This is a genomic window from Psychrobacillus sp. MER TA 171 (assembly GCF_023713305.1).
Lineage (GTDB): Bacteria > Bacillota > Bacilli > Bacillales_A > Planococcaceae > Psychrobacillus.
On sequence record NZ_JAMAWN010000002.1, the window covers coordinates 1 to 57,671 of the forward strand.

The following is a 57,671-nucleotide window of genomic DNA, read 5'->3' on the forward strand; positions in this document are numbered from 1 at the left end:
CTAATTTTCCCTCCACTTGTCTGACCCCCAATAAACGAATATATATAGTTTACTGAAAATCTATTAGATTAGCGAAAGTGTTCAATGTTATTTAGCAGCAACTGTCCATTTTATTTTAGCGTTTACACTCCACTTCGGATTAAAAAAACTAGATTCTAATTTATCTGCTAACTGAGAATCGGATAAATATTTTGATTGTCGCTTAATAGATTCAATATTATGCTTGTTAATATGCTTCTTATTTGTTGAACTTAACGGATACTTTATTTCTAATTCACTCTTACCTTTAATATTAAGCTCAACATCCTTCACCTCCACAGATTTTTTAGCATCCTTTGCTTTCTCTGCTTTCTTTTGAGCCTCAATGACATGCTCTAATAAGTCCTTCCCTTCCTCTATCCCTTCAGCGGCTTTATTTAATTTCCCTATTGGTGTTAAAGAAAAAAGTGCGATTCCCTTGTCTGTTTTAGAAGCATTAGGGTCCCTTAGGGTCTCAATATCATTTAAGAGAAGCTCATTTGCCGCGATTTCTCCACCTTTTTTAGCAGCTATACTCAAACCTACTCCCATGGCAAACAATCCATCTGGAGTTCCGGATCCGTTTCCACCTAGCACTTTCCTCATTCCCTCATAGGTAATAGGTTCATTCGCGGAATATGTTTGAGGAGTAGAAGGACTATCTACTGCCAATTCTGGATTACTTTTTAAAATTGCTGCATATATTTCTTCCAATTCACTCGTCTCATGTTCCACATTTTCATTTATATTTTTTGTGGGTGAATGAGGAGGGAGACTAGCAAAACCTAAAATACTAGGACCATATAAGACGGTTGGTTTTCGGATAAATCCTCCGTACCCAAATTGGATTGGGCTTGCCCCTGATAAAAAAGTGGAAAACATGGTCGTCAAGTCATAATTATTTGGTTGGACAGCGGTATCTCCTGGAATCCGTGAGGTACGTGCCTCCAGCTCCATTATTAAAGTATTTCTCAAAGCCAATATCCCCAGTAATTCGACTGAAAATGGACATCTGTCAGGCACTTTGAAACATTCCCTCTATATCCGTTAGCCATGTGTCCATCGTCTGGATGTCCTGTTCCACAGGATTCAATGATACGGTCTGAGAGTAATCGAACTCATTTAACTGTAGAACGGTGTCATCCCGTTTCTTTTTGGAGGTAATGACACCTTCCTGGACTGCACTGTCATCGAGATGAGGCAGGGCCACGATATCACGATTGAATAATTAATTAGTAAATTTCACTATATTAACTGCAAACAATTTATTTGTTTATCAATTGAATTCTTGACTTCAATTTTGATATATCAATAAAACCTTGACAGGCTTTAGCCAATCAAGGTAATTGATTAAACAGTAATTTATTTTGGAATATCCCGTTTCCATACACTTTGTCCATCACTCAAAAAGATCTGACTTGGTGGATTATCGTAAAGTGATATTTCTATTAATGAACCTTTCCCTTGTATTAACCAACTATATAAACTACCTTCTTTACTAGAAGGATGAGCTAAAATGTCACCAACTTGAAATGTAATTGCATAATATTCGGTATAATTTATATCATCATCATCCAATCCATTGTCTGTTTCAAAGAGTGTGTCTGGTTCACCAATAATCTTTAACCCGCTATCCCACTCTATTATCAGATTACTATCCTTGTGTTCTTTTATGGTTTTTACCAAAGAATCATATTCCATATAATTTCTCCTTGTTTTGTTATTTAAGTGGTTCAGAAGGCACTATATGTGCACCATCTTTTCCATAATGAATTATTCCTCTAGTAGTCTCAAGGTATTCGCCGGTATCGACATCATAATATTTCCCGATTGTTTCACTAAAGTCTACTCTTTCTTTTTTACCATTTGGTAGTAGCTGACCTTTTCCAGCGTACTTATCAAGCAATACTTGTGCTTTTTTATTATCCCCATAGAAGATACTCTTAATTTTTCCATTTGCTAGTTCTTGTTTGTAATTTGGAGTATTAGGAATATGTTTCTCTTGAGAACCTGGCTTTACTTTAGCTGGAAATCCATTTACTTCTCTATAAGGACCAATAGGTACTGAGTTTTTTCCATATGAAGGGACACCATTACCTTTCCCCTTATCCTCAATCTTTTCTATCTTCTTTTCCCCATCTTTAATACTATCACTAATCTTATCCACCATTTTAAGTGGCTTGAAAACGGTGAATAATGCGGCTTCCGCAACGGATTCCGGTGAAGGGTCCTCTGACATGGCGATGATGTCCCCTATTATAAATTCTTCTATCTTTGTTATGGGAGGGAATATGTCTTCTAATGTTTTTCCACTGCCGATTCGTTCTTCCGGAATAATCTGAACATATTTATACTGTTGGGCACCTGTTCGACCATAATATTGACGTATAATCTTCCCATCCGGTAATGTATAATAAGCTCCTTCGATCACACTCTCTTCTAAAAAGCTACCATATTCATCGGTAACTTTTTTTACATTCACTGCTTGATTGATGATTATCTCCGCCTCTGTGGCGCTAATCAGCTGTTCCACGGATGGAATCAAGTTGTTCTTCCAGAAAATCAAATGGAGAGGATTCCCGTTACTCTTATTCACTGCAAGACCCCTAAACACATTTGGTCTTGAAACCTGCCCACCAAGTCCAAACGAAATGGGTGACACCCCTTGCAGATAAGTTTGGAGCATACTGGATAGTTCCTCGGTTAAAGAGTACTTTTTTAATATCGGAAGAGTCGATTCACGGGTTGCAAGATCCCATACCAGCCTCTTTCTTGCAGGGTTCACACTCCACTGTGACGTCTGAAAGTGGATATCGGACAACCCGTTTTGGAAGAGTCCCTCCATTTCTATAAGGCAGTCTTGCAGGACCCGTAGATCCTGTTCCACAGGATTCAATGACACGGTCTGAGAGTAATCGAACTCGTTCAACTTTTGAACGGTGTCATCCCGCTTCTTTTTGGAATTAATGACACCTTCCTGGACTGCACTGTCATCGAGATGTGGCAGGCCCACGATATCACTGACACTGTCCATGATACTGTTCGCCTCATTGGTGAGGGCTTCTGTCAGATTGCCGATCAGTGTTAGGCCCTGCTCCAGCTCTCCCTCTAGAAATTCTTGCCTTATGTATCCGGCTGGATCTGGCTCCAGTGATTGGAGGGAAGATTCCATTTGTTGAAGCGTCTGCACCCTTTCTACAATTCTTCCAGATAGCTGACAGAGAATAGCAGGTGACACTCTGCGTAGAAGTCGCGGATGGCATTGCCTCCCGCTCCCTTCAACAGCTCGTCCATTTCAACTAAGCCACACACCGTTCTTTCGATATTCTCTGTCTCATTTCTCAGGCGCTCAAGCATGGTTATATTTCGTTTTAATTTATGTTGAATTAAACCTGCCTTGGAGTAAACCATCTATATTACATCAAGCTTTCATTCCCATGTGTAAAGATTAGGAAACTAGTTAGAAAATTTTACTATATTCACTGCAAGCAACCTCATATATTTGTTTACCAATTGAATTCATGATACAAATTCAAGCTAAATATAACAATAAAACCTTGAAAGGCTTTAGCCAATCAAGGTATTTGATTAAACAGTATCTATTTTTATTTTGGATTATCCAGTTTCCATACACTTTGTCCATCACTTAAAAAGATTGCACTTGCTGAATCATTGAAAGCGATATTTCATAACGAATGAAGCAATCTTTTGTAGTATCCATCCCTCTAAACTACTTACAATATTTGCATTATTTCTTAACCCTTGACAATTCCTTCTATTGTTCAGCTATAAATTAACTTTTAAAAAATTTGAGGTACTTAGTATTCTTCGGATTCCCAAAACATCTGCCTTCTGATTTTTCATTGGCAATGCTAAAAAATTCTTTCGCGGTTTCTAAATCTCCTAATTCAAAAGCAACCTTTCCTGCAATAAATTCCTTATCACCAGAATCTATTCGTGCAAATCCAGTTAAAAATATTTTATCTGACCACTCTTTTGCTTTCTTAAAATCATTAACCATAAAACAAGTGGAGATAATATCCTTGACTAAATGGTAACTCTCTTCACAATAAATTCCTTTCGGATCAGGTATTATATTCCACGCATCTTCTAATAACAGAATAGAATCATTATAGTTACCATTTTTAAATTGTTCATTACTTTTATCCAAAAGAATTTCGAATTTTTCTTTTATAGGTGATTGTAAAATAGCCAATATTTACCCTCCTTAAATCAAATCCCTAATCACTTCAAAATACTTGTCGTCCTCATTAAAAAAGATTTTATAACCTTCCAAACTATATGCTCTTAACAGATTCTCCTTAGCTTTATCATATTCCCCGCACTCGAATAAACTCTCTCCAAGTCTCAGTAAAATAAATGGATTTGCAATACCCCCAGGACAATTTAATGCATTATAAAAATTACTTTTTGCCATTTTATATTCACATTTTAAAAAATAAGTATCTCCTAATGCTGTATAAATCCAAGTACTTGTTTCCCAATTGTTCTTCGGTAACGGAACCAAATCCAGAGCAACTGTATAGCTTTCTATTGCTTTTTCAACTTGTCCTTTTTCAACATAAGCATTTCCCTCATTACATAAATGTACTATTTGGTCATATACTTGATCGTTAAGTTCCAATATTAATTTACCCCCAATAGTTATTTATTTGGTGGCAAGTAGATTTCATTTAACTTTGCACCTTCCGATCGATTCAATCTGTAATGCTCCAATACATAATTATTAGAGTCTAACATCCATTCTCTAACCTCTGAAGACTTTGCTCCATAATATCTACCTGTACTGTTCCACCATGAGACTGCATCAGTTAAATGAGCCATATCCGCTTGATCTATGGGATACCATTTTTCATCACTTGCCATAAATTCTGTTTCACCATCACGTGTTGTACGTATTTTTGGTGGATTTTCATTTTCCATTCTTTCTATTACTTCTCTACCCGTTTTTGATCCTTTTCCAGGCGTATTACCCATGTATTCTAAACGTTTTGTGATGGCACTTGGTTCAGATAAACCCATTTCCTTGTTACTTGCGTATGTCCCATCAGATCGATGCCATTTTCCATTTGTATCTTGATAATAGCCTTCAGGTACATCACCTGTACCCTTAACCTCAACATCCCCCACGGATTTTTTAGCATCCTTTGCTTTCTCCGCTTTCTTTTGAGCCTCAATGACATACTCTAAAAAGTCCTTCCCTTCCTCTATCCCTTCAGCAGCTTTATTTAATTTCCCCATCGGTGTTAAAGAAAAAAGTGCGATTCCTTTGTCTGTTTTAGAAGCATCTGGGTCCATCAGGGTTTGAATATCATTTAAGAATAGCTCATCTGCCGCTATTTCTACAGCTATTTCTCCACCCTTTTTAGCAGCTATACTCAAACCTACTCCCATGGCAAACAATCCATCCGGAGTTCCGGATCCGTTTCCACCTAGCACTTTCCTCATTCCCTCATAGGTAATAGGTTCATTCGCGGAATATGTTTGAGGAGTAGAAGGACTATCTACTGCCAATTCTGGATTACTTTTTAAAATTGCTGCGTAAATTTCGTCCAATTCACTCGTCTCATGTTCCACATTTTCATTTATATTTTTTGTGGGTGAATGAGTAGGGAGACTAGCAAAACCTAGAATACTAGGACCATATAAAACATTTGGTTTTTGGATGAATCCCCTGTAGCCAAATTGGAGGGGGATTGCCCCTGTTAAAAAAGTGTAAAACATGGTCGTCAAGTCATGATTTTTGGGTTGGAGGGTGGTGTCTCCTTGAATCCGTGAAGTACGTGCCTCCAGCTCCATTTTCAAAGTATTTCTCGAAGCCAAGATCCCCCAGTGACTCGACTGAAAATGGACACCCGTCAGGCCACTTTGAAACATTCCTTCTAAATCCGTTAGCCATGTGTCCATCGTCTGGATGTCCTGTTCCACAGGATTCAATGACACGGTCTGAGAGTAATCGAACTCGTTCAACTTTTGTACGGTGTCATCCCGTTTCTTTTTGGAAGTAATGACACCTTCCTGAACTGCACTGTCATCTAGATGAGGCAGGGCCACGATATCACTGACACTGTCCATGATACTGTTCGCCTCATTGGTGAGGGCTTCTGTCAGATTGCCGATCAGTGTTATGCCCTGCTCCAGCTCTCCCTCTAGAAATTCTTGCCTTATGTATCCGGCTGGATCTGGCTCCAGTGATTGGAGGGAAGATTCCATTTGTTGAAGCGTCTGAAGATAGGTGACGGAGAACAGCTGGAAGAATTGTAGAAAGGGCTGGTGACATTCTGCATAGAAGTCGCGGATAGCATTGCCTCCTGCGCCCTTTAACAGCTCGTCCATTTCAACTAAGCCACTTACCGTTCTTTCGATATTCTCTGTCTCGTTTCTCAGGCGCTCAAGCATAGCCATATTTCGTTTCAATCCATCTTGAAGTAAATCTACGTCTAATATTTTCATAGGCAACCACTCCAAATGTTCGGTGTTAGGAAGGATTGCCTGTTTTCATTATTATACAATATTCCCCTAGAACTAGGCATACTTTCTCCTCCTCTAGCAATCTCTTTTTATCTATAATATTCCATTTATTATAAAGAAAGGTAAAGAGATAAATAGGTTTTTCCATTAAAATAATTCATAAGGAGTACTAATTTTCAGATTATTTAAATCTTTAGTATTAAGTACACCCAATACTTTAGCCTTATTTATTTTAGATTAAGCTTGGCGGTTAGTTCTTCACAAAAAATATAGACCTTACAGAAAAAAAGAGTAAACAGACCACCTGTTTACCTCACTTGCCATCATTTTTAAAGAGTCTTATCCATTAGATTTGAAGTAATAGCTCGTCAACATTATATAATGCTACACAGTTCCTACCTTTATTTTTTGCAGCATATAACGCTTGGTCAGCTTCTCTAATTAGCTGTTGAATGGAATATCTATCCTCTCCTACTTCCAGAAGAGCATGAGATATCCCGAAACTTGATGTTACTTGTATTTCTTCTTTATTAAAAACGACTAAGCTTTCTGCAACTGCTTGTCGAATTAAATTTGCTCTATTAGCAGCCTCCATCAAAGAAGTATCTGGCATACAAATAATGAACTCTTCTCCCCCGTAGCGACCCATATAGTCTTCAAATCGTAATTTTTCTTTTACTATACTTGTAATACGAGTCAATATTATATCTCCTGCCTCGTGCCCATACGTGTCATTAACCCTTTTAAAATGATCAATGTCGAACATTACAATGGAGATACTTCCCCCATCTATCAATAAATCATCCAATAACATTTCCGATTTTTTCATAAAGAATGTACGATTTAATACCTGGGTTAAGCCATCTAAGCTTGCTAATTGTTTTAATTTTGCTTCCATCTGCACTTTTTCCGTAACATTAATAAAGGTAATAATTTTACCGACCTGTAACCCATTTTTATTGATTACTTCTGTAAAATTAATTCGAAAGTGTGTAACTCGCTCATCTAGTAAGCTAGTATAGTCAGACTCTATTTCTTCATCTAACTTCCCTTTAAGTTCATAATTTTCAGCAAGAACCTCTGCCATAGGTTTACCAATATGATGACCACTTAAAGTTGGGATTACAATTAGTGTTGCTTTATTATAATCAACGATTACCTTGTTTTGATTTAAAACAAGCACTCCCTCCTTCAGGCTTTCAAATACACTATCCCTAGCAATGGGAGCGACATTGAACATTTGTAAGGATATAAGAGCTACCCCGTGGAACGTAAAGGCAATACTTAAAGAAATCGGGCCTAGATCTATTCCTTCACTCCAATCATTTAAATAAAAATAATTAGCTATTATAGGCGTAATAAAACCTGCCACCATCAATAAAGTTTGCATACGAAACATAAATAAAGATTTACGGTATTCCCTAAGCAATATAAAGACTGACAAAATTAAGCATACAAACAGAAAGATAGCATGGACGTTAAACCATGGGCCCCATTCTAGCTCTAATAACGGGAATGGACCATCTCTATTTATTTTTATTGATTTATAATAAAGATGATGAAGATCGTTCGTTTGCATCATAAATATCGTAGTGATGGGAATGATGAAAATAGCATAGTTCCATGTTTTAATCTTGCGTCCTACATACTCCATACACATAAATAGAACAAATACAGGAATGAATGGCATGGCAAGGTACTCAACTCCAAGCCAAAACTTCATTTCTTTTAAGGTCGTGCTTGCTAATTCAAAGGCATAAGCAAATGTGAAAATCGATGACAATATTGTAACTAAAATATACGGCTTTACTCCCGGAGCATCTTTCGCTTTAACTCGTATATATAAACTTAGAAACAAGCTTATTATGCTCGCTAATGTTACTACTAGAATGTGCGTCAATAATTTTTCTCCGTTCCAATTTATCTTTCATGCAACATATATTATATAGCAGTAGATTATCCTGTACTAGAGACTGTTTTGCTATTTTGTGTCATGAATAAACTTTTATGGCATGAGAATAATCACTTTATCTTCCTCAATGTTGCTCTGTAAACTTAAAAAAATCCCTATCGTCCTTAATGTGTTTAAAACGCTAAGAACGATAGGGTAAACATCACAATATTTTATTTTTCCTCTCAACTAAATACCTTCACTCTTTAATCTAGGATTTCTAAGGCTATCGAAAATCAAATGATGATCCTTTACTTCCTCTGCTTTTCGATTACTATATAGCGCCATGTCTCTAAGCTCAGCCCATTCGCCCGCATCCTCATGATTTCGACTAAACATGTATTTATCAAAGGGTCTTAGCCTGATGGATAATATAAATGCGTGTAAGTTAACCCATTTTTTTGAGGAAACAAATTCACTAATTATCCTTCTTTCCTCATCTGTTTTCATTTGAATATCATTTTGCCTAACCTGTGCCTGAATCATCTCAACTAAGTATGACTCCATTCTCTCTTCATCCTGATCGGTGACTAGCTCTATATCACTTGCTACTTTCCACAAATCATCTGCCTTTTTTACTGCCTCTACTATTTGGAGTTGATTTTCAATAATAATGCCAGGAACATGCTTGACTACATCATATGCTTTTTGTACATCCTCAGGTAAAGGGCCTAATTTCCTTTCAATTCGGGTAAGTATGTTTTTGTAGTTTTTATAGTTACCTAGCCTGTTTGCAGTGGCCCATCCAGCTCCAATATGTACAAACTTCTCAATACAAACATTAAAATTGTTTGCTAGTAGCGCTTCTTCCTTTATCTCTTCGAAGTAAGGAGCGCTTCCATCATTGCGTAAAATCACCTGTTCAGCTGCAGGAGCGAATGTAAAATAGTAATAAAGCTCTCCTTTAAATGAAAACTTCGCCGGAAAAACATCTGGTTTTTCATTTTTATTATAGTAAGGTTTTAAGGCCTCTTTGATGTTTTCAGGTAAATTGTGCATTCTTATCATGAGTTCATTTCTCCTAATTTTATAAGTTTATAATTTGTAACACTATAAGGTCCCTAATATCTTTTACATAGTATTTTAAACTCTCTAAGAAAAGATGGATAAATATGTCTCCATCTTTTATTTACCGAAAAATGAGAGGAACCATGGTACTATCATATTTTTCACAAAAATTGTATAGATCGCCATCATCAAATCCAGTTGCAAAAACTATGTTTCCTGGGAAATTTGAAATATTAGTTTGTAAGTATGTATGTGTAAAAATGATTGTAGAAGCAAGAGTTAAAAATAAACCTAAGTAGAACTGCTCTTCGTATAAATGGTACAACGTTTTATAAGCTGTTATTTCAGCATATCTGCCTTGTGGAAAATAATCATTATTACTTGCCCAGTCATCATCATACCCATCCCATTCCGTGGAGCCCGAAATATAAAGCTGAAAGCTATCTTTTTTATCAAATATTCCGAAATTAATAGCTACTATTTCTTTTGGTATTTTTTCTTTACTTAACAGTGTATTTAACCAATCCTCAAACTCCTTATAGCTCTTTTCTAGTAAATTTTGAAAAGTGATTATATCTATATTATAAATACTTTCTATTGCTTCTATTAAATCTGCTTTACTCTTCATAGTTGGCATTTGCTTGATAAATGCTATTAGTTGCTCCTCTAATTCCTCATGAGAGCGCATTCCTTGTTCTCCTTTCAACTGTTCGGATAAATTACTTAAACTACTTAAATGAATAAATACCATTTTTACCATTTCAATCTACACTTACATTCAACAAAATGCTTAGCAGTAGTTTAAAGAAGCGCCTATGTTTAAGTACTAAACTAGGCGCCTTCGTTTATTTTCTTTGATAAAGTGCATTTGCTAGGATGTACTCATAACATTTATCTGGAAGAAGATATCTCGGCTCCCCACCCATTGCAAATTCATCTCTAATATAGGAGGAACTGATTTCCATTGCTAGTCCCTTGTCTATGAGGTGAAATCCTTCATCGTTGTTTCTTAGGATAGGGGACTTGCTGATTACCTTGAGCATATCAATTCCGTCCCTTGCCATGACAATAAATTTATTTTCCTTCACTAAATCTTCACCGTTTTTCCATTTACCTGCACCTATATCAACTAGTAAATCTGCTCCCATTATGAAGAATACTTCATCATTCGGGTATTTTTCTTTAAAATGCTTCATCGTTTGATACGTATTTGCATTCCAGGCTTCCTGGTTCATCTCATAATCATCTGCCTCGAATTTTTCATTGTTTTCAATAGCGAGTAAGATCATATTCCAACGATGGTTGTCTGCAACATTCATCTCTTTATCTCTTCTTTTGTGCGAACAAGGAAGAAAGATTACTTTATCGAGACGACATCTGCGCCCCACCGTGCTTGCTGTCCACAGATGGACATTCGTGATGGGATCAAAGGAAGATCCATAGATTCCGATCCTAGCCATATTTACTCCTCCTATAAGCTATTTTTTCTGTTTCATCATTTGCTGTGTCTTTTCTTTAATTTCTGCGATGCGATTCATTTTGTTATCCCAGCATTTTTGGCTCAGATCGACCGGATACTCTTCTGGATTTAACGGACGCTTATATTCATCCCATAGTAGCTCTAGATTTTCTTGAACATTTTCTCGAATCTCTAATATAGAAGGAGTTTTGTACGTAAGCTTGCCGTTTTCAAAAATTGTATGATGCAGCTCTCTTGCCTCAAAATTAGTCACGAACTTACTTATGAATGTATGAACCGGATGGAACATCTTTAATCGCTCTTCTTTTTGAGGCTCCTCCGTCTCTAAAGCAATGTAATCCCCTTCTGATTTGCCATTGTTCCGATTTATGATTCGGTACACTCGTTTCAAACCAGGTGTCGAAACCTTTTCGGGATTTGCACTTATTTTGATGGTGTCTACCATTTCTCCGTCCGTTCCTTCTATAGATACTATTTTATAAACTGCTCCTAGGGCAGGCTGATCAAATGCCGTTATTAGCTTCGTGCCAATCCCCCATGTATCTATTTTGGCCCCCTGTGCCTTTAGGTTAAGTATTGTTGCCTCATCTAAATCGTTAGAGGCAGATATTTTCGTGTCTTTAAATCCTGCTTCGTCCAACATCTTCCTTGCCTCTTTAGATAGATAGGCCAAGTCACCGCTGTCTAACCGAATACCCTTAAAATTAATCTTATCTCCTTGTTCCTTCGCTACTCGTATGGCATTGGGCACACCAGATCTCAATGTATCGTAAGTATCTACTAAAAACACACAATCCTTATGGCTCTCTGCATACTTAGTGAACGCTGTATATTCGTCGATATAAGCCTGAACCAATGAATGTGCGTGTGTGCCAGCAATAGGAATTCCAAACAGTTTTCCAGCTCTCACATTGGACGTTCCATCGAAGCCTGCAATATAAGCTGCCCTAGTGCCCCAGATAGCAGCATCCATTTCCTGTGCTCGACGAGTACCAAATTCCAATGTTGTATCATCACCAACTACTTGTTTGATCCGTGCTGCCTTTGTAGCAATAAGCGTTTGGAAGTTGATGATATTTAAGATAGGTGTTTCAATCAGCTGTGCCTCGGCCAGTGGTGCCTCTATACGCATAATTGGCTCATTCGGGAAAACTAGCTCGCCTTCTTTAAGGCTTCGTAATGTACCTGTAAATCGAATACCCTTCAAGTAATCTAAGTATTCCTCTTCATAGCCTTGGTCTCTTAAATAATCGATATCTGTCTCAGAGAAATGGAAGTTGTTGATAAATTCAATCACTCTCTCCAGACCAGCAAAAATAGCATATCCATTCCCAAATGGCAACTTGCGAAAATAAACTTCGAACACCGATTTTTGATTATGAAATCCGTCTCTCCAATACGTTTGGGCCATATTAATTTGATACAGGTCCGTATGAAGAGCTAAGCTATCGTCTTTATATAATCGTTCCATTGAACAAACCTCCCAGTCTAAATTTCGATTAAATAACCTCTGCCCCTATAGACCCTTGGAAATGACCTAGAGCCCAGTCATGTCCTACTTGATTGAAACTAGCGACTGCATCCTTGTGCACAATGACTTTAAATCCTTTGTTGTATGCATCCACTGCAGTATGAAGCACACAAATATCCGTACATACTCCAACTAAATGAACCTCGGTAATTCCTCTTTCGCGTAGCTTTATCTCTAAATCCGTTCCTGCGAAAGCTGAATATCTTGTTTTGTCCATCCAATATACTTGCTTGCTCTCTTTAGACGATTCGTATATCTCCTGCAGGCTACCGTATAATTTACGACCTTCTGTTCCTTCTAAATTGTGAGCAGGGAACAATTTGGTTTCCGGATGATACGGATCATTTAAATGATGTACGTCTATTGCAAACACTACGTACTGATTTTCCTTGATAAAAGATTCTGTTAGTCGCGTAATCTCTTGCTCAATGTCTTGCCCTGGCTTTCCGCATGTCAATGCACCATCCGTCGCAACGAAGTCATTCGTGTAATCAATGTTAATAAGTGCTTTCATTTTATTTTCCTCCTACATATTATTTTAATAAACAAATTGTTAATCATTGATAATAAAAAAATTAATATCTAGCCGTGTAAATAGACTTCACAATATCCATTTCCAAAAATTCGTATAATGCAGCAGGAGACTTAGATGTTCTCTGTGTCTTCTTTCCCGGAACCTTTTGAATAAACGGCAGTGTCTTTATTTTCCTAGCAAAGGATTGCTCGCTTAGGATACCCGGTTCATCGGTTACAGTTGCTAATACTGCCTGAAGCTCTGAATAAGTGAAATGTTTTGGCAAGAAGTTTTTAGCAACAGTCGTTTGGAGCAAATCATTTGTAATCATATGAATAGCATCTGTAATGATTTCCCGATGGTCGAATGCTAATGAGAGATTTAACACTTCTTCAATGGAGAATAACTCCACTTCTGCTGCATCATCTGCAGCCTTTCTTTTAGAAAGGTAATCCATCGGAACAATAGCGTAATGAGCATTCGTAATAATCCATCCACGGGGATCTCTACCAGGTGTGTCGTACACCCCGAAATGTTTGATCAGCACATTTTCAACGCCTGTTTCTTCCTCAAGCTCTCTCTTAGCTGCTTCCAAAGCCGTTTCATCCTCTTGAACAAAACCCCCTGGTAGCGCCCATTTTCCTGCCTCTATATTTGTATCGCCTTCAGCGTTTTGTAAGGCCCGCTGGATCAGCATTAGCTTCAGAGACATGATAGGTGGCTTATGCTCTTCCTTGTTCTCTGCAACTATTGTAAAAACTGCGATATCTGATGTATAGCCGTCCGGTGTTTTATATTTTTTGATATCATACTGCTTTAGTGCTTCTTCGTTAGACATGTTTATCACTCCTTCTGAAGAAAAAAATCTTTTCCAAAGGTTTTTGATTAACAATTCGTTAACCTTAATTTGATTGTAATATTTGGAATTAAAAAAGTCAAACGAAAAGTCAAAATTAAATACAAATAGTTTACTCCTTTTATTCGTACCTAGTAGTAATTACGAATACAAAGTCGCTAGCTGCGTGGTATCCTCATTATAAGTTACATCCACGTAGCCATCTAACAAGTTCTCATTTTGATATTGTCAACCTAAATGGAAACCATTCCTGGCTTATACATCCTCATCTAATCCTTCATATATTTTTTGTAAATAAACTACTCTTTAAACTCGAGACAATCCGATTGCTTCATTTTTGGAAATATACCCCATTTATAATTCACATGGTATAATCATATAAATTCACATCTACGAACAGTGTTTCTTTTAGCATTTCTAAAGGGAGGAAAGTGATATGAGGAAACCAATCATTCAAGTAATCGTGATATTGCTAATAGTTGTGATTTCTTTTGGCCCCTTGTTATATGACTTCTACATGAAGCCTGAAAATTCCTTGGAGCTTTATCAAGAGTTAAGATTCTCCGAAGAATTCACGAGTGTTCACCATTTGTTGGAGCAGGGCTATGAAAAATACTTTTCTGAAGAGGCATATGACGTATTAAAAAGCGAGAAAGGAAGCCCGTCAATGATTCGGCAATTCACTGTAGTTCAGTATGATGATGGTACAGAATCAGTTCTTATAGAAACCAGTCCTGGGACAAATAAATTAACGATCCTTCGGGCAGAAGTACTCCCCGAAGTAATTGAGAATTATTTTAAGGAATTAAATGAAGAATAGCTAATTAAGCCGTTTTAACTCTTTTCTAGATATTTATAATATACAAAGGAAGATATAATAAAAGTTATACCTACTATCATAAAAACGATATGGTGGAATGGTTCAGCAAGAATATATAAATTTATAAATAACAATATAAATATAAATACTATACTAAAATATAAAAATCGGGCATATTTCATTTTTAACAACCTCATTTACTTATTAAATATTTTTTGCATTTAGGATAGCTATAGTTCAAATCTACTTATATGAAATAGATTTATAAATAATAGCTTAGTTCGATTAATACGAACCAAGCTATCATGAAGATTAACTTTGAATTTCTTTAATACTTTTTCCGCTTAAAAATGCATGCCCTGCTACTGCTTTATGTACTGTCTCAAAACCATATTTTTGATAGACCTTTTCGATGGCTTCATTTATAGGGAAAACCCATAGCTTTTCAATTCCCTTTTTTGTAACTTCTAGCTGAATATAATGAATGATTTGTCCAATTAATCCTTTTCCCCTATATGCTTCCAATGTTGCTACACTTTCCATTCTAGCTTGATTGCCGTCTTCAAAAATACAAGCCGTAGAGCAGGCTACCCCATCATAACGAAGGAGATAATGAGTAAATGCTGGGTGATTAAATTGCTCCTCAAAAACCTTTTCCATTACTTCTAGGCCACCGAACTCTTTAATACTACCCTCTATCTCGATCGCTTCTTGGTAGTTTTCTTTTGTCACTTTTTCAATCGTCACCTTGGGGTCAGTGGGGATATCAATAACTTTGTTATTCCATAATTGTACAGGGCTAATCAATTCTTCATATTTAAAATTTCTAGATTCTAATTCGGACAATAGATTTTGCTGATTTTCTAGGTCATAAATGTAGAACCTTGGTACAATATCTTTGGACTGAAAAAAGTGAATGACTTCTTCTGCTACTTCATGTGAATTGTCGCAAGCAGTCATTATCCTTGCATGATTAGCATCATAATAGTCAGGCTGATTCTCGTTACAAAATAGAACCCCCCATGATGTATCTATTCTTCTTGAAAATGTATCACAGTATGCTATATCGAGCATATGTATAGTTTCCATGTTCATTAAATTACCCCTATCTATTTTAATACATTAAATCTTTTTTCATGTAATAATGGTCAAAGTCCCGACCAACGTTAGGCAGAGTTCCATACACTTCATACCCATGTTTTTTATAAAACTCTAACGCCTGAAAGCTTAAAGTATCCAGTTTAATGAAGTCACATTTTCTTTCCTTAGCTATTTCCTCTGCTTTCATCAACAACTTTGAACCATACCCGTTCTTACGTAGCGATTCGTCCATTATCAAAACATGAATTTCTAGCCAATTCCAGCATATTTCTCCCATTATTCCTCCTAGTACTTGATCCTTTTCATCCTTTATAAATAAGTTAACTTCCTCATATCTCCCTCTCAAATCCTCAGGAAAGTGTGCTAGATTAAAATAATACAATCGTTCATTAATATTTTTTTTAGATTCATCAGTATCTTCTCGTATTATTCTCAATTCCACTAATTTCTTCCTTTCTATGGGCATAATCCTTTTTTGCAATTTGTGATTCTTACTCAATTTTAACATGTATTAAAATTTTTTCCTTTATTTTTCAATTAGTAATTAAAATTTTCCGTCAGCTCAACCTTCGCTAAATAGACAATTAAATTTCTTATTTCCGAATACATAATAATGACAAAATAGAAAATAACTAATAGTTATTAGAGTATAGAGGAGTGAACTGTTTTGGATATTAAAAAGGTTCTGGTCGCTGGTAGTGGAGTTTTGGGAAGTCAAATAGCTTTTCAAACCGCTTTTTATGGAATTAAAGTATCCGTATATGATATTAATGAAGAGGCATTAGAGAAGGCTAAGGAAAGACTTACTGGATTGAAAGCAAATTATCAAGAAGACTTAGGAGCAACTCAAGAAGCAGTAGATACAGCTTATGATCGTTTAACGTTGCATACAGACTTAGCTGAGGCTGTTCAGGATGTGGATTTAGTAATCGAAGCAGTTCCGGAAATTTTGGATATTAAGAAAGTATTTTATGAAAATTTATCGAAGGTTGCTCCACAGAAAACAATCTTTGCATCAAATTCCTCCACTATGATCCCAAGTCAGCTCGTTGAATTTACAGGTCGTCCTAAGAAATTCTTACATTTGCACTTCGCAAATAGAATTTGGGTAAACAACACGGCTGAAATTATGAAACATGAAGGCACAGATACCAAGGTATTCGAAGAGGTGATTGAATTTGCTAAAGCAATTAATATGATTGCTTTACCTATCCATAAGGAACAGCCAGGATATATTTTAAATTCCTTATTGGTTCCATTTTTAGATGCCGCTCAAAATTTAGTCGCAAATGGAATTGCGGATCCCGAGACAGTGGATAAAACATGGATGGCAGGTATGGGTGTGAACAGAGGTCCCTTCGGAGTGCTAGACATTATAGGATTAAACACCCCATATAACATTGCACTTGAAAAAGCAAAAGCAGGAAATGAGCAAAAGGCAAAAATAGCAGAATACTTTAAAACAGAGCTAATCGACAAAGGACGATTGGGTATTCAAAACGGTAAAGGATTTTATGATTATCCAAATCCAAAATATGAAGATCCTAAATTCTTAAAATAATTTTTTGAAGAAGGCTATTTATTAGTCTTCTTTTTTCATGGATCTATTTGGTATAGCGCTCGTTTACTACAATGCCGCTCTACTTTACGACAATCACCCAGTAAATTACTACAATCCAAATCTGACTGTGAATTTGAAATGAAATTTACTACAATCTAATGTTCATTTACTACAATGCTGCTTTACTTTACGACAATCACACGATGAATTACAACAATTCAAATGGAACTGTTAGTTCAGAAGAAGATTTACTATAGTCTAGTGCACCTAGTAAGTCTAGAGTATTTAGTTTTTTTTACGAAACAAGCATATAGGAGTGGTACCTTGCGGAGAGTAATAAAAATACGCATTTAAAAAGTCAGAATGAGAAAGAACTCACCCTGACTTTTTCATATATTTAGCGAAGCATTATTGATCCGCCGTCTGCCATGATTGTTTGACCAGTTATATACTTAGAATCCTCGCTTGCTAAGAAAACTGCTACACGACCGATATCTTCTTCCACATCACCGAAGCGTCCCAGTGGGATTTTGCTGCGAACATTTTCGTAATATTCAGGCTGGGCTTTTGCCCATGCTTGTACACCTTCTGAGTTAGCAATAGGAGAAATAATGTTTACGTTAATACCGAAGCGACCCCATTCATTGGCTGCCACTCGGGAGATTCCTCGAATTGCTTCTTTTGCTGCAGCGTACGCCCCTTGTGTTTCGTGTCCAGCTAATCCAGCGCCTGATGCAAAGTTAATCACATTTCCTTTTGTTTCTTTTAAATATGGAAGTGCTGCCTGCATCAAATAGAAGGTTGGGTAAAATCCTGTGCCGAATGACAAATCTAAATCTGCTTGTGTTGTTTCTTCAATCGTCACCTGTTTAGATGCATGTGCATTATTGACTAAAACATCTATTTTTCCGTACGCTTCTGCTACTGTAGTGATAATTGTAGGAAGCTTGTCTCTATCCATTAAGTTTGCCTTTAAAAACATTGATTTAGGTGATATTTCCTGAAGTACTTTTAGACTTGCTTGACCAGCTTCTTCGTTCACATCAACAATTGCTATTATTGCTCCTTCTTTAGCCATCGCCTTGGACATACCTAGCCCAATGCCTCCTGCTCCTCCTGTAACAATAACAACCTTATCCTTAAGCCTGTCCATAATATTACCTCCTTAACTCTTTTCTATATCATCCTACCCCTTAATCCTTTATATCTCAATTTAAATGCTGTTATATATTTATACTATTTGATTCTAGCCCCATCATGCCCAGTATCCTCTGTACTTTTTGCAATTATTGCAGAAGCATTTTTATAGTTTTCATTTATAGATTCGCTAGAAGAACCCACTGGGTTTCCGTATGCAGTGAAACTAGTGGGGTCTTCCTTCTCATTCGCTTTTTTTGTACTAGCCCTCTCCGTACTCTCTGCAATAATGGAGTTTGCTGCTTTATCTGTATAATTCATAGGTGGTACATCTGATTTTAAAGGGTCTCCGTATGACCGATCCGTTGTATATTCCTTGGAAGTATTCTGTTTTCCAGAGTCATTCATCATTGGCTTTTGTGTACTATCTGCTATTTGAGAGGATGCTTGCTTAAATTCTTGATTTATTGAGGGTTTGGTAAATTTAATGGGATCTCCATAAGCTGTATTCGTGGCAAAGTCTTTTTTTCCTAATTTAGCAATTTCATTATTTTCTTGCTTCAAAGTATGTATGGCCTCCTTTAATCGAATACTATTATCCTTTCCACCCTTGTAATAAATATGCAATCTAGAAGAGGTGAAAAAAAGTGTATACCCATTAATGGATATACACTCATCATTTACGGATTATTCTTTTCCTGAAATATAAGCCCATTTGTAGCTGTAATCACCTGTAAACGGATGAGATATAATTCCGTGAACGTATGGTTTTTGTAGCGACATGAGTCCCGACTGATACATCGATGCGACGGAAGCATCTTCCTCCATAATGATTTTTTCAGCTTTTGCTAGAGCTTCCCAGCGTGCCTCAGGCTCCAAAGCAAGTTCATTTTTTGCTAGGTCAATCAGTTTATCCAACTCCGGGTTTGAATAAGACATATTATTTTGCGGTGAACCTGTAACAAATAATTCTAGGAAGGTAATTGGATCTTGGAAGTCAGGTGCCCAGCCAGTGCTTTGAATATCGTAATCCTGCGCTGCATCCTTGTCCAATTTCACATTGAATGTAACTGGTATCAGCTTAATAGTAAGCCCTTTAAGATTTCCTTCCATCTGAGCTTTTAAATATTCATCCATATTTTTAGCAAGCTCACTGTCATTACCAACTAATTCTAGCTCTAATTCAGTCAGTCCTTCTTCTTCCATTCCTTCTTGAAATAGTTTTGCTGCTTCTTCGGCGTTATACTTTGTCAAATCTCCATTTATATCACGAAAATCTTTTTTATTTTCATCGAATGTCAGTCCTTTAGGCACTAGGAAATCACCTGGTATTGAACCGTTTGCCAGTATAGCTGATGCCAAATCCTCTTTGTTGAAAGACATAGCAATTGCTTTACGAATTTTCACATTTGAAAGGGCTGTTTTTTGACCATCACGTTCTTGGTTAAGCTTTAAATAGTAGATAGTAGGTTTCAATTCTTTTATTACCTCTTCATGATTTGCATATTGAAGTGCAAATTCTCCTGATAATCCTACACGATCTTTTTCCCCATTCTCATAGAGGTTAACAGATGTAGATGTTTCCTTGACTACGTCCACATTAACTTTATCCAACTGGACAACTTCAGCATCCCAATAGGTTGCATTTTTTTCTAATGACCAGGATAAGCCTGTCCCGTCCCATTCAGTAAGCACAAATGGTCCATTGTAAATAAGGTTATCTGAGTTAGATGCATAGGAATTACTTTTTTCAGTTACATATTCCTCATTTTGAGGATAGAAAGTACCAAATGACATGAGGGACATAAAATAAGGAACTGGTCTTTCAAGCGTCACCTTTAATGTTTTATCATCCACGGCTTCAACGCCCAATTCTTCTTTTGCCATTTCTCCCATTGATATTTGAGTTGCATTTTTTATTAACCCTTGCATCATATAAGGACCATAGGAGCTACCTGTTTCAGGGTCAATTGCTCTTCTCCAAGAAAATACAAAATCTTTTGCTGTTACTGGGGTACCGTTGGACCAGTTTGCATCTCGCAATTTGAATGTATAGGTTAATCCATCTCCTGAAACTTCTGGTTCACCTTCTGCCATTGCAGGCACAGGAATATTTTCTTGATTTAATCGATAGAGCCCTTCCATTACGTTATTAAGGTAGTTAAAAGACACAGCATCGTCGGCCAAAACGGAGTCCATTGATGGAATCTCTGCACCTGCCACAAGATTTAATTCTTGTACTTCATCAAGTTCAGCAGAATCCTTCCCCTCAGTAGTTTCTGGCTCTTTCGTTGAACTCTCTTTAGTATTTTTATCCTCATTGCAAGCAACTAGAAAAATACTTAAGATAAGTAGAAACACCCATAAAAATTTCTTTTTCACTTCATCCATCCCCTTTTTTTAACACATTAAGTACTCTATTAATATATTTCACTAATCGCAATAAATCAAATAATAATTAGATTTTTTAGAATAATATTGCTATTCGTCATAAATATGTATGTTAGCATACCTTTTGATTTGAATGTTAATCAAAACCATATATTTCACTAAGCGCCACTTCTCCAACTTGATACTTTTTACTTTCATTTTGACAATAGAAATAGCCAGTAAACTTTCGTTTACCGGCCTTTCTATTAGTTATTAAATATTTTATAGTCCACTAGCCATTTCCTTTACAATTTCATCAATTACTGTTGCTGTACCTGACTTATCTTGCACCAACACACTAAAAATATATTGTTCCCCGCTACTTCCTTTTATATAACCACTTAGCGTACTAACACCAGTTAATGAACCGGTTTTGGCAAAAACGTTACCTGAAGTAAGTGGATCTTTTAGACGGTTTCTTAGTGTGCCTCCTACCATTCTGTCAGGGTGAGCAGCTACTGGTAGACTATTAAAATAAGTGTCAAACCAATCTTCCTGTTGTATCTTAAGAAGTAAATCATTAATAGCCAAGCCGGACACTGAGTTTGCATGAGACATTCCAGAGCCATCCTCGAATTTCCAATCAGTCATATCTAAGTTAATGGATTTACCGTACTGCTCCATCACCTTTAAGCCGGCCTTCGTGCTTCCATGATTGCCCTTGACCTTGCCCATTGTTTTAACCAATATATCCGCAATACCATTATTACTTAGCTTCATATAAGGAATGAGTAATTCATTTAGAGGCATTGATTCCTTGACTGATATTAAATTAGCACTTTTAGGAGTAGCTGCTCTAAAGAATTTATGTTTCTTATACTCTATACCTTCTTGTTCTAATATGGCTTGGAACATTGTCAGTGTATGAGTAGTTGGGTGCTGCATCGTTACCCACTCTCTTTTAGTCTTATCAATAGGTAGATTGCCACTTATAACGATTTCATTGGTCCGATACGATCTCTCTATTGTAATAGTATTACTTTGTCCAGCCGCTACAGTTTGTGCTTGATTGACAATCTCTAAATCTCCGAGATGAGGAGTTGCTTTTACGGTTGGAGCATTCCCGATTGCAGAACCATTTACATCGATAATAATGGTTCCAGAATCATAGTCAGCATTTGGCGAAGTAGTCAAAGCCGAAATAGGCGCAGCATAGTAATACGATTCATCATTTGCCCATATACCTGGTGTTAACAAATCATCATCAAACCACTTGTCATCTCCGACAATTCTTCCATCAATCGTTTGAATTCCTTTAGCCTTCAGTGCTTGTGCAAATTGTCGTAAATCTTCCTCCATTAAGGTTGGGTCGCCTTGTCCCTGTAGATAGACATCTCCTTTTAATACTCCATTAGATAGCTTACCGCTCGTATAAAGACTTGTTTTAAAACGATAATCTTCTCCTAGAACATCTAGCGCTGCAGCAGTAGTGATCAGCTTCATATTCGAAGCAGGTTTAATAGGTGTATCGCCATTATAGTCATACACCACTTCACCAGTCATCCGGTCCATAATCGCAATACTTACATTTGCCCCAGACAATTTTTCTTGAACAATTGTCGAAATGGATTCACTTAAAGCATCCTCAGTTGTTACCTCTGCTTGAGCTAATTGCCCCATTCCAAACATGCTCACAAATAAGACCCAAGCCATCAAAAGGCTTGCCAACCTTTTCCTCATAACCTTCCCCCATTCTAATTTGCATTAATAGATTAGGGACATATTCCACTTAAAGAAGAAATTTCCTTCCAATAAGTAAAAAAGAGGATTTTCGGAGTGGTATGTTAAGGGAAGTATCTATCAATATTCCTATGGTAATTATGTCTATTGAATTAGGATTAGAGAGTGTTTATTGTTTTAGTTGAAATTCATTGTCTCCGCATTTATCGATTTTCCGTAATTTATATATTCCTAAATACGGTTGGCAGCAATTCAGAAATTTTATCCGTCCTTAAGGATGTATCGAGAGAAATATAGGGATTCTCTTCTTTTGGAACAATCACTGGGCAAATATAGGTACTGTCGAATCCAAGCTGCTCCACTCTCTTTTTATTAAAAGTATAATAGCTTTCCTTTTGTCGTGGACCTGCATGAAGAATGCCTATCACGTTATTTTTAGTTAGCTCTAACAATGCGTCTGATAGATCATGGACATTCACAAAAGATCTAAATACATTTTCCCACGCGTAATATGGTTTACTTTCTTTTATATGTTCAATTATTTGGAGAGTACATTTTTCTATATAATGATTGTCTCCATATAATGGTCCTGTCCGTACAATCACGTGGTATGGATGGTTCTTCATCAAATATTGTTCTCCAGCATGTTTTGCATTTACGTAAATAGCTAGACGAGCTTCGGAAGGTAGCAAACCAGTGGGATCAAGCTCATCGTAATCACCCCTACCATCCACGAACACCGCATCAGTAGATATGAATATGAATTTGGTGACCTCACTCAAATGTGTTACGACATTTTTCAGTCCAATTTCAATAAGCTGATCCTCGTTCTCCATGCTCATAAGACACCAAATGACGACATCTGGCTTTATACTTTCTATTGTCTGTGCAACTAAATGCTTGTCCATTACATCTAAAGAAATGATATTTTTTGCCGCGTTTGACAACCTAGATGTTCCAACAACGGTTAGCGATTCTTCCTGAAGAGCCTTTTGATATAAGATAGATCCTAAAAAGCCAGTGGCTCCAAGAATAAGTACTTTCATTTAATTGCTCCTTCTTCATTTATAATTGTTTATTTCTTCTATAAATCCTTGTAGTAAACCTTTGCCATTCCTCATTTAGTTTGGACCATTCAACAATTTTCCAAGGGTTAAAGAAAGTTTGGCCGTTTTTATTGAAAAAAAGATTATCACCTAAGCAGTAAGAAGCGTGTTGAATGACTCCTTCCGCATTAACCCAAGCCACTATATCGGTTTCCTGGAAGGCACCATCATGGATATAGTAACCTGCTCTTTTAATACCTTCTTCAAATGTCTTTTGATGGACCCATTCATGTATCATCCACTCCTGTTGAGTGACAGCATATAACGTAGCAGATAAGCAATTGCTGCCTGCACTATGAGGAAAAGTATTTGCAAAATTTTTTATATGTATTGGAGCAGTTGGGGGAACTACACAACCATCCCAACTATCCCATTCTTGTGCATATTCCTTTAGAAATTCTGCTTTTAGCTGCTCAGTTAATGAGGTCCACATTTGGCTTTGTAATACTATGTATACTTGATCATTTTTAATCACTATATGATTCTCTATTAATGAAATACTCTCCGGTAGAGAAGGTAATGGTAAAACTAAGCCTCTATTTATATCCACCTGTCTAGCATTCAATATTTTTTTCTTTTCATTCGGTAATTTATTAAACCAATCAGGCTCTGCTACGATAACAAATTGAATATCATCATCTATATTCCAGTATTCATAGCTATTCACAAGTTGAATATAATTATAGGAAGAATGCTCATAAAATTCGTTTTTCGGTATGATTAGAACTTCAGTAAGATATAGCTCTAAAATAAACAGGTCCTCTTCTTTAATAAAGAACAAATCTTTTTCCGGTACATACTGATTAATCCAACTTTTAAAATGCTCATTAGATGGTATCATATTCATTTCTGTTCACCACCCTTCCAATCTCCTAGGGAAAGTACATAATGCTCGTGCTGTTTACCATGTATTTGGATGTTACCTTTAAGACTAAAGCCACATTTTTGAATGACCTGGATTGATCCATGATTGTAAGGTAGAACCACCGTATTTAGCTGTTGAACATTTGTCTTTGTAAACAAGTATTGAATTAATCCCTTAACTGCCTGAGTTGCATAACCGCGTTTTTGATTATCCTTTGCTACTGCATAAGCTATTTCTCGATTTGGTTGGGGTAGCCCCTCCTTCAAGCCTGTATTACAAAAACCGATAAATTTGTCAGTTTCCTTTAAAAAAATTCCTAACTTTAAATACCCTTGATCATCGATGTTCGGAACTGCTGACAAAAATGATTTATTCGATGGAATTTCATAATGTTGAACCCAGATTGCTCGTTGTTCTTTTGTAGAACGCCAATCAGGTAAAAACTCGTAGATCTCTGGTTGTGATGTCAGCTCATAAATAGCATCCACATCTTCAATTGAAAACTCTCTTAGAAATATTTCCTCGCAGTCTATTACAAACATTAGATTCCTCCACTTTCCATAATGTCTATTCCATCAAAAAACGGGTTACAAGTTCACAGTATTCCTCCGGGGTTTCGTAATGTGGGGTATGTCCACAATTTTCTATCAAGACCACTTCTCCTTGGGAAACATCTTTGTTAAAGACTTCTACTTGTATAGGACAAGTAACCACATCGTGCTCACCTAACATGAGTAAGCATGGTATTTTTATTTCTTTTAGCAAGTGTAAAACTGATGTAAAAATTTTTCCTTCTTCTTTCAAACGATTAAAATGGATCTCTGATTTATCATAAAAACTTTCCCATTGGTCCTCTGAATAAACTGTTGTATCCGTGTGATTACTAAAATTATAAGTATATATGTGCATTCTTTTATCCTCTAAAAAGGTGCTTAGTTCTGTAAACCCTTCAACAAGCTCCTTTGGTGATGAGGAACTATTGGCGAGCTTCAGGCACTTTTCTTGTAGGTCGGACTGTTGATATTTTTTAAACAAGTCTGCCGTCTTTAAGAGGAGCGCTTTTCCAGTCAGCCCAAAATCAAATGTAGGAGCTTCAAAGATTACTTTTTCAATAAAATTAGGGTATCGGTGAGCATATAAAGTAGCTAGATAACCTCCAAAGGAATGCCCTATAATAGACCATCTTTGAATTCCTAAGTGTTTGCGAAGCTCCTCGCAATCATCTATTAAATCATTAAGACTAAATGACTCTCCATCATGAATAGCCTCCGATCTACAAACACCCCTTTGGTCCATTGCTATTAACTTAAAGCGATGACCTAGTCTTTTAGCTTGATGATATGTAAATTCAAAACAGCTCTCTCCAGGTCCACCATGTAAAAATAAGACTGCCTTGTCACTAGTGTTTTCACTTACTTCGATGTATAGCTCTTTTCCATTAATCTTTAAATGCATGAGTTATCTCCTTTTACAACAGCTTTAGACCTGTTTCCCTCGCAAGCTCCTGTCCAACTGTCATCTTGCCCACTGCTTAGGGTCCAAATATAAAAACAAACTTATCCATTTTAGTCTCCTATCTGCTAATCTTCAATAATTAACATATTATTTTCATCAAACTCCCAGGAATCTGCGTGGGCAACCTCCCAAAAATAGCCGTCAAGGTCAGTAAAGTAGCCACCGTAACCACCCCAATCGGTTGCTTTGGCTGTTTTTTGAATAGTTGCACCTGCAACATGAGCTTTTTTCATTAATTCATCCACTTCTTCTTTAGTTTTTGCATTATAAGCAAGTGTGAAGCCTGTAAATCCATTGGCTACCGTGGGTGGATTAGCTGAATCTATGTCCTTAGAAAGGTCTTCCAATGGATATAAAGCTATTTTAGTACCTTCATTTTTAAAGAAGATAATATGCGGACTTGATTCTGGTCCTCTTACAGCAGTAGCGAATCCTAGTTTCTTGTAAAACTCATGTGCACGGACGATATCCTTTGTCCCAAGTGTAATAATATTTATGCGATTCATTGTAATTCCTCCTAGGTATAGTTTCGAGATTGTGGAGATATTCCATCTTTCATTGAGCCAAATGTATGTCTATTAAAAGGATGTCCATAATAGTAAAGCAGAAATTGTACATTGGTAAACGATACTAATAACAAACAAGGAGTGAAAAAATGAAAAAGCAGGATGACTTTAATACAAAAGCACCTAAAAATGAAAAAATAACGATTGAAAACGGGTCTACCTATCCAAACGGCAAGCATATTCCAGGTGACTCCGTCGATAAACATAAAGCACTTGAAGAGGCCAATATCATTCTAACTGGCGACGAGATCAAACAACAAAACGAAAATTTATAATTTTTTCAAATACTAGATGGTATCTCTTTCTAGTATTTTTTTATGGATTTTTCCTAAGTAAATTGGGACTCAAGAAACTCTCTTATTATAAATACTACAAAAGATTTTTCTTTCCTCCTTCCACTTCCTCCTTTTGTAAGTTAGCAGTTAAAATATATAGATTTAAATCATTCTATAAACCTACCAAGCAATAATTTGGTAATTATTTAAGAACTATAATACAATCAATTATGTGAGTCTTATGAATTAGGTCTAAAGACTCTTATTATTAGTTTTTATTTGAGGATAGGGGAGAAAAGATGAGTATCTATGATTTTGATTTTAAATTACCGGATATCAGTGGTAACTTGGTTTCATTAGAAAAATTTAAGGGGAATGTAGTGTTGATCGTCAATACTGCAAGCAAGTGTGGTTTTACATATCAGTATGAAGATTTACAAAAATTATATGACAGATATAAGGAGCAGGGGTTTGTTGTCCTCGGATTCCCATCTAATCACTTCGATGACCAGGAGCCTGGTAGTAACTCAGACATTAATCAGTTTTGTAAGATAAATTTTGGTGTACAGTTCCCAATGTTCTCAAAGGTAAAAGTAAGAGATCAAGAGGCCGAACCTCTTTTTAATTACCTAACGGCAGTTAAGCCATTTAAAGGATTTAACAATTCTCATCCGTCTTCTCGAATACTAAGTTCCATCATTAATGAAAAGGTACCACATTATATGCAAGGAAATTCGATAAAATGGAACTTCACTAAGTTTCTATTAGATCGTAATGGTAACGTTCTTCATCGCTATGAATCTACTACAGATACCATTGATATGGAAAAGGATATTGAAGCATTATTATAATAAGCTTGGAGGTTAAATTTTTTTTATCAAAATATGATTCTTGTTTTCGAATTCAAGAATCATATTTTGAGATGCTTGTAGACAATCTAAAGTTTAAATCGAAGCAGTAGCAGATGAAGATGCTGCTTGGTCAGCCTTTACACAGTCAATCGCAATAACTAGAGAAATGATGATGGCTTCCATGTCCTCTTTCCAGATTTCCACCTGATAGCTATCCCCCCATGTGAACCATTCCTTACTCACTTGACCTACCACTTCTCCGTGCTGTAACACCTGAAAGTTCATATCCCACCAGTTACCATTTACCTCTATGCCTGCAGCATCAATAGAATAACGAGCCTTCAAGAAAGAGAATTCCTTCTTAATCGTTAGCACTTCTTTTCCGTTTACCTCCACAAAAAACTTCGGTAAAAAACTGAACATTTTTTTCGTAATGAGCGCTATTTCATTTCTGGAGGTATTCAAAATGGAGAACGTTTTTGGGATTTTCATAAAGCTACCCTCTACATAATATACATCGTTCTCCTGCTGATCCTTTACGGTGAACTTGCCACTTAGACTTAATACCTTTTGCTTTATATAAAGCTTTTTCATAATTTTTTCTCCTTTTGTTACATTTAATAATTAGCAAATCTTGAATATTTACATTGGATAGCTTCCGAATACATCACTATTGGAGCTTTATTTTATAGCTGTGCATAGATTTAGGAATACCTTTTATCTGAAAAGTACCATCGTAAGTTAAGTGTCTTATTCTATATTCTAAGAAGAATGAATCTATTATCTCTTTATTAAGTATTTCAGCTATGACTTCTCCTACGGGAAGAAACTCTTTTTCAGATTGACTGTTATGCAGCATTTCGGCAGTTGCTTGAATGAGGGAATCATAATAATTTTCTGTACACCTATTATTTCTCTGCCATTCCATTTGCGCAAGACTTCCTTACTATCAACTAACTTGAACTTCTTCGATATAGGTTGAACGCTCATTTGAGGAAAGTGGAAAAACATCTTTGTTTTGTTCAAATATTTTTTTAATTTGCTCCGAATGTAATTGGGAAGTATAAGATATAGCTGTTTTATACTCAGTTATCAAATAAATAGTATTTTTCTTCTCTCTCAATAAATAAACCATAAATCGAATCCCTATTTGTTCAGCCACATTATTTCCATACCATAAATATATAGGGATTGAATCGACAATATCATCTATTTGACGTAACATATTGCTGAATTTACTGGCATAATTTCCTTCTTCCTGCTCGTCATTTATATAATCAAATAGCCATTCTTCTCGTATTTTTTGCTCTGTTTCTTTATCTAACTTTCCTAACGGACCAAAAGTAAAGTTATCTGGGATAGCGATGACTGTATGTGGCTTCGGAAGTCCTACCTTAAGAGACCCGGCTGCAGATTCCGAAGAAACTAAATGAATAGGTCCTTTAGATCTTTGATGTAACTGTAGAGACACTTGGATGAAGGAGTTTATTTTTTCTACCATGTCACTCATTATTTCCTGCTTGATAAACCAGGTTCGTGAACGGAGAGGTCGATAATTTTCATGGTGAAACTCTTCAAATTCACTTGGTGTATTGATTTCATACATCTTGCAGTCATAGTTCTTAAATTCAGTTGCTGTTAAATAGTTTTGAGTTTCTATTTTATATACAATGACAACATTCGGCTCAATGAAGAAATAGATAAATGGGTAATGCGTTTTTGTTTTTATAACTATATCTATTCCTCTCTTCTATATGGATTTTACTTCTATTCATTTATTTATTAAACGGTATTTTTTCAATATTACATATATTTTACTTCAATACACAAAAATAAAACAGCTGATTATTCAGCTGTTTCATATTCCTTGTACAAATTTCACTTCATCGTATCCGCAATTATTGCATGTAATGAGATGCGGGCAAATTTCTTCCTTGCTTGTATGAGAATAACCGTCTGCCATTTTAATGGTGTCTAGGTCGTTGTAATGAGCATAGGGATCTAGAAAATCACTTTCCTTGCCAGCGTCCTCTAAAGGGTTAGTACACTTTGGACAGTTCTCTTCAAATTCATTAAATGCATTGCACAGTGGACACTCGGACATAAAGATTCTCCTTTGGCCTTTAGCTTTAGTATCCTTCTATTCATTTAAAATATGTATAAAAAACACCCCTCTACAACGGATTGTAGAGAGGCACTTGATTTTCTTTTATTAAGAGTGAATAATAACGTCTTTTCCTTCTTTACGATCCTTTGCATATTCAGCAGTAGCTGTGAACAATACATCTGAGGATGAGTTTAATGCAGTCTCACATGAATCTTGGATGACTCCAATGATGAAACCTACACCTACCACCTGCATCGCAATTTCGTTTGGAATACCAAACAAGCTACATGCCATTGGAATAAGTAAAAGTGATCCACCTGCAACACCCGATGCTCCTGCAGCAGAAACAGCAGCAAGAACACTAAGAATTAGTGCGGTTGCAATATCTACATTTATGTCTAACGTATTAACGGCAGCAAGGGTTAAGACAGTTATTGTAACTGCTGCTCCAGCCATGTTAATAGTAGCTCCCAAAGGAATAGAAACAGAGTATGTATCCTTGTTCAACTCTAACTTTTTACACAATTCCATATTTACAGGAATATTAGCAGCCGAGCTACGTGTAAAGAAAGCTGTAATTCCACTTTCTCTTAATGTGCGGAATACTAATGGATAAGGATTTTTCCGTACGTATAAGTAAACAACTAAAGGATTTATAACTAAAGCTACAAATAGCATACAGCCTAATAATATAATAATTAATTGGCCGTATTCCATTAAAGCAGAAAGACCATTCGTTGCGATTGCATCAAAAACCAGCCCTAAAATACCAATAGGAGCAAGCTTGATCACCCATTTCACTAATTGTGAAATGGCATCTGAAATATTAGCTATAGCAGTTTTCGTTGTTTCTGCAGCATTCTTCAGAGTAAGCCCCAAAAGAATAGCCCATGTTAAAATTCCAATATAATTTGCATTTAAAATCGCATTAATAGGATTATCAACCACATTAAATAAAAGAGTTTCTAAAACCGCTAAAATATTACTTGGAGGTGTAACATCCTCTACTCCAGTCGTAAGCGTAAGCGTAACCGGAAATAGGAAGCTTGCAATAACACCAACAAGTGCTGCAAGAAATGTTCCAATTCCATAAAGTATAATAATTGACTTCATGTTCGTTTGCTGTCCGCTTCTATGAGAAGAAATTGCATGGATAACTAGGAACAAGACAAGTATAGGTGCAACAGCCTTCAAAGCACCAACAAATAAAGCACCAAAAATAGTAACCCAGCTTGCAGCTTCAGGTATTGTTAAAGCTAGAATAACGCCTATCAGAATACCCAGTAAAATTTGTTTAACGAGACTTACTTGGTTCCACTTATGTATAAGTTTTTTCATGTTGTTCCCTCCGTTATTAAACATAATAGCATATTCAACGATGTTACTGCTCCTTAATATGTTAAATAATTGTGATTAGTTATATATAAATGCTAGTCTAACACGAAAATTATGAATTGGTAAACAATTATTTTGATATAATATTTTCCATTTGTTACAGGTGCCTGGCACCTGTAACAAATGCACAAGTAACTTAACAATATTGAAACCAATAAAGATTTAAGCGCGTCATGTATGTAAGTTGAACAAGATTAGATTATAGTAGTGATAAGATATTATTATAAGGAGTAGTGATAGATGGAAACAAAAGACTATCTTCTTACACATTTAAAAGAGATAGAAGCCTGGGAGAAAGATCAGAAGGGTTTATGGTTTTGGGAAAAGCTCGGACGTCTTCCTTTTAAGGTCTTAGATAAGTTAACTCCTGCTTTTATACAAGAAAAAATTGGTTTACTTGTCTCTGAAATAGGTAGCTATATACAAACGGGTGGTAAATACTTAATCAATGAACAAACGATGATTAATAAGATTAAATCATCTACTCCTTACGACCCTATTGAGTCTATAGAGGATATTGGGAACATTCCATTAAAAGATATAATCGTACTGAGTGAAAGGTTACAAAAAGGACGTGTGAAGTTTGCTACTCTTCAGGGTGCGACTACGGGGGTTGGTGGCATATTTACACTAGCAATCGATATTCCCGTGATTCTTGGTACTGCACTAAAAACTTTGCAGGAAATTGCGATTATTCATGGGTATGATCCAAACGACAAACAGGAGCGTGTGTTTATCATTAAGTGTCTGCAATTTGCGTCTGCTGATATCGTTGGAAAAGAATCTATTTTAAATGAATTATCGGTTCTTCATGAAAATAAACCGACGTCAGAAAATATGCTGTCCCAGTTAAAAGGCTGGCAGGAAGTATTTTTCACCTATCGTGATCAATTTGGGTGGAAAAAGCTCTTTCAAATGGTACCCATAGCCGGAATTATATTTGGAGCATTTGCAAATAAAGGAATGATCCAAGATATAGCAGAGGCTGGCATCATGCTTTACAGGAAAAGAAGAATTTATGAAAAGCTCAATGAATTAGAAAGTGATCATACAGATATATAATAAACTTCCACGAAAAAGTAAAACATACAGTGTAACTTTTTCGTTTTTTTGTATGCTTAGATGGGAATCGGACGGTTTTATCTCATAATCGGTCGGTTGACTCCATTAATCGGTCGGTTTCTCTAAATAATCGGTCGGTAAACTTCATTAATCGGTCGGTTTTTCCAAATAATTGATCGGTCTGCTTCATAATTACAATCAATATCTACCATACTTTATCTTGTCACTTTTTCTTGTTCTATATTCCTTTCTATCTCATAAAATATAGAGATTCTATTTCAGAATTAATTTATTTGATAAAGGGGAAAAGCACATGTTCGCAGTACATTTTTATGAAAATAATATAATTGTATTAACTCAAGCGTTAAGAAACATTCCTGCAGTAGACGAAGACTTAAAAATTAAAGGTCGCAAGTGCAAGGTTCTAGACGTCTCCTATAATGATAATAATCATGTGCATGTTCAAATAGAATTTGAGAAAATAGTAGAAAAAAGTAAAGCTGCAGCAGAGCTAGGCAAGAAGAAAAAGAGATAAAATTAAAAAAGAGGAGAAAGTGAAAATTCACTTTCTCCTCTTTTTCTAATATCTTACTTGCCTGGCTTTCCGGGCTTCCCTGGTTTTGGTTTTTCAGGTTTTCCTGGTTTTCCTGGTTTATCTGGCTTCCCTGGTTTTCCAGGCATCGTTACTTCTTTTTCATAGCTCAGCTTAAAATCATCGAAGTATGCAGCAGATGTAGTAAAGTAATTTGATGTTCCAGCAAATAGCCGAGCATATTTTGCCCCCTCTGGAGCAGTAACGGTCGCTTTTACGATTTGCCATTCCTTATGACCATCTCGAATGTGGATAATATTTTCCCCATCTCGATCACTTCCCACTTGCTTTCCTTCTTCATCAAAATAACGTAAGAAGAAGCTAGCACTACCGTCTTCTAAAAATAGATTAGTAGATGCCGTATAATCTATTCCCTCTTCAATAGTAATGAAATCAGTTTGTGCGAAAACAGTTTGCTTTTGATCGGTATCGTTAATTTTTAAGCTGTTCTTACCAGATTTTTTACGTAAATCGCTTATTTCAAAGGATGCATTGGATGGAAATGCACCAAATAAGGATGACCAACCTGGTATGCTTCCTTTCTTGACCTTGTCTTCGAATCCTGCATTTTTAATCGGAACATTGACAGTCTCATAAATCGGTTCCTCAGGATTTACAACTTCTCCACCATCCACTACAGGAATCATAAATAGATGAGTTGCATCGCCGTCTATATAATAGATATTTTCATTTCCTTCATTGTCATTCGCTAGAACCATAAAGTCAATTTCAGGTCCTGAATTGATCAATGAAACATGGTCTAAGTTTTCAGAGGAAGGGTCTATTACTGTAAGCTTTCCACCTACATCTGTGTATAGCAGACCATCTTTTCCGATTTCAATATGGACCGGTCTCCACATACCCCTATTTTTTATCTCTGGATATATATTTTTATACTTTATCACTTCATGAGTCGCAGGATCCATTGCAAAAATAATGCCGTCTACTGCGCCCCATAATGTTCCGTTATCATCAAACGTTAATCCGCTAATTATTGGAGGAGCATCTAGTTCTGGAATATCTAATTCAAATTCCTTCAATTTTTGCTCGCTTGCCATATCCCATATAAACATTTTTGCCTTTGACGTGCTCGGAGGAATATCAAGCCCCCCTCTTACTGTAGTGGAGCCGTAAATTAAACCGTCCTTATAGGCTAATCCAACAATACTTTGATCCTGAACCACATTACGATAAGTTTTTCTATCTCCCGTAACAGAATCATAAATCGTAAGTGCCCCGCCTAGCTTTTGATAATCCGGTATAGTACCAATTAATAATTTGTTTTCTACAAATTTCATAATGTACGGCCGATCCTGCTGCTCTGGCTTAAGATCAAATAGTGTTTCTAACGCCAATGTTTCTGTATTCATCCTTTGAATAGCAGCACCACCGTAGATTCCAAAATATAAATCATTCCCATTTCCCGCTACAATTCCCTCTGCCTGTCCCTGGGAATACGTTACAAATTGCCCTGTTTGGATATTATATTTCGAACCCTTTGGTCCCCCCGGATAAGTAGTCATATAAAGATTACCATCTGGACCTTCCCCAAGGTTATGAAGTTTCAATGGAAGTGCTTGCATAGCCGTTGGCAGGGTAACAGTTTTATTTGTCTCTAGATTTGCAGCAAATATTTGGCCTGTCCTATTCATTGTGACTAGAGAGAGACCTGGAAGATCTTCTTTTCCCATATCTACAAATGCTCCTCCTCGTAAGCCAGCTCCATATCTAATCCCTGTTTCACGCGTCTCTAATGTATTAATATCAACTTCTACAATGTGACGATTGTGAATTACATATGCCTTATCTCCATTGACCGGTAACTGGATAAAACCAAAGCTTCCAAAATCATCTGCTGATCCATCATGCAGTTTTCCAAGCTTTTTATCTGACACCCATTCTTGGTTAATCAAATCATAAAAAAGTATAGCCGATTCGCCTCCGTCATCAAAACGAGCAAATAGATAGTTACCGACGACAGCCATATCATAAACGAATTTAATCTGGCTGACAGGCTTCCCTAAAATGTCAGGTACATTTTTTGTTATTTCTTCTTTTTCCATCGTTTCTACATTAATACGATAAACCTTTCCTTCCACTCCTAAACCAGCATATAAGTATCCATCATGATATTCGAGAGAACGAATATAACTAGCATTGTCAGCATCAATCTTTCCAAAGTCAACGAAAGACTTAGTGGCACCATCATACTTATAAATACGCCCATTGCCTTCCGCATACGTACCAATATATGCGTTTCCATTATCATCCGTAGTACTACTCCATGCTTGGTGTCCAGCATTAGGTGTTCCTAGCTTTTCGACAATCTTTGTTGTTGGAGAATAGCTCCAAAGCTCTCCTACATTTCCTTCTCCGAGTGCAGCAATATACACTGTCCCATTAGAAGCAATAGTATGACTCCACACTTGAGATACCTTTGCTAACTGCTGAGAAAATATTAGCTTATTATCCTTTACATCTACTACATTAAATACACCACCATTTGCTGTGGCATAAACTACATCTCTACCATTTTCTTTTCCAAAAGCAGCGTTTAATAGAACAACTTCTGAGGCACCTATTCCGAGATTTACAGGGGACTTAAATCCCCTATCCTTAAGCTTTGCTATTACATCTTCTTCTACAGAATTAGCAAAACTAGTCATAGGCAAAACAGCAAAGATTAACATGATGCTTAGAAAAAGAGAAACAGCCCGAATAAATTGTTTTCTCCCCATTAAACAACCTCCTTTATCAGTATAATTACAATTTTCAGTATATTATCCCTTTATAATTATAGATATGTCTTAAAAGAGTCTTAATTATAGTTGATATATAATACCTACCTTAATCTATTAGGTCTAATGATTTAGATGCTCTTTACTTAAAACAAAAAAACCTTCCAAACATATTTTGTTTGGAAGGTTCTTGTTGATACTTATTGATTAAGAAAGTTAATTTCATTAAATAAAAGTCAAAACCAGAATCTATATTTCACGTTCCACAGAAAGTTTGATATCCACAGCTTGAGTCTGGTGGAAGCTTCGAGTACTCTTGGTTATCGGCTGAATAATCGTAAGGGTTTTGAAGCACTGCCACTAAACTTTCCATCACTTGATAGTCTCCTCTATCAACTGCTGCCTCTAGCGCCTCTTCCACACGGTGATTTCTCGGAATGACAGAAGGATTATGTTGCTTCATCATTTGTGTTGCTTCTTGTTTTGATTCTTGTTGTTTTTCTAATCTATCTAACCACTTTGTATGCCATTTATTAAAATCAGCTGATTTAAAAAGTTCATTTTCATCTAGCTCTTCCATAGTTAGAGCTCGGAAGGTGTTTGTATAGTCTGCTTTATACTTCTGCATTAGTTCTAGAAGCTCTTGAACGAGGGCTAGATTTCCTTCTTCTTCATGGAATAACCCTAGTTTAGCTCTCATGCCTTTTAGGTAATTTGTTTGGAAATGCTCTGGATAGGCAGATAACACTTCCTGTGCAAGTTTTATTGCTTCCTCTTGATCTTCATGAATAAGGGGCAATAAACTTTCTGCAAGTCTAGCCAGATTCCAGCCACCAATACCAGGTTGGTTGCCGTATGCGTAACGTCCTTGCGTATCAATTGAGCTAAATACAGTGTTCATATCATAGGTATCCATAAACGCACATGGGCCATAGTCAATAGACTCTCCGCTGATGCTCATATTATCTGTATTCATCACTCCATGAATAAACCCTACTAGCTGCCATTGAGAAATAAGTGATGCTTGACGCTTCGTTACCTCCTCGAGGAAAAGTAAATATTTGTTCTCTTTATCCTCCAACGCAGGATAATGTCTGTTTATCGTGTAGTCAGCTAGTGCCTGTAAGTCCTCATATGTCCCGTAGGTTGCAGCAAACTGGAACGTACCAACTCGAATATGACTGTTAGCGATTCTCGTCATTACAGCCCCTTGTTGAAGTGTTTCTCGGATTATTGATTCGCCAGTAGTTACAACTGAAAGACTACGTGTCGTCGGTATTCCTAATCCATGCATCGCTTCACTAATAATATATTCTCGAAGCATAGGACCAAGTCCAGCTCTTCCATCTCCTCCGCGAGAATAAGGAGTTTTACCAGAGCCTTTTAGTTGTATATCAAAACGCTTCCCATCAGGGGTTAATTGTTCTCCATACAATAATGCCCGACCATCTCCTAGCATAGTAAAGTGTCCAAATTGATGACCAGCATAGGCTTGTGCAAGAGGCTTACTTCCTTCTGGAGCACTATTTCCAGCTAGTATTTGTAGACCTTGTTCACTTTTAAGATAGTCTTTATTCAATCCTAGCTCAGTGGCTAGTGATTCATTTAAAACGGTAAGCTTAGGGGAGCTAACAGGATTAGGATCTATTATTGTAAAAAACATTGGCGGAAGACTAGTATAACTATTGTCTAGATTCCATCCAGCTTGGTTTTGAGTTTCTGACATCGAACCTTCCTTTCTTATCAATTACTTTTTTTCTTATGTATTTATTATACCCTTCTAAAATGTGTGATACGCTAATTTAGAATTTCTATACAAAAAAAAGAGCAGCAGTCGCTGTTCTTTTTCTAGGTTTATACCTATTTTTTAAATCGGCTTCTCACTCCAGTTAACATGATTTACACCATAAATATTAATTTTTCCAAGGCTTAAAACATGAGGAATATAGGCAAACATCCCGAAGTTTTTACCTTTCTTACTTTCTTCAGCAAAGTAGATTAATGTATTTTCGGGGATTGCATTTAACATTGGAAAAGAGTCCATTTGAATAATTTCCACTTCCTCTTCAGGTATATCTGAAGATGGTCCCTTGTAATTGTCTTTGCGATAATAATAGATTGCATTTAAGTTATCATGTAGTCTTTCAATTGGGATTTCATAAAATAATAGGTCCTTTTTTATGCTTACCCTTAACTCGGACAATGCTTCAAAAATGTAGTTTGGATGAAGTGACAATAAAAATATAACATCATTCCACAAACAATCTAGTTTAGGTATTTTCCTCTGCAAAAGACTTTCCCTTTCTGGACTGTTACGATATTTCTCGCTATATTGCTTATAAAGCTCGTTGTCTAAGCCTTTTATATAATTTAGCGGTAATAGTTCATCGCCAATCATTTTCTTTGGCACCATATGATATAAAAACTCCATTGAACCCCCACATTCTATTGCAGTATTTTAATTATTTTTTTCATCGCATTCTCATTGCACTTGTTCTCAAAATGAGCAATTAAATAGTCTTTAGATTCCTGTCTACTATGGCCAAGCTTCTGGATCCCATTTCTGATAATCCATGCATCATAGGTTTCAAAGGCTGTGGAGTTCCAACCATTTTTCTCTCCATGGTCATCTGTCTTCTCTTGAATTCCAGCAATTACGATATCCATATAACCTTGAAGTTCTAACAATGCATTTTCAAAAACTTTCTTTTGCTCCTTTTGTATCAGACCCGACTTTTTCCGTAAAGCTCTAGTATCTATTCCCTGTTCTTCTTGAATTAATTGAAAAACTACTAAAGCCTCTCTTGAAAGTTTGCCATCTGCAAAACGTTGTTCGACTGAATCTTCTTCACCTAAAACACTTTTAAAGTATGGGAGTAGCTCCCTTGAAATGAGCACCGACTTTTTCTTAATAAACTTGCCGTATCCTGCCGTTCCATCCATCGAAAATTGTGTCCTCCACATCCATGGATCAAATTCTGTATCTGAATGCCAGACTTCTTTAGCAGTTATACTTCCTAATGAAGGATAATCAGGGATAAGAGGCGCAAGGGGCAATAGCCCAAATTCTTCAATTATATGTATAGCTTCCTTGTAGGTTTTAATTTGTTTATGCATAGTGATAACACTCCTTATTTAAGCGCTAATTGGACTGAAAGTTGGATTTTTTCCTCGAAACGTCCAGTAGGTTCAATTTTTAGTAATTCCTCTCTTAAATGCCTTTCAAACACATGAGAATTGTAACCTAAAAAATGTTTAGCACCATAGGAGGATGAATATATATTGCCGATTATAGAATCTATGTTCCAGCTATGTTGATATGGTGGAAGCTCAATGGTTTCCAAGTCAAAGTTAGAACGATTAATAAGCTGTTCATAAGTCTCACTCGGCGGTTGATAAAGCGTATTTCCTGCTTTTCGTTCTCCACCATACCAATACTTCATAACTTCATCCACTTTGAGTTCCCACAAACTAGGCGTGACTTTGGTGAAAGCAGGGTCAATAATCGCGATACCGCCTCCTGGTGAAACCATACTAAACAACAGTTCAAGTGTTTTTTCACGTTCCATCCAATGAAAAGCTTTGGCAATTGTTACTAGCTTAAATGATTCCTCATGATTAGTTTTATAATTATCCAAATCGCCTAGAAACCACTCGAAATTACTAAATCTAGACTCCTGCTGTAAATGGGTAGCCTGCTGAATCATTTCTGCTTCCTGGTCTATTCCCACTATTCTTTCAAACCAATCGACAAATCTTAACGCAAGTCTTCCATCACCACACCCTAAATCTAACATTTGTCCCGTTCCGTCTAAAGCGAACCTTTGGATTAAAAATCGAATCAGAGTAGCTGGGTATAGAGGTCTGTACCGGGAATAATACAAAGCTGTTCCTGTGAACAATTCATTGCCATACTTATTCATATATTTATATAGCCTCTCTTTCTAGAGAACATAACTTGCTTACTGTAGTCATTCTACGAGAAACCTATTTATAACTTGTGTAAATAACTCTTTTTCTTCTATGAATGGATAGTGATTACTTTGTTCGAATATATCGAGCGTGGAATATTCTAGTATTTCATGCATTTCTAAAGAAAACTCTACTGGACACTGAACGTCATGTCTCCCACACAAAATATGAACGGAAGTTTTGACCTTATCAAGTTGACGTGTCACGTCGTAAATCAGAGCCTCCCTCCCAAAAAAGTTTAGTCTGCTAGCACATATTTTTTTATGTATGTTACTCGAAAAAAATGATTCATAATTATCAGGTCTATATAAAGAAAATTGAGTTCTTTCTTTTGAGAGTTGATAGCGTTCTTTTATTGTAAGAAGTGGATTTTTTAAAAGTTGCATTAATTCTTGCATTCTTTCATAATTCGGGTGTTCTTCATTATAAATACACTTAGTTGAGGAAGAGCTAAACTCTCTTGCCGAAGATCCCACAATAATAAGAGATTTAAGAGATTCAGAAAAATGGATACCATAAAGTAAACCAATCATTCCACCTGTCGAATGTCCAGCAAAGGTCCACTTCTCGTAACCAAAGGCCTGCCGTATGGACTCTAAATCAAGTACTGCGTCAATCATACTTAATTCGTGTGGAGAACTAGGCTTGTCTGTGTTACCTGCATCTCTCAGGTTTACAAGAAACACTTTGTTTGTACTTGTATAAGTATTAGCAAAATAATCACCACTATCGTTGAATTCAGAGTAATTGTGTGTAACGCAAACCGGCTCTCCCTTTCCTTTTGTAAACACCTCAAAATTTCCTCGAGAAGTTTCTATCATTTGATGTACCCATTTAGACATAAAATTGCTCCCGCCAATCATGTTTTTTGAAAAATTGCTGTCATTAACCCAGCTAAGCCAAGCATTTCTGCGGTTGGTTTTATTTCCCTCATTTGTCGTATCTCTATCTCCTTAAATCCCTTAAAGACAGCTCGTAATTTAGATTCATCATATCCAAGCCCCCCTTTTAAGCTTAGTGAACGATAAACCTCTTCGTCCGAAATTGTCGCTCCACCATATTCGCTATTTGGAGAAAAGCAAGTAATAGCAAAATAGCCTCCAGATTTAAGTGCTCTCTGTATTAGTTGGATATAACTCATTCGCCGATGAGGAGCGATATGGTGAAAACACCCTGAATCATAGACAATGTCATAGCTACCTTCCTGAATATTCAGCTCAAAAATATTTTGACAGATAAAGTTAACATCAATATTTTCTTTTTTTGCTCTCTCGGTTGCCCATTGTATTGTTTCTTTTGAAATATCAACCGCATCAACTGCAAATCCTTTATTAGCTAAATAAATGGCATTTCTGCCAGGTCCACATCCTAGCTCTAACACATTACCTTGTTTAAATATATTTCGTTCCACATATTGTACTAAATTTTCATCAGGCTTTACCGTGAAAAAAGGAACCTCTCTTTTCCGATCACGATAAAAATCGTCCCAAAAAAATTTTGGCTCCCTTAAAAGACTGTCTAACACTATTAATAAATCCTCTTGTTCTGTTATCAATCGTCCCATACCTAGACCTCTTTCATTAATCAATAAAATAAGGATAATAAGTGAATGCAGTTATGCAAAAGCTCACTACAATGAATAGCAGTAGTCCTAATACAATAGGAGATCCTCTAAATTTAAATTGAAAAGGTGTAACCCCGCCACCATCCTGTCCATTCCAGCCTTTCAAATGAGCGTTCTCTTCATTGCTATTTCTATTAGAATTAAGTTGAAGAAACCAGATGAGGCCAAATACCGCTAAACTACCAAGAAAAATGACATCTACGAATTTCCAATCTAATAGAATAGAAACTCCCCATAATATAGCTGTTTCTACTAGGACAGTAGCTAAAATGATATATAAGTTTTTCACCCCATAATTCCCCCATTTAAACATTTATTGTAATTATCTGTTAATACTATTATACTCTAGAATTTGTAAATTAAGTAAACATTTTTTCGCTTTTCATTTTATTATTCAAAGGAGGTTTTTACAGATTTATATCGAAATAGTTTAAGGTGTAAGGAGGAATTTGATGCTAAATGATAGGGATTCACTACCAAAGGACAGAAGAATTGCTGGTGTTCATTGTATACCCATAACCGAACAAAGGCATGATCATGCTTTCGTGGGACAAGGCAGAACAGCAAATCACCACTATTGGAGGGCGTTTAGAAAATGGTGAGAGTTTGGAGAAGGCTTTAGAGCGGGAAGTGATGGAGGAAGTTGGAATCACGTTAACAGATGAAAGAGTTCCGTTTGCTTCCTGGTACTGGTCTACTACCGATACATATACAGTTTGGTACCTAAGCTTTAGAAATTAAATGGCTTACCAAATAAATCGTAAAGGCCCTCTTTTTCTTCTGGCTATGTTAAGGAATGAAATTAATTTATACGTTTTAAATATTCTACTTATTTACTCTTCTTTAAAATAAACATTACTCTAATAAAGGCACCGATAGCCACAGAAATGAAGATAGTAGATATTAAATTCATCACCCTAATAAATGTATGGGTCGTGTAAATAACTTGAACGCTTTGAACAATTACAATTAATCCGAATAAAATGATGACTATTATTACTTTCTTCAATTGGCTAACAACCTTTCTTACGTTACAGTAGTTGTTTTCATCTAACATTTTTTTCTAGTTAGTATTATTAACCTTAAATTCAACTTGCAATTTAAGGTTATAGTTTTTCTTTTGTTCAGTTTTCTCGTTAGCTTTCACATAAAAATCAGCAGAGCCGTTTACGATATAACGTCCTTCTGGAAATTCCTGATTCATAATTTGACTTATAAAATCTACATATTCTTTTTTATCCTCTGAAGTGTAGCCGCCACTTCCCCAATATTCTGCACGGAGTGGTTCCCCTTTTCTTAGTTTAGTGCTTAATAATGGAGTATCCATTCCGTATCCGATTTCAAAGTTTCTGGTAGTTTCAACCATTGGGAAAGAAAACGGGGAAGCTGAATGAAAAATTTCAATATCATCTTTTTCTCCTGTATATTCTAATTCAGCATAAATTTTTATAGGTTCATTCTTACCGTACTCTGCTTTTTCTGTCACAAGTCGATATACAAAATCTTCTTCTATAGCTTGGGCTTTTGTATCTAAAGGTTTCGTATCAGACGGTTCGGTATCAACCTTCCTATCAACCTTTTGTTGACAGCTCACTAAACATAAGGACAGAACTATTAAAGACACAAGGAAACCTATTTTATACATTATAATCCCTCTTTATTTTTATGAATTAGACGAGGAAAAAATATATTCGTTTCAAAGATCTAACGGCGGAATTGCTCATATCCCATTCTGAACACTAACTCCGATTTATTATTTGAACGGTAATAGTTGCTCCGAATCTTCGTATTTAGAAGCCATAGTCCCTACTAATCCCACTGCGTCACATTTATCGTCTTTACAACCAAAGATATATGCCTGCTCACTGGTATATACAATTACGTCATAGTGATAAGGAAATACCCCTCCCTTGTTTCTATCAACCATTTGATTGACTGCTAGAACTCCCTCTGATTCGTCTATTGTTTTAAATTTCTGACTGCTTATTACTAATTGTACCATTTCTCCTAAAATAACTTGATCTCTTTCGTTAGGTGTATACATCCCTTTCCAGAAAATATTGCCAAACAGCAATACATTTACACATAAACTTATAACTAAAATTATAACTAACCAATTTTTCATCTTTTCCTATCCCTCCTACCAGTTGTTCTAATGACAAACCATTGTGGGATGCAATTTAAAAGGAAGATAATAAAAAATATAGTTGTTTGCCTAAATGGTTTAAAAAAATATCCCCAATCCTCTTTTATATCCATCATGTGTATAAAATATAAAGAACTAATAGCAGATAATAAATTCCCTACAACTAGAACGGGTACAAATAGAAATGCTTTGCAAATATACGCTAGAGCTATACAAATGATGATCATTGATAGGTATCCGAGCAATGACCCTTTTGTATAATCCAAATACATGCCGTAGTAGCCAAAAGGCAAACAATAAAACAAAAGAACCAAAATAAGTAAACTCGTATTCCGCACCTTCCACTTATACTTTAAAAGGCTGCCTGTTAAAATGGCTAGGTATAGGAGAGAAACTATAAAAGAAAAATGTCCGTAGCTCAAATTCAATAATTTGTTTAGTCCAAAAAGTGGAATGACGAAAATAACATACAAGGGATATTGTATATTAGATAATACATCTAAGACAAAATAATCGAAAAGATGATTTTCCGTAAGATTTACCACAAATATAACCAAGGTTGCTATAAATCCAATCCCATATAAAGCAGTGCCATCCTTTACACTCGAGTAATATAGGAGGCCTATTAAGAAAAGTACAGAAATAGCTAAGTTGAAAATACTTATCCGATGGTCTGGAAATTTAATCGCAGGCATGAAATTAAGAAGCAATGCGCTGATGAAAATAACTATAATTATTATAATTTGATATTTGTTTATATCCTTCATATTAAAACTCCCCTTTAGTGTAATTTTACACTAAAGGGGAGTTTTAGACAACATTAAATTTTCTGACTAATAACATACCATTTATCTTTTGCTACCGCTTCATCAAATGTGCTAAGAATTCGATAATTTTCTTCATCTACTATTCGAAAATGCTTGCTAAGTACATTTTGCTGTAAGCGAAAACCATTTTTTACTTCAACGTTTTTCCACCATATATAGCCACCTAATGTTTTATCCTTTGGACGTATAATCACATCGTGGGCAGTGAGCTCTATTACCTCCATAGGATCTCCACCAATATGATTTTGCAAGGTTGGGCTATCACGGAATAAGGCACATATAGCGATAGTGGTCGTCCAATTTGCTAGTGTCCTTCCCTTTTCTATTTGAACTAATGTTTTTTTGGAGATTCCTAGTAGCTCCGCCATTTTATCTTGGGTATAGTCGTTCTCTACTCTGACTAGCTTGAGGCTTTCAGAAGTAATATGTATTAAGAAATCACGATCCATGCAAATCACCTCGCGTTGTTTACACTCATTATAACTGATACAGTTCCAACAACATACAGAAAGCTCAGTAATATAACTGAGCTCCTGCATGACAACTTTAATTAAACAACCTTCTATTCTTTAAAACTACCAAGCTCACCAAAAGTAGTAGTACACCTGAAAGAATAAATACTATTCTTACGCCGACTAAATCTACTGCAATACCTATGGCTAAGGAAGATATACCAAACAGCCCAGTAACTACTGTACCTAAAGATGTATAAACGGTTAATAACTTTTCTTTCGGGACGCTTCGCTGAATAATTGTTTGTTGCGGTATATTTTTCAATTGGCTAGTTAGTCCAATAGCTACAGATAATATAATCGCTAGTAATGGAAAACTTATAGAACCGAATAGGATGGTAAGAATACCGCTAATGAATGCGCCATAGCCGATAAAATATTGCTTATAGGTATCTGTCACAGTGGAATATTTCATACAAATAATGCTTCCTACTAATAATCCTATAAAAAATGCTCCATTAATAAAGCCCCACCATTGTTCTCCTTCATGGAGGGCAGTCTCCACATAAATATACAGAATGGCTGCTATCCAAACAGCCCCTGCTATCGTCTCTAGAATATCCATTAGCATAATTTTTTTAAGAACCGGAGTTTTCTTTATACTAATCCAGCCTTCGGAGAACTGGTTCCAGAGGGTATCTTTCTCATTTTCCTCATGACTTACATCTTCTAAAAGCCACATAAGTATAGTGGAAACTAAAAAGAAGCCACATACTATAAGTATTAACCAATTGGGGCTTAGCAATAAAAGTAACAATCCGCCGAACAACCAAGCACCAATTTGCAATAACTGAGTGACAGTTTCTACGATACTATTAGCCTTTATCAGCTGAGCATCTTCCACATAATGAGGTAGGAAAGCTCGCATGATCGGATTGGCACAGCCATCTAACAAAGCAATTCCACCTATTACAAAGAAAATGTACCAATAATTAGTTGAATGTATAAAAAACAAAAGAAAAACTACTAACAATGCTAATAGCAAAGTTTTTCCTGCCTGTGACCATACTAGTAAGAACTTTATCCTATATTTCCCAAGAAATAAAGGAGTCACTAAACTAGAAATAAACATTGCAGTAGTAATCGTAAATGGCACTATGGAAGAAATGGCGGCTGAACCCGTTAAGTCATATAGAACACTAATAACACCTACTAGATAAAAAACATCTCCAAGGTTTGCAATCGATTGACTAGTTAGTAATACTATAAAATTTTTATTTTGTTTCATAATTATCCCCCATATTAGTTTCGTTCATTTAATACGGAGTTAAATCAAATTGGACTATACATTATTTTTATCCTCTCGTCTAAATACCTTAAGGAGTAGCTCTGGGGGATACAAAGCTTCTCCTATATTTGGTATTATTTTTCTTAATAAATTCATTTTAATATTTCAGTCGGTTTACATTTCCTTTTATTAGTCTACCATTTGTTTTTTATAAACAATAGCAGTAATGATATAAATTACTACTGACCATAGAGCGATTATACCTAAATGGCTCCAAACTTCTCCAAACCCAGCTCCAGCATCTATCCTAGTTGCTAATTCTAATAGCTGAAGGTTTGGTATATATTCAATTACACTTAAAATAGGATATTTATCACTAAAGCTTTCGATTGCTGTTCCCATAGAGAACAATAAAATAACGGGCAACACGATCACAGAAGACTCCATTACTGATTTTGCTATTAACCCTAGTAAAGTACCTAAGCCTATAAAAAATATCGCACATAAGGCTAATCCTAATAATAATACAGGTACGTTGGCTGGAGAATACTCAGCAAGCATTACACTAACAATAGCTACTATCATTGTTAAAACGAATGATAATGCACTTTTCCCACCAAGAATTTCATACGTATTTGCAGGGGATAGCATTAATCCGCGCAGTGTATTTCTTTCTTTTTCCTCTGCAATCAAGCAGCATTGAACATACGAGCCTACCATTGTTAACGCAAAGCTTATCGTGAAATTACCATTCACCAATGGATCCATTCCCATCCGGCTAAAAATAGCTGCCATTAAAATAGGTAAAAAGACAACAACTGAGACTGCCATGTTTCTACTAAATTCCTTAAAGTCCTTTTGAAAAATTGCGTTTACACGTTTCCATGAAAATGTCATATTAATTCTCCTCCAGTCACTTTGACAAAAATATCACCTAATGTAGGCTCATTGGAATGTACAGTGGAAATACGATTTTCCTTCATCAATTGGAACATCGTATCTGCTCCAGCCTCATCCCTTTTGATTATGATCGTTTCATTGTTTGTTAGCTCAACGGTCATCGTTCCATCTGAAAATTGTTTCTTCAGCTCGCTAGGTTTATCCAATAATTGAATTTTCCCTTTATTTAAAAATGCAACTCGATCGCAAAGGGTTTCAGCCTCCTGCATGTCATGTGTTGTTAAAAAGATTGTGGTTCCTTTTTTATTTAATGCACGTAAGCCGGTATAAATATGTAACGTGTTTGTTGGATCTAACGCAGACGTTGGTTCATCTAAAAACAAAAGCTCTGGCTCATGGAGAATAGCTCTCGCTAGTACTACACGTTGTACCATTCCTTTAGATAATTCAGCGATTTTTTTCTTACGTGCCTCATTTAAGTTAACGAATCCAAGAGCCTCATCTACTTTCGAAATCGGTAAATCATATAGCTCACAGTAAAGCTTTAAATTTTCAAAAATTGTTAATCTACTATAGAGTCCACTATTATCGGTAAGAACACCGAATCGCTTTCGTTCACTAGCCTTTTTAAAGTTAGATACACTTTCGCCAAAAACGAACGCTTCCCCTTCTGTGGGATCCAGCTGACCCGTTAGTATTTTAATAGTAGTCGTTTTACCAGAACCACTTGGTCCAAGAAAACCAAAAATTTCACCTTTTTTTACTTGAAAGTTTACATCCTCCACTGCCTTAAAGTTGGAAAAATATTTGGCAAGGCCTTTTACTTCAATTACATTTTCCATTTGAAAACCTCCTAATTGTTTGGTTTAGCATTTCGTATCTACAACCTAAGATTAGAAGATATTTAATGGAAAGACATTATAATTACCGTGAAAGGAGTTAATTTTAGGATGAATGAACTCCTTTTTATGCTGAATGGAGCTTATTTGAGGCCCAACATTCCCTTTAAATCCGCCATTTTGGTCTTTGAGAGTGGTACGGACGATTTTTCTGAGTCATCTAGTACTAAGCTATAACTGTTTCTTGTCCAAGTAATGACTTCCCGCACTTTTTGTAAATTTACTATGTAGGAACGATGACAGCGAAAGAAACCAAAGGCCAATAATCTTTCTTCTAAGTCATTCAACGTAAAGGAACATGCAAAGCTTTCCCCTTTAATATGTAAATAGGTTTGTCCTTCTGTGCTTTCTATGTAATCAATCTCTGGAGGGTCAAATAATACAATTTTTTCATTTACTTTCGTCGGTATTTTTTCGAAACGAATTGGCTGAATTACTTTTTCTTCTACTACTTCATCGGTATTGGTAATTTTGTCAGTAGTCGGCTCACTCCTATCTATTACTTCACCATTGTCTTCTTCCTTAGTTAAAACTGGGCGCAGTCCTTTTTCATCTAATCGGTATACGTTATCGGAACAAGCAACTCCACTTTCTACTTGGCCAGTTAATATTAAGATTACTTTTTTTGCTAGACGTAGCTCTCTTAAAAGTGAAAAAAGAATCCTTTTCGACTCGATATCGAGATTTTGATCTGGTTCTTCCATTATGTATATATCAGGGTTTTGTATAAGCAACCATGCAAGCTGTACTCGCTTTCTTTCAGAGTAAGTCAAACTCTTTAGTTTCTTATTCTTTTGAGCATCTAGCTGCACTGCTTGTAATATGCTTTCTATTTGTTCAGAGGAATTAAATAGTTTTTGATAATATTTTAAAGTTTCAACTACCGTTAGTCGTTCATAACAACCTTCATGTAAAAAGAAAAAACCTATTTTTTTATCTGGGAGATAATCTACTTTACCATTGGAAAGTCGTGTTTTTCCTAGAAATGTATTTAAAAGCTGCTCTTTAACATTTACTGTAGAAACGATTGCCGTTACCTCTCCGGGTTGTATTGTCAAATCAAATTCAGGAAAATGAATCATATCATTTGTATGCTTACCAGCTTGAATGAATTTTAACGTCATAAATATATCCTCTATTCTATGTATTCTGTTAAATTTAATTATACCAATATATTCATAATTTTACATATGAAATAAAACCACGAGCCATAATTAGCTCGTGGTTTTAGCTTTTATAGAGCAATAGCTTGTTTTTCCTTTTTCTCTCGAGTAAATAATTGGATGATGAATAATATAGCGAAAATAATTAACCCTGTAATATCAGAAATACCTTCTGGATAGATTAACAATAAACCTGCACCTATTGCCAGTATTCTTTCAATCCAGCTGACTTTTCGATACCAATATCCAATCATACCTGCTCCAATAGAAATCATTCCAGTAACAGCGGTGAATGTTACCCAGATAATTTCCCCGAATGTCGTATCAATCATGAGCAACGTCGGAGAAAATACAATCATATAAGGTATTATAAAGGCGGCAATCGCTAGTTTAGAAGATTGAACACCTGTCTTAATAGGATCTCCACCAGAAATACCCGAGGCTGCAAAGGCGGCCAGTGCTACCGGAGGGGTTATATCTGCTACTATTCCAAAATAGAATACAAAGAAGTGAGCAGACAATATGACAACTAGTGGTATTGCATTTTGTGCTACATCTGGTGCTAGTAAGGTAATGATAGCTGGTGCAGCAATAGTCGACGTTATAACATAATTTGCAGTTGTTGGAGCTCCCATTCCTAAAATTAGAGATGCAATCATAACGAAGAATAAGGTTAGTATAATACTTCCACCCGCTAGCTTAACTAAGCTAGTTGCTAGACTAAGACCTAATCCTGTTTTCACGACTACTCCTACAATTATCCCAGCACAAGCAGTGGCTGCTACTACACCTAGTGCAGTTCGTGCCCCGTCTACTAAAGCATCTAAAATTTCTTTTGGCCCTAAACGTGTACTTTTGTTAATCGCACCTACAACTATACATGCTACCACGCCATATAACGCAGCATGGATAACTGGTACACCTGTCATCATTAAAATAATGATTAAGAAAATCGGTAAGATTAAATAAATCTTTTTAAAGATTTCTTTACGATCTGGCATTTGTTCATCTGTTAACCCACTTAACCCCAAACGTTTTGCTTCAAAATGAGTCATAATCCAAATTCCTGTAAAGTAAAGAAGCGCTGGAATTGCTGCAGCTTTCGCAATATCCCAATAGGTAACTCCACGTCCGATAAATTCTACCATTAGAAACGCGGCTGCCCCCATAATCGGTGGCATTAACTGTCCACCGGTCGATGCAGATGCCTCCACAGCTCCAGCGAACTCCTTTTTATAGCCTAATGATTTCATCATTGGAATGGTGTAAGATCCTGAAGTAACAACGTTTGCTACCGAACTCCCGGAAATAGTTCCTTGTAAAGCTGAGGAGAAGATTGCAACCTTTGCAGGTCCTCCAACCATTTTCCCAGCAATAGCTACTGCGAGGTCATTAAAATACTGTCCAACCCCGGTTTTAACTAGAAATGCTCCAAACAATAGGAATGCAAAAATATACGTAGAGGAAACTGCTAACGGTGTTCCTAGAATTCCATCCGTTGAAAAGAACATTAGCTTAACGATATTATCTAAGCTTTGTCCTCGATGAGCCATAAACGCAGGGAAGTATTCTCCAAAATAGGCATATACTAAAAATAACCCTGCTATAATAGTGATCGGCAAGCCTACAGCTCGGCGTGCAGCCTCTAAAACTAATATAATAGCAACTAAACCGACTATAAAGTCTAAGGTTTCTAGACCACCTAAACTTTTAACAAGTCGTTCGTAATTAATTACCCAATGGCTTCCTACAAAAATTGCCGCTGCTCCTAGTATATAATCATAAAACGGTATTTTTGTTTTAGAAAGTTTCTTACGAGCTGGGAATAATAAAAATACAAATAATAAACCGAAGCCCAAATGAACAGTACGCTGTATTTGCGCTGGATACTGTCCAAAAATTGCCGTATACAACTGAAATAAAGAGAATGCTAGCAAGCCAAAATAAATAACATATTTAAAATTACTACCTACACTACGTGTATTAGATTCTGGATCGTATTTCTCTAGCAGCGCTTGCTGTTCCTCAGCTGACAACTCTTTAAAATTACTTTCTTCTGCATTCCGCTCTTTTTTATTGCCTTTATTATTGCTCATTCAGGTTAACTCCTCTCGCTATGTCAAATAATGATAGCTTTTTCACTTCGAATAAATAAGATTTCCCTTTTTCTAGTTTTACTTTTAAATTGTATTTCTTCTTTTGGTATTGTAAAAAAAGCTGATCTTCAACATCTCCTACAAACATAGTAAAAGAAGGCAACGCTTCATGAGCATACGATAGAGTGTATAAACCATCTTTATATACAAGTGTTTGCCCCTCTTCTGCGTAGCTCGGCATTCCAATCGCAACGTCACTATATTCCATTGATAGTAAGAGAATTTCCTTGTTATTTAGTACCCGGTAATTTTCAATAACATCTGTTTTATGTATAGTATGAGTAAAAATAATTTGGAATTCTTTTTCCTTTTTTAAAGGAAGATAATGAGTAATTGGTAATTCCGTACGTGTTTCGGTAAAGGAGAGGGCAGGTACAAAAGGTATAAAGATAAAAGAGAAAGTTATCATTATAAGAACAATAATTATTTTATTTTTCATGAAGTGGAAAGCCTCTCTTAATTAGAAAAGAGACTCGAAGCTGTACGCATCAAAGCCTCTTTTCACTAATGATTACTTGTTTACTTCATCAAAATATTTTTGAGCACCTGGATGAACTTCTATTCCAATACCATCTAGAGCAGTTTCTGCTTTAATAAATTCACCTTTAGCATGGCTAATTTTATCTGTATTGCCATAAATCGCTTTTGTGATTTCATAAACTAAATCCTCTGGAAGGTCTTTCTTAACTGCTAGCATTGCTAATACAGAAACTACTGGAACTTCTTCAGAAAGACCGTAAGTACCTTTAGGCACAGCATCTACAGCATAATAAGGATATTTTTCAATAAGTTCTTTTGCTTTATCTTCTGTAACAGAAATAATATTTACTTTTTTAGTTGCATTTAAAGCTTCCACTGCGGAAGTTGGGTAACCTGCAGTGATAAATGCAGCTTGAATTTGTCCAGTTGATAACCCATCAGTAGATTCACCAAAATCTAAGTTTTGAGCTTCAATATCATCTTCTATTGATAGACCATGAATTTCTAAAAGTTGCTCAGCATTTGCATATGTTCCTGAACCAGGAGCCCCTACAGAAACCTTTTTGCCTTTAAGATCCTCAAATGAATTAATTCCTGAATCCGCTAAGGTAACTAGTTGAACAGTTTCTGGATAAAGTGCACCAATTGCAACTACCGTATCTAACTTGTTTCCTTCGAACATTTCTGTTCCTTCTGTACCATAATAAGCGATATCAGTTTGTACGAAGGCAATTTGCCCTTCATCATCTTCATGTAAAGCTGTCATATTCGCAGCGGAAGCTTGAGATACCTCAGCAGTTGTTTTTATACCTGTCTCTTCAGTAACTAAATCAGCAAAAGTACCACCTAGTGGGTAATACGTACCTTGCGTTCCACCAGTTAATATACTTAAAAATTTATAATCTGCTTTTGTTTTGGCTGAGTCCCCAGAACCCGAGTCTGACCCACTATCGGAGTCACTAGTTCCACAAGCTGCTAAAAATACTAAAGCAAAAATGCTTAAGACTGCTAACCATTTAAATTGTCTAGTTTTCATATTTTACATTTCCTCCCTTTTTATATAAAAGTACCCTTTGTTCTCTATAATTCTATCATAAATACTTCATACGATGTCAATTAATTAAGTAAATTCCGTTAATTTGCAGAAAAGTAGCGAGCGTTAATTCCAGAGATTTCAATAGACAATAAGAATTTTGTCCAAATAAAAAAACATACATTGTATCGTGTAGATACAGTGTATGTTTTGTCGTTTATCATTATGAACAGCTATCGTAAGTAGTGTTTTTAACCTTAGAGCCAGTTTCTCCTCTAAGAAGATCACCTTCGGTAGATTCAATAATTTGGTTAGTAACATTGTTTGAGATTGAATTAGCAACTAGCTGTAACAGACTATTTACATCACCTTGAGATTGCTTAAATTCTTGAACAATTGGAATACTGTCGATTTCTTCTTCGATTGCAGCAATTTTACCTTCAATCATCTTCAATGCTTTTTCTTTTCCAAGATGCTGGAAGTTAACTGCTTGTTTTTGTAAGCTCTTTAAGCTAGCAATTTTCTCGCGTACGGATTGATTTTCATTAATTTGTGCTTCTGCACGTTTAAAGAAGTCAACTTCTTCCGTGTTTGCAATCATAGTAGCTATTTCTCTAGCCTTCTCAATAATATCGTCTCTAGTGTATTTAGTAGTCATTATATACCCACCTTTTCCTCAATTGTTGCTTCTACTAGTTCACCAGTAAGTGACCATGTTTTTGCATTTGTAATTTTAACTTGTACAAGCTTCCCAATAATATCTTTAGGTCCAACAAAATTCACTAGTTTGCTTTTACGGGTATATCCAGCAAGTACATCAGGGTTATTTTTACTTTCCCCTTCTACTAATACCTCTACAATATCGCCTTCTAGCTTCTTCATAGCTTCCGCAGACATTTCGTTTACTAGTGCATTTAAACGTTGAAGTCTTTCCTTCTTCACTTCCATTGGCACGTTATCAATCATTTTAGCTGCTGGAGTGCCTTCACGTGGAGAATAAATATAAGTGTATGCAATTTCAAATCCTACCTCTTTATAAAGAGATAGTGTTTCCTCAAATTGTTCGTCCGTTTCATTAGGGAAACCAACAATAATGTCCGTTGACAATGAAGCATTCGGAATAGCAGTTTTAATCTTTCTTACTAGCTCTAAATAATGTTCTCTTGTATATTTACGAGCCATAATTTTTAGAATATCAGATGATCCTGACTGAACTGGTAAATGAATATGCTCTACCAAGTTGCCGCCCTTTGCTAAAACTTCGATTAAATGATCATCAAAATCTCTAGGATGACTAGTCATAAAACGAATTCTCGCTACATCAATTTTATTTAAATCATCCATTAAGTCACCAAAACGATAATCTAAGTCAGTAAAGTCTTTTCCATAAGCGTTTACATTCTGACCAAGAAGTGTAATTTCCTTATAGCCTTGAGCTGCAAGGTGGCGAATTTCTTGAATAATATCCTCTGGTCGACGGCTACGCTCTTTACCTCGTGTATATGGCACGATGCAATATGTACAGAACTTATCACAGCCATACATAATGTTAACCCAGGCTTTAATAGACCCCTTACGCACTCGCGGAAGGTTCTCTATTACATCCCCTTCTTTAGACCATACTTCAATAACCATCTCTTTTGATAGGTACGCCTCATTAAGAATGTTAGGTAGACGGTGAATATTGTGTGTGCCAAAAATCATATCTACTTGATCGTACGTTTTCAAAATTTTCTTTACTACGGATTCTTCCTGGGACATACATCCACAAACTCCAATAAGCAAATCAGGATTATTTCTTCTTAAATGCTTTAAATGACCAAGTTCACCAAATACTTTGTTCTCCGCGTTCTCACGAATAGCGCAAGTATTTAAAAGGATGACATTCGCATCTTCCACTGTATTAGTTGGCTCATATCCCAACTGCATGAAAATCCCAGCCATTACTTCTGTGTCATGTTCATTCATTTGACATCCATAGGTACGTATATAAAATTTACGATTTTGTCCCATCCCTTTGAATTCATCTGCAATTGAAAAGTCGTTGTGATAAGCCACTTCTTCTTTCCCACGTTTTTTTGCATCTTTTAAGGACGGGGGAGTGTAAACTGCTTGAAAATATTTGCTATAATCTTTCTCCACGTTTTTCTCGGGAGAAGTAGTTTCTTTTATTTGAGTACTTTGTAAACGTGATTCCTCGTTCATAAGAACTCCCCTTTCTTTCATTCGCCAAAATCCGAATATCCATCCTATTATACTGAATAGTGCTCCATTGCTACAAGGCATTAAGCTTAAAATTTCTTATTTAGACAAAATATGTGCGGTTTTTTGGTTTATATAGTGCATTTAATGGGAATTAGATAAGATTGTGATTTGAATAATAGAGTTTGTTCTGCTGGGATTCCCTTGTTTTAGGGGGTCCTTTTTTAAGTTGTTATGGTGGTTTGGGAGAAACAATTCTGGCATGGCGGTTTGGTGAGTTTCTGGTTATGGGTGGTTTGTTGGAGTTTATGGGGCACTTGTCCATGCTTTATGGGCTGCTTTCAACTTGTTATGGGACACTTTACTATTACTTATGGGCGTTTTCTTTGTTTATGGGCGGTTTACTGTGATTTATGGGACACTTGTCCATGCTTTATGGGCGGTTTTCAACTTGTTATGGGACACTTTGCTATTACTTATGGGCGGTTTCTTTGTTTATGGGCGGTTTACTGTGATTTATGGGACACTTGTCCATACTTTATGGGCGGTTCTCAACTTGTTATGGGACACTTTGCTATTACTTATGGGCGGTTTCTTTGTTTATGGGCGGTTTACTGTGATTTATGGGACACTTGTCCATACTTTATGGGCGGTTTCACTCGTTTAGGTGCGCTTTCCTATCCTTTAGGTGACACTTCCATATACTTTACGTGCACTTCTCAACCCTTTAGGTGCGGCTCCACACTATTTAGGTGCAACTCTCTCGCTTAGGTGCGCTCCTACCCCCTACAAGTGCACCTCCCAACATTTACGTGCAACCATCCACACAACCTTAGCAGAGATTCTACTCTTAATTATCCCTATAAACACAAAAAAGCTCATGAACGATAATCGTTCATGAGCTTAGTATTCATTTACATAAAATCTTTTAACAATGCATCAAACTCTTTTTCACTCATCTTCAAGTTTTGATCAACAAGCGGTGTTGGAGCATATCCAGGTACTTGATCCTGGTAAGAAGGTGCATTTTCATCCTGATAGATGATTCCAGTTACTAGTCCTTCATTTTCCATTACTACTCGCATTGCTTCCTCACGATTAGCGGAGTCGTAGCCTTCCACATTAGATAGCTTCGTTAAATTCTCTTTGAACCAGTCATATGTGTTTACTTTGTTATAAGTGACACATGGGCTGAACACGTTGATAAACGAGAAGCCTTTATGCTGGATACCTGCTTCGATAATTGCAGTTAATTCTTTAATATCTGAAGAGAAGCCCTGTGCGACAAATGTAGCTCCAGAAGTCAGTGCTAGCTCCAGTGGTTTAACAGAAGGTTCTATTGCTCCACCTGGAGTAGACTTCGTTTTAAAGCCTTCTGCTGAACGTGGAGATGTTTGTCCTTTAGTCAATCCATAAATCTGGTTGTCCATTACTACATAGGTCAAATCAATATTACGGCGAATTGAGTGGATTGTGTGTCCCATACCAATGGCAAACCCATCTCCGTCACCACCAGATGCGATTACGTGTAAATCCTTATTAGCCATTTTTAAACCTTGTGCAATTGGTAAAGCTCTGCCGTGTATACCATGGAAGCCATAAGAATGGATATAGCCAGAAATACGTCCAGAACATCCGATACCAGAGATGACTGCTAAATCATGCGGCTGGATGCCTACGTTTGCTGCTGCACGCTGTATTGCTGCTTGCACAGAAAAGTCACCACATCCTGGGCACCAGTTTGGTTTTACATTGTTACGAAAATCTTTAAATGTTACCATCTGTTAGCATCTCCTTCACTTGTTTTGCAAGACTTAATGGCAAGAATGGAGTGCCATCATATTTCAATACACTCACTATTTTGTCATGACCGCCGACGTTCATTTTAATAATGTTTGCCAATTGTCCTGTTGCATTGTTTTCTACCACTACTACTTTTTTAGCTTTAGCTACTAGCGGCTGCATTTGTTCGGTTGGGAATGGGTGAATTAAGCGAATATGTGCATGGTTCACTTTCACTCCATTGTCATTTAGTGTTTGTTGTAGTTCTTCTAGTACTCCGCGAGTAGAATTGAATCCTACAAATAATATATCTGCTTCTTCATGAGGGGCGTTAACGTACACTGGCTCATCGAAGTTAACAAACTTTAATTTTTTCATACGCTTGTCCATTTGAGCTTGACGGTTTAATGCTGCTTCAGAAGGTTTGCCAGTTTCATCATGCTCTACACCTGTTACATGGTGAATTGCATGCTTCATACCTGGTAATACACGTGGTGAAATACCATCTTCGGTTACTTCATATCGTTTGAAATAACTTTTATCTTCTGTTTCTGGAAGCTCTTCGTTGTCCATTAAACGACCACGACGGATTTCTATTTTCGAATAATCAAATGGCTCCACTGTTTGCTTACCAAGTGATAGCTGTAAGTCCGAAAGAATAATGACAGGTAGTTGCAATTCTTCAGCAATATTAAATGCTTGGATCGTATCATAGAACGCTTCTTCTCCGGTACTTGGTGCAATGACCACCTTTGGAATTTCCCCATGCGTACCATAAATCATTTGCATTAAATCAGACTGTTCTTGTTTGGTCGGTAATCCTGTAGATGGGCCCCCACGCTGTGTGTCCACAATTACTAATGGTTGCTCTGTCATACCGGACAATCCAATTGCTTCCATCATTAGAGACAGGCCAGGCCCAGCAGACGCAGTAAATGCACGTACACCACCGTAGTTAGAACCAATTGCCATTGTTGCTGCAGCAATTTCATCTTCTGTTTGAATGACTGCTCCTCCAAATAGAGGCAGCTTTTTAATCATATACTCCATTATTTCAGAAGCTGGAGTAATTGGATAAGCTGCCATAAAGCGTACG

The 57,671-nt window shown here is 36.3% G+C and carries 62 protein-coding genes and 1 pseudogene (1 of these 63 running past the window's edge); 7 read left to right on the top strand and 56 right to left on the bottom strand.

Annotated elements, in window-relative coordinates; genetic code table 11:
* Nucleotides 1-87: 87 nt before the first annotated feature.
* The 15 genes from M3627_RS02110 to M3627_RS02175 form a co-directional block, all read right to left on the bottom strand.
* Nucleotides 88-993 (bottom strand): hypothetical protein, encoded by a 906-nt coding sequence (locus M3627_RS02110; protein WP_251552825.1) that lies wholly within the window; start codon nt 991-993, stop codon nt 88-90.
* A 40-nt stretch (nt 994-1,033) separates the two neighbouring features.
* Nucleotides 1,034-1,228 (bottom strand): T7SS effector LXG polymorphic toxin, encoded by a 195-nt coding sequence (locus M3627_RS02115; protein WP_251552826.1) that lies wholly within the window; start codon nt 1,226-1,228, stop codon nt 1,034-1,036.
* A gap of 152 nt (nt 1,229-1,380) precedes the next feature.
* Nucleotides 1,381-1,719, bottom strand: coding sequence for a hypothetical protein (locus M3627_RS02120; protein WP_169361525.1), 339 nt, complete (start codon nt 1,717-1,719; stop codon nt 1,381-1,383).
* 19 nt (nt 1,720-1,738) lie between these two features.
* Nucleotides 1,739-3,256: a T7SS effector LXG polymorphic toxin gene (locus M3627_RS02125; RefSeq protein WP_251552827.1), complete on the bottom strand. Its 1,518-nt coding sequence runs from the start codon at nt 3,254-3,256 to the stop codon at nt 1,739-1,741.
* The gene (locus M3627_RS21015) at nt 3,214-3,429 is read right to left on the bottom strand and encodes a T7SS effector LXG polymorphic toxin (RefSeq protein WP_353056449.1); all 216 of its coding nucleotides are present in this window, start codon (nt 3,427-3,429) and stop codon (nt 3,214-3,216) included. The genes M3627_RS02125 and M3627_RS21015 overlap by 43 nt, the downstream gene beginning before the upstream one ends.
* Nucleotides 3,430-3,811: 382 nt before the next feature.
* Nucleotides 3,812-4,234: a hypothetical protein gene (locus tag M3627_RS02130; RefSeq protein ID WP_251552828.1), complete on the bottom strand. Its 423-nt coding sequence runs from the start codon at nt 4,232-4,234 to the stop codon at nt 3,812-3,814.
* A 12-nt stretch (nt 4,235-4,246) separates the two neighbouring features.
* Nucleotides 4,247-4,663, bottom strand: coding sequence for a tetratricopeptide repeat protein (locus M3627_RS02135; RefSeq protein WP_251552829.1), 417 nt, complete (start codon nt 4,661-4,663; stop codon nt 4,247-4,249).
* Between the two features lie 20 nt (nt 4,664-4,683).
* The gene (locus tag M3627_RS02140; protein WP_251552830.1) at nt 4,684-6,492 is read right to left on the bottom strand and encodes a T7SS effector LXG polymorphic toxin; all 1,809 of its coding nucleotides are present in this window, start codon (nt 6,490-6,492) and stop codon (nt 4,684-4,686) included.
* 364 nt (nt 6,493-6,856) lie between these two features.
* Nucleotides 6,857-8,410 (bottom strand): histidine kinase N-terminal 7TM domain-containing diguanylate cyclase, encoded by a 1,554-nt coding sequence (locus M3627_RS02145; RefSeq protein ID WP_251552831.1) that lies wholly within the window; start codon nt 8,408-8,410, stop codon nt 6,857-6,859.
* Nucleotides 8,411-8,650: 240 nt separating this feature from the next.
* Nucleotides 8,651-9,469: a hypothetical protein gene (locus M3627_RS02150; RefSeq protein WP_251552832.1), complete on the bottom strand. Its 819-nt coding sequence runs from the start codon at nt 9,467-9,469 to the stop codon at nt 8,651-8,653.
* A gap of 121 nt (nt 9,470-9,590) precedes the next feature.
* A complete protein-coding gene (locus M3627_RS02155; protein ID WP_251552833.1) occupies nt 9,591-10,229 on the bottom strand; it encodes a hypothetical protein in 639 nt (212 codons plus the stop codon).
* Between the two features lie 85 nt (nt 10,230-10,314).
* Nucleotides 10,315-10,929: a nicotinate (nicotinamide) nucleotide adenylyltransferase gene (gene nadD, locus M3627_RS02160; protein WP_251552834.1), complete on the bottom strand. Its 615-nt coding sequence runs from the start codon at nt 10,927-10,929 to the stop codon at nt 10,315-10,317.
* A gap of 18 nt (nt 10,930-10,947) precedes the next feature.
* Nucleotides 10,948-12,420 carry a nicotinate phosphoribosyltransferase gene (locus M3627_RS02165; RefSeq protein WP_251552835.1) on the bottom strand — a complete coding sequence of 491 codons (1,473 nt, stop codon included), beginning with the start codon at nt 12,418-12,420 and terminating at the stop codon, nt 10,948-10,950.
* Nucleotides 12,421-12,448: 28 nt separating this feature from the next.
* Nucleotides 12,449-12,994 carry a cysteine hydrolase family protein gene (locus M3627_RS02170; protein ID WP_169358705.1) on the bottom strand — a complete coding sequence of 182 codons (546 nt, stop codon included), beginning with the start codon at nt 12,992-12,994 and terminating at the stop codon, nt 12,449-12,451.
* A 61-nt stretch (nt 12,995-13,055) separates the two neighbouring features.
* A complete protein-coding gene (locus M3627_RS02175; RefSeq protein WP_169358704.1) occupies nt 13,056-13,832 on the bottom strand; it encodes an NUDIX domain-containing protein in 777 nt (258 codons plus the stop codon).
* A gap of 454 nt (nt 13,833-14,286) precedes the next feature.
* Here M3627_RS02175 and M3627_RS02180 point away from each other — a divergent pair, with 454 nt between their 5' ends.
* Nucleotides 14,287-14,670 (top strand): hypothetical protein, encoded by a 384-nt coding sequence (locus tag M3627_RS02180; RefSeq protein ID WP_251552836.1) that lies wholly within the window; start codon nt 14,287-14,289, stop codon nt 14,668-14,670.
* Nucleotides 14,671-14,982: 312 nt separating this feature from the next.
* Here the strand turns inward: M3627_RS02180 and M3627_RS02185 are convergent, their stop codons facing one another.
* Nucleotides 14,983-15,765, bottom strand: coding sequence for a GNAT family N-acetyltransferase (locus M3627_RS02185; protein ID WP_251552837.1), 783 nt, complete (start codon nt 15,763-15,765; stop codon nt 14,983-14,985).
* A 19-nt stretch (nt 15,766-15,784) separates the two neighbouring features.
* Nucleotides 15,785-16,213 carry a GNAT family N-acetyltransferase gene (locus M3627_RS02190; protein WP_445678193.1) on the bottom strand — a complete coding sequence of 143 codons (429 nt, stop codon included), beginning with the start codon at nt 16,211-16,213 and terminating at the stop codon, nt 15,785-15,787.
* A 225-nt stretch (nt 16,214-16,438) separates the two neighbouring features.
* Here M3627_RS02190 and M3627_RS02195 point away from each other — a divergent pair, with 225 nt between their 5' ends.
* A complete protein-coding gene (locus M3627_RS02195) occupies nt 16,439-17,332 on the top strand; it encodes a 3-hydroxyacyl-CoA dehydrogenase (RefSeq protein WP_251552839.1) in 894 nt (297 codons plus the stop codon).
* A gap of 397 nt (nt 17,333-17,729) precedes the next feature.
* On the opposite strand, the gene M3627_RS02200 is transcribed toward M3627_RS02195, so the two are convergent.
* The 10 genes and pseudogenes from M3627_RS02200 to M3627_RS02240 all read right to left on the bottom strand — a co-directional run bounded on the left by M3627_RS02200 (nt 17,730) and on the right by M3627_RS02240 (nt 26,571).
* Nucleotides 17,730-18,485, bottom strand: a complete 756-nt coding sequence (locus M3627_RS02200) for an SDR family NAD(P)-dependent oxidoreductase (RefSeq protein ID WP_169358699.1) — start codon at nt 18,483-18,485, stop codon at nt 17,730-17,732.
* Nucleotides 18,486-18,568: 83 nt separating this feature from the next.
* Entirely contained in the window at nt 18,569-19,033 is a 465-nt protein-coding gene (locus M3627_RS02205; RefSeq protein ID WP_169358698.1) for a hypothetical protein, read from the bottom strand.
* Between the two features lie 123 nt (nt 19,034-19,156).
* Complete coding sequence (locus M3627_RS02210; RefSeq protein ID WP_483315272.1) at nt 19,157-20,860, bottom strand: peptide ABC transporter substrate-binding protein; 1,704 nt, start codon at nt 20,858-20,860, stop codon at nt 19,157-19,159.
* A 261-nt stretch (nt 20,861-21,121) separates the two neighbouring features.
* Nucleotides 21,122-22,579: a D-alanyl-D-alanine carboxypeptidase/D-alanyl-D-alanine endopeptidase gene (gene dacB, locus M3627_RS02215; RefSeq protein ID WP_251552841.1), complete on the bottom strand. Its 1,458-nt coding sequence runs from the start codon at nt 22,577-22,579 to the stop codon at nt 21,122-21,124.
* 221 nt (nt 22,580-22,800) lie between these two features.
* The gene (locus M3627_RS02220; protein ID WP_251552842.1) at nt 22,801-23,625 is read right to left on the bottom strand and encodes a sugar nucleotide-binding protein; all 825 of its coding nucleotides are present in this window, start codon (nt 23,623-23,625) and stop codon (nt 22,801-22,803) included.
* A gap of 19 nt (nt 23,626-23,644) precedes the next feature.
* Nucleotides 23,645-24,532 carry a hypothetical protein gene (locus tag M3627_RS02225; RefSeq protein ID WP_251552843.1) on the bottom strand — a complete coding sequence of 296 codons (888 nt, stop codon included), beginning with the start codon at nt 24,530-24,532 and terminating at the stop codon, nt 23,645-23,647.
* Entirely contained in the window at nt 24,529-25,092 is a 564-nt protein-coding gene (locus tag M3627_RS02230; protein ID WP_169358693.1) for a GNAT family N-acetyltransferase, read from the bottom strand. Before M3627_RS02230 ends, M3627_RS02225 begins: the two co-directional genes overlap by 4 nt.
* 25 nt (nt 25,093-25,117) lie before the next feature.
* The gene (locus M3627_RS02235) at nt 25,118-26,005 is read right to left on the bottom strand and encodes an alpha/beta fold hydrolase (RefSeq protein ID WP_251552844.1); all 888 of its coding nucleotides are present in this window, start codon (nt 26,003-26,005) and stop codon (nt 25,118-25,120) included.
* 19 nt (nt 26,006-26,024) lie between these two features.
* A pseudogene (locus tag M3627_RS20740) lies at nt 26,025-26,114 on the bottom strand (shikimate kinase); the annotation flags it as partial.
* 16 nt (nt 26,115-26,130) lie between these two features.
* Nucleotides 26,131-26,571, bottom strand: a complete 441-nt coding sequence (locus M3627_RS02240) for a VOC family protein (protein WP_251552845.1) — start codon at nt 26,569-26,571, stop codon at nt 26,131-26,133.
* 149 nt (nt 26,572-26,720) lie between these two features.
* Here M3627_RS02240 and M3627_RS02245 point away from each other — a divergent pair, with 149 nt between their 5' ends.
* Nucleotides 26,721-26,906 (top strand): hypothetical protein, encoded by a 186-nt coding sequence (locus M3627_RS02245; protein WP_251552846.1) that lies wholly within the window; start codon nt 26,721-26,723, stop codon nt 26,904-26,906.
* A gap of 299 nt (nt 26,907-27,205) precedes the next feature.
* The gene (locus tag M3627_RS02250; RefSeq protein ID WP_251552847.1) at nt 27,206-27,757 is read left to right on the top strand and encodes a glutathione peroxidase; all 552 of its coding nucleotides are present in this window, start codon (nt 27,206-27,208) and stop codon (nt 27,755-27,757) included.
* A gap of 93 nt (nt 27,758-27,850) precedes the next feature.
* Here the strand turns inward: M3627_RS02250 and M3627_RS02255 are convergent, their stop codons facing one another.
* From M3627_RS02255 to sstT, 5 genes are all read right to left on the bottom strand, one after another.
* A complete protein-coding gene (locus tag M3627_RS02255; RefSeq protein WP_169358688.1) occupies nt 27,851-28,351 on the bottom strand; it encodes an LURP-one-related/scramblase family protein in 501 nt (166 codons plus the stop codon).
* 76 nt (nt 28,352-28,427) lie between these two features.
* Nucleotides 28,428-28,685: a DUF3658 domain-containing protein gene (locus M3627_RS02260; RefSeq protein ID WP_251552848.1), complete on the bottom strand. Its 258-nt coding sequence runs from the start codon at nt 28,683-28,685 to the stop codon at nt 28,428-28,430.
* A gap of 21 nt (nt 28,686-28,706) precedes the next feature.
* Nucleotides 28,707-29,363, bottom strand: coding sequence for a DUF1835 domain-containing protein (locus M3627_RS02265; RefSeq protein WP_251552849.1), 657 nt, complete (start codon nt 29,361-29,363; stop codon nt 28,707-28,709).
* Nucleotides 29,364-29,615: 252 nt separating this feature from the next.
* Entirely contained in the window at nt 29,616-29,861 is a 246-nt protein-coding gene (locus tag M3627_RS02270) for a hypothetical protein (RefSeq protein WP_169358687.1), read from the bottom strand.
* A gap of 108 nt (nt 29,862-29,969) precedes the next feature.
* Nucleotides 29,970-31,202 (bottom strand): serine/threonine transporter SstT, encoded by a 1,233-nt coding sequence (gene sstT / locus M3627_RS02275; RefSeq protein ID WP_251552850.1) that lies wholly within the window; start codon nt 31,200-31,202, stop codon nt 29,970-29,972.
* Between the two features lie 297 nt (nt 31,203-31,499).
* On the opposite strand from sstT, the gene M3627_RS02280 reads away from it, so the two are divergent.
* Together M3627_RS02280 and M3627_RS02285 are read left to right on the top strand one after the other, a co-directional pair.
* Entirely contained in the window at nt 31,500-32,321 is an 822-nt protein-coding gene (locus M3627_RS02280; RefSeq protein ID WP_251552851.1) for an EcsC family protein, read from the top strand.
* A 313-nt stretch (nt 32,322-32,634) separates the two neighbouring features.
* Complete coding sequence (locus M3627_RS02285; protein ID WP_169358684.1) at nt 32,635-32,856, top strand: hypothetical protein; 222 nt, start codon at nt 32,635-32,637, stop codon at nt 32,854-32,856.
* A 53-nt stretch (nt 32,857-32,909) separates the two neighbouring features.
* Here M3627_RS02285 and M3627_RS02290 read toward each other — a convergent pair whose 3' ends face one another.
* The 8 genes from M3627_RS02290 to M3627_RS02325 form a co-directional block, all read right to left on the bottom strand.
* Nucleotides 32,910-35,651: an NHL repeat-containing protein gene (locus tag M3627_RS02290; RefSeq protein WP_251552852.1), complete on the bottom strand. Its 2,742-nt coding sequence runs from the start codon at nt 35,649-35,651 to the stop codon at nt 32,910-32,912.
* 256 nt (nt 35,652-35,907) lie between these two features.
* Nucleotides 35,908-37,377, bottom strand: a complete 1,470-nt coding sequence (locus tag M3627_RS02295) for a protein adenylyltransferase SelO (RefSeq protein ID WP_251552853.1) — start codon at nt 37,375-37,377, stop codon at nt 35,908-35,910.
* A 141-nt stretch (nt 37,378-37,518) separates the two neighbouring features.
* A complete protein-coding gene (locus M3627_RS02300) occupies nt 37,519-38,082 on the bottom strand; it encodes a group-specific protein (RefSeq protein ID WP_251552854.1) in 564 nt (187 codons plus the stop codon).
* Between the two features lie 14 nt (nt 38,083-38,096).
* Nucleotides 38,097-38,768, bottom strand: a complete 672-nt coding sequence (locus tag M3627_RS02305; protein ID WP_251552855.1) for an AlkZ-related protein — start codon at nt 38,766-38,768, stop codon at nt 38,097-38,099.
* Between the two features lie 14 nt (nt 38,769-38,782).
* Nucleotides 38,783-39,574, bottom strand: a complete 792-nt coding sequence (locus M3627_RS02310) for a class I SAM-dependent methyltransferase (protein ID WP_251552856.1) — start codon at nt 39,572-39,574, stop codon at nt 38,783-38,785.
* Between the two features lie 48 nt (nt 39,575-39,622).
* Nucleotides 39,623-40,465, bottom strand: a complete 843-nt coding sequence (locus M3627_RS02315; protein ID WP_251552857.1) for an alpha/beta fold hydrolase — start codon at nt 40,463-40,465, stop codon at nt 39,623-39,625.
* Nucleotides 40,466-40,482: 17 nt separating this feature from the next.
* Nucleotides 40,483-41,187, bottom strand: coding sequence for a class I SAM-dependent methyltransferase (locus M3627_RS02320; protein WP_251552858.1), 705 nt, complete (start codon nt 41,185-41,187; stop codon nt 40,483-40,485).
* Between the two features lie 16 nt (nt 41,188-41,203).
* Nucleotides 41,204-41,536: a hypothetical protein gene (locus M3627_RS02325; protein ID WP_169358676.1), complete on the bottom strand. Its 333-nt coding sequence runs from the start codon at nt 41,534-41,536 to the stop codon at nt 41,204-41,206.
* Nucleotides 41,537-41,778: 242 nt separating this feature from the next.
* Here M3627_RS02325 and M3627_RS02330 point away from each other — a divergent pair, with 242 nt between their 5' ends.
* Nucleotides 41,779-41,988 (top strand): NUDIX hydrolase, encoded by a 210-nt coding sequence (locus M3627_RS02330; protein WP_251552859.1) that lies wholly within the window; start codon nt 41,779-41,781, stop codon nt 41,986-41,988.
* Nucleotides 41,989-42,076: 88 nt separating this feature from the next.
* On the opposite strand, the gene M3627_RS02335 is transcribed toward M3627_RS02330, so the two are convergent.
* The 16 genes from M3627_RS02335 to M3627_RS02410 all read right to left on the bottom strand — a co-directional run.
* Nucleotides 42,077-42,304 (bottom strand): hypothetical protein, encoded by a 228-nt coding sequence (locus M3627_RS02335; RefSeq protein WP_251552860.1) that lies wholly within the window; start codon nt 42,302-42,304, stop codon nt 42,077-42,079.
* A 6-nt stretch (nt 42,305-42,310) separates the two neighbouring features.
* Nucleotides 42,311-42,892, bottom strand: a complete 582-nt coding sequence (locus M3627_RS02340; protein WP_251552861.1) for a hypothetical protein — start codon at nt 42,890-42,892, stop codon at nt 42,311-42,313.
* Nucleotides 42,893-43,000: 108 nt separating this feature from the next.
* Entirely contained in the window at nt 43,001-43,372 is a 372-nt protein-coding gene (locus M3627_RS02345) for a hypothetical protein (protein WP_251552862.1), read from the bottom strand.
* Nucleotides 43,369-44,160, bottom strand: coding sequence for a hypothetical protein (locus M3627_RS02350; RefSeq protein ID WP_251552863.1), 792 nt, complete (start codon nt 44,158-44,160; stop codon nt 43,369-43,371). Before M3627_RS02350 ends, M3627_RS02345 begins: the two co-directional genes overlap by 4 nt.
* Nucleotides 44,161-44,213: 53 nt before the next feature.
* Nucleotides 44,214-44,669 (bottom strand): helix-turn-helix transcriptional regulator, encoded by a 456-nt coding sequence (locus M3627_RS02355; protein WP_251552864.1) that lies wholly within the window; start codon nt 44,667-44,669, stop codon nt 44,214-44,216.
* Between the two features lie 97 nt (nt 44,670-44,766).
* A complete protein-coding gene (locus tag M3627_RS02360) occupies nt 44,767-45,960 on the bottom strand; it encodes an MFS transporter (protein ID WP_251552865.1) in 1,194 nt (397 codons plus the stop codon).
* Nucleotides 45,961-46,149: 189 nt separating this feature from the next.
* Entirely contained in the window at nt 46,150-46,857 is a 708-nt protein-coding gene (locus tag M3627_RS02365) for an ABC transporter permease (protein WP_251552866.1), read from the bottom strand.
* On the bottom strand, nt 46,854-47,702 hold the full coding sequence (locus M3627_RS02370) for an ABC transporter ATP-binding protein (protein WP_169358666.1): 849 nt from the start codon (nt 47,700-47,702) through the stop codon (nt 46,854-46,856). The genes M3627_RS02365 and M3627_RS02370 overlap by 4 nt, the downstream gene beginning before the upstream one ends.
* Nucleotides 47,703-47,842: 140 nt before the next feature.
* Nucleotides 47,843-48,883 carry a LytTR family transcriptional regulator DNA-binding domain-containing protein gene (locus M3627_RS02375; protein ID WP_169358665.1) on the bottom strand — a complete coding sequence of 347 codons (1,041 nt, stop codon included), beginning with the start codon at nt 48,881-48,883 and terminating at the stop codon, nt 47,843-47,845.
* 110 nt (nt 48,884-48,993) lie between these two features.
* Entirely contained in the window at nt 48,994-51,018 is a 2,025-nt protein-coding gene (locus M3627_RS02380) for a TRAP transporter permease (protein ID WP_251552867.1), read from the bottom strand.
* The gene (locus M3627_RS02385) at nt 51,008-51,517 is read right to left on the bottom strand and encodes a DUF1850 domain-containing protein (RefSeq protein WP_251552868.1); all 510 of its coding nucleotides are present in this window, start codon (nt 51,515-51,517) and stop codon (nt 51,008-51,010) included. Before M3627_RS02385 ends, M3627_RS02380 begins: the two co-directional genes overlap by 11 nt.
* Nucleotides 51,518-51,589: 72 nt before the next feature.
* Entirely contained in the window at nt 51,590-52,594 is a 1,005-nt protein-coding gene (locus M3627_RS02390) for a TAXI family TRAP transporter solute-binding subunit (RefSeq protein WP_169358662.1), read from the bottom strand.
* A 220-nt stretch (nt 52,595-52,814) separates the two neighbouring features.
* Nucleotides 52,815-53,249, bottom strand: coding sequence for a YlbF/YmcA family competence regulator (locus M3627_RS02395; RefSeq protein ID WP_169358661.1), 435 nt, complete (start codon nt 53,247-53,249; stop codon nt 52,815-52,817).
* Complete coding sequence (miaB, locus tag M3627_RS02400; protein WP_251552869.1) at nt 53,249-54,796, bottom strand: tRNA (N6-isopentenyl adenosine(37)-C2)-methylthiotransferase MiaB; 1,548 nt, start codon at nt 54,794-54,796, stop codon at nt 53,249-53,251. The genes M3627_RS02395 and miaB overlap by 1 nt, the downstream gene beginning before the upstream one ends.
* A gap of 911 nt (nt 54,797-55,707) precedes the next feature.
* The gene (locus M3627_RS02405) at nt 55,708-56,574 is read right to left on the bottom strand and encodes a 2-oxoacid:ferredoxin oxidoreductase subunit beta (protein ID WP_251552870.1); all 867 of its coding nucleotides are present in this window, start codon (nt 56,572-56,574) and stop codon (nt 55,708-55,710) included.
* Nucleotides 56,561-57,671, bottom strand: the 3' portion of a protein-coding gene (locus tag M3627_RS02410; protein WP_169358658.1) for a 2-oxoacid:acceptor oxidoreductase subunit alpha. It continues 644 nt past the right edge of the window; the window shows 1,111 of its 1,755 coding nt (coding positions 645-1,755); the start codon falls outside the window, past its right edge — the gene reads right to left on this strand; its stop codon occupies nt 56,561-56,563. Before M3627_RS02410 ends, M3627_RS02405 begins: the two co-directional genes overlap by 14 nt.

Bases quoted from the DNA above. Each gene is read 5' to 3' on its own strand.
- M3627_RS02245 (WP_251552846.1), top strand. From the start codon at position 26,721: ATGAAAAAGCAGGATGACTTTAATACAAAAGCACCTAAAAATGAAAAA.
- M3627_RS02370 (WP_169358666.1), bottom strand. From the start codon at position 47,702: ATGGAAAATGTAATTGAAGTAAAAGGCCTTGCCAAATATTTTTCCAAC.
- M3627_RS02265 (WP_251552849.1), bottom strand. From the start codon at position 29,363: ATGTATGAAATCAATACACCAAGTGAATTTGAAGAGTTTCACCATGAA.
- M3627_RS02255 (WP_169358688.1), bottom strand. From the start codon at position 28,351: ATGAAAAAGCTTTATATAAAGCAAAAGGTATTAAGTCTAAGTGGCAAG.
- M3627_RS02170 (WP_169358705.1), bottom strand. From the start codon at position 12,994: ATGAAAGCACTTATTAACATTGATTACACGAATGACTTCGTTGCGACG.
- M3627_RS02345 (WP_251552862.1), bottom strand. From the start codon at position 43,372: ATGAAAAATTGGTTAGTTATAATTTTAGTTATAAGTTTATGTGTAAAT.
- M3627_RS02270 (WP_169358687.1), bottom strand. From the start codon at position 29,861: ATGTCCGAGTGTCCACTGTGCAATGCATTTAATGAATTTGAAGAGAAC.
- M3627_RS02200 (WP_169358699.1), bottom strand. From the start codon at position 18,485: ATGGACAGGCTTAAGGATAAGGTTGTTATTGTTACAGGAGGAGCAGGA.
- M3627_RS02285 (WP_169358684.1), top strand. From the start codon at position 32,635: ATGTTCGCAGTACATTTTTATGAAAATAATATAATTGTATTAACTCAA.
- M3627_RS02220 (WP_251552842.1), bottom strand. From the start codon at position 23,625: ATGAAAGTACTTATTCTTGGAGCCACTGGCTTTTTAGGATCTATCTTA.
- M3627_RS02405 (WP_251552870.1), bottom strand. From the start codon at position 56,574: ATGGTAACATTTAAAGATTTTCGTAACAATGTAAAACCAAACTGGTGC.
- M3627_RS02335 (WP_251552860.1), bottom strand. From the start codon at position 42,304: ATGTTAGATGAAAACAACTACTGTAACGTAAGAAAGGTTGTTAGCCAA.
- M3627_RS02305 (WP_251552855.1), bottom strand. From the start codon at position 38,768: ATGCATAAACAAATTAAAACCTACAAGGAAGCTATACATATAATTGAA.
- M3627_RS02355 (WP_251552864.1), bottom strand. From the start codon at position 44,669: ATGGATCGTGATTTCTTAATACATATTACTTCTGAAAGCCTCAAGCTA.
- M3627_RS02155 (WP_251552833.1), bottom strand. From the start codon at position 10,229: ATGGTAAAAATGGTATTTATTCATTTAAGTAGTTTAAGTAATTTATCC.
- M3627_RS02395 (WP_169358661.1), bottom strand. From the start codon at position 53,249: ATGACTACTAAATACACTAGAGACGATATTATTGAGAAGGCTAGAGAA.
- M3627_RS02315 (WP_251552857.1), bottom strand. From the start codon at position 40,465: ATGTCTAAATGGGTACATCAAATGATAGAAACTTCTCGAGGAAATTTT.
- M3627_RS02165 (WP_251552835.1), bottom strand. From the start codon at position 12,420: ATGGAACGATTATATAAAGACGATAGCTTAGCTCTTCATACGGACCTG.
- M3627_RS02300 (WP_251552854.1), bottom strand. From the start codon at position 38,082: ATGGAGTTTTTATATCATATGGTGCCAAAGAAAATGATTGGCGATGAA.
- M3627_RS02175 (WP_169358704.1), bottom strand. From the start codon at position 13,832: ATGTCTAACGAAGAAGCACTAAAGCAGTATGATATCAAAAAATATAAA.
- M3627_RS02150 (WP_251552832.1), bottom strand. From the start codon at position 9,469: ATGATAAGAATGCACAATTTACCTGAAAACATCAAAGAGGCCTTAAAA.
- M3627_RS02340 (WP_251552861.1), bottom strand. From the start codon at position 42,892: ATGTATAAAATAGGTTTCCTTGTGTCTTTAATAGTTCTGTCCTTATGT.
- M3627_RS02210 (WP_483315272.1), bottom strand. From the start codon at position 20,860: ATGGATGAAGTGAAAAAGAAATTTTTATGGGTGTTTCTACTTATCTTA.
- M3627_RS02120 (WP_169361525.1), bottom strand. From the start codon at position 1,719: ATGGAATATGATTCTTTGGTAAAAACCATAAAAGAACACAAGGATAGT.
- M3627_RS21015 (WP_353056449.1), bottom strand. From the start codon at position 3,429: ATGGTTTACTCCAAGGCAGGTTTAATTCAACATAAATTAAAACGAAAT.
- M3627_RS02250 (WP_251552847.1), top strand. From the start codon at position 27,206: ATGAGTATCTATGATTTTGATTTTAAATTACCGGATATCAGTGGTAAC.
- M3627_RS02350 (WP_251552863.1), bottom strand. From the start codon at position 44,160: ATGAAGGATATAAACAAATATCAAATTATAATAATTATAGTTATTTTC.
- M3627_RS02380 (WP_251552867.1), bottom strand. From the start codon at position 51,018: ATGAGCAATAATAAAGGCAATAAAAAAGAGCGGAATGCAGAAGAAAGT.
- dacB (WP_251552841.1), bottom strand. From the start codon at position 22,579: ATGAGGAAAAGGTTGGCAAGCCTTTTGATGGCTTGGGTCTTATTTGTG.
- M3627_RS02185 (WP_251552837.1), bottom strand. From the start codon at position 15,765: ATGAACATGGAAACTATACATATGCTCGATATAGCATACTGTGATACA.
- M3627_RS02375 (WP_169358665.1), bottom strand. From the start codon at position 48,883: ATGACGTTAAAATTCATTCAAGCTGGTAAGCATACAAATGATATGATT.
- sstT (WP_251552850.1), bottom strand. From the start codon at position 31,202: ATGAAAAAACTTATACATAAGTGGAACCAAGTAAGTCTCGTTAAACAA.
- M3627_RS02180 (WP_251552836.1), top strand. From the start codon at position 14,287: ATGAGGAAACCAATCATTCAAGTAATCGTGATATTGCTAATAGTTGTG.
- M3627_RS02360 (WP_251552865.1), bottom strand. From the start codon at position 45,960: ATGAAACAAAATAAAAATTTTATAGTATTACTAACTAGTCAATCGATT.
- M3627_RS02310 (WP_251552856.1), bottom strand. From the start codon at position 39,574: ATGAATAAGTATGGCAATGAATTGTTCACAGGAACAGCTTTGTATTAT.
- M3627_RS02240 (WP_251552845.1), bottom strand. From the start codon at position 26,571: ATGAATCGCATAAATATTATTACACTTGGGACAAAGGATATCGTCCGT.
- M3627_RS02320 (WP_251552858.1), bottom strand. From the start codon at position 41,187: ATGGGACGATTGATAACAGAACAAGAGGATTTATTAATAGTGTTAGAC.
- M3627_RS02290 (WP_251552852.1), bottom strand. From the start codon at position 35,651: ATGGGGAGAAAACAATTTATTCGGGCTGTTTCTCTTTTTCTAAGCATC.
- M3627_RS02225 (WP_251552843.1), bottom strand. From the start codon at position 24,532: ATGAATATGATACCATCTAATGAGCATTTTAAAAGTTGGATTAATCAG.
- M3627_RS02140 (WP_251552830.1), bottom strand. From the start codon at position 6,492: ATGAAAATATTAGACGTAGATTTACTTCAAGATGGATTGAAACGAAAT.
- M3627_RS02280 (WP_251552851.1), top strand. From the start codon at position 31,500: ATGGAAACAAAAGACTATCTTCTTACACATTTAAAAGAGATAGAAGCC.
- M3627_RS02365 (WP_251552866.1), bottom strand. From the start codon at position 46,857: ATGACATTTTCATGGAAACGTGTAAACGCAATTTTTCAAAAGGACTTT.
- nadD (WP_251552834.1), bottom strand. From the start codon at position 10,929: ATGGCTAGGATCGGAATCTATGGATCTTCCTTTGATCCCATCACGAAT.
- miaB (WP_251552869.1), bottom strand. From the start codon at position 54,796: ATGAACGAGGAATCACGTTTACAAAGTACTCAAATAAAAGAAACTACT.
- M3627_RS02295 (WP_251552853.1), bottom strand. From the start codon at position 37,377: ATGTCAGAAACTCAAAACCAAGCTGGATGGAATCTAGACAATAGTTAT.
- M3627_RS02260 (WP_251552848.1), bottom strand. From the start codon at position 28,685: ATGGAATGGCAGAGAAATAATAGGTGTACAGAAAATTATTATGATTCC.
- M3627_RS02390 (WP_169358662.1), bottom strand. From the start codon at position 52,594: ATGAAAACTAGACAATTTAAATGGTTAGCAGTCTTAAGCATTTTTGCT.
- M3627_RS02385 (WP_251552868.1), bottom strand. From the start codon at position 51,517: ATGAAAAATAAAATAATTATTGTTCTTATAATGATAACTTTCTCTTTT.
- M3627_RS02235 (WP_251552844.1), bottom strand. From the start codon at position 26,005: ATGCATTTAAAGATTAATGGAAAAGAGCTATACATCGAAGTAAGTGAA.
- M3627_RS02330 (WP_251552859.1), top strand. From the start codon at position 41,779: ATGATCATGCTTTCGTGGGACAAGGCAGAACAGCAAATCACCACTATT.
- M3627_RS02230 (WP_169358693.1), bottom strand. From the start codon at position 25,092: ATGTTTGTAATAGACTGCGAGGAAATATTTCTAAGAGAGTTTTCAATT.